The sequence below is a fragment of the Pedobacter sp. AK017 genome (assembly GCF_014200825.1).
GTDB lineage: Bacteria > Bacteroidota > Bacteroidia > Sphingobacteriales > Sphingobacteriaceae > Pedobacter > Pedobacter heparinus.
Genome location: NZ_JACHCW010000010.1, coordinates 1 through 57,671, shown reverse-complemented (window position 1 = coordinate 57,671; position 57,671 = coordinate 1). Strand labels below are relative to the sequence as shown.

Here is a 57,671-nt window from a genome sequence, read left to right as displayed (position 1 = left end):
TAGAAAAAGGATATACCTTAAACGACAAAGTGATCCGCTTTGCCAAAGTAGTAGTAGGTAGTTAATATTTTTATGAGCAAAAGAGATTATTATGATGTGCTTGGTGTATCCAGAAACACATCTGCAGACGAGATTAAAAAGGCTTATCGTAAACTGGCCATTAAGTATCACCCGGATAAAAACCCGAATGATAAAGCAGCTGAAGAAAAATTCAAAGAAGCAGCTGAGGCTTACGAAGTCCTGAGTAATCCTGAGAAAAAACAGCGTTACGACCATTATGGTCATGCAGGTGTTGGTGGTGCTTCAGGCGGCGGATATGGCGGTGGCGGAATGAATATGGAAGATATATTCAGTCAGTTCGGAGATATTTTTGGAGGTGGCGGCAGCCCTTTCGAAAGCTTTTTCGGTGGCCAGCAGTCCCGTGGTGGCCGTCGTGTGGCCAAAGGCAGTAATCTGCGCATCAAGGTAAAACTTACACTCGAAGAAATTGCCAATGGCACCGAGAAAAAGATAAAGGTAAACAAACAGATCGTTTGTAAAACCTGCGACGGTACAGGGGCTAAAGACCGCTCATCGGTAAGTACCTGTAAAACCTGTGGTGGAAGTGGTGCGGTACGCCGCGTAACCAATACCATATTGGGACAAATGCAAACCACCTCTACCTGCCCTACCTGTAATGGAAGCGGATCGCAGATCACTGCTAAATGCGGATCATGCCATGGTGAAGGTGTGGTAAGAGGTGAAGAAACCATTACCATCAACATTCCTGCAGGTGTAAGCGATGGCATGCAGCTGAGCATGAGCGGAAAAGGAAATGCAGCCCCTAACGGTGGTATCCCGGGCGATCTGATCATACTGATTGAAGAGATCCCTCATGAAACACTGAAACGTGAAGGGAACAATGTAGTATATGACCTGCATGTATCTATTGTAGATGCAGCTTTGGGCTATAGCGCTGAAGTACCGACCATCGATGGCAAGGCGAAGATTAAAATTGAGCCCGGTACCCAGAGCGGAAAACTGTTACGTTTAAAAGGAAAAGGTATTCCTGAGATCAATTCCTATCACCGTGGCGATGAGATCATCCACGTAAACATCTGGACACCCAAAGCCTTAAGCGCAGAAGAAAGGGCCATTTTAGAAAGGCTGAGGGAATCGCCAAATTTTAAACCCCAGCCAGGAAAAAATGACAAAAGCTTCTTCGAGAAGATGAAAGAATATTTTGAATAATGACTGCAGCTGTAATTGACCTGGGTACCAATACTTTCCATCTTGTTATTGCTAAAATTACAGCTGATGGAATCCAGGTCATTTATAAAACCAACCTGCCGGTAAAGCTGGGTGAAGGCAGGATCAACGATAACATCATCATTCCTGAAGCTTATGCGCGTGGACTACAGGCACTGCAAGGCTTTTACCGGGAGATAGAAAAATATCAGGTGGATGTGGTAAAAGCCATCGCTACTTCAGCCATCCGTAGCGCGGCCAATGGCAGCAACTTTGTCAATTCCGCTAAATCTGATGCCGGAATTGACATTGAAGTGATTACAGGTGATAAAGAAGCAGAATATATTTTTAAAGGTGTAAAAGCAACAGGGGCAATTAAGGGCACCTGCCTGATTATGGATATAGGTGGTGGAAGCACTGAATTCATTATTTGCAACCCGGATGGATTACACTGGAAAAAAAGTTATGACATTGGCGCAGCACGTTTAATGCAGGCCTACTTTCATTCAGATCCGATCAGCGATAAAGATCAATCGGCTATCCGGGATCATTTAGATAAAGAACTGGGTACTTTAAAAACAGCCTGTAACACTTACCGACCAACGCAGCTGATCGGATCTGCAGGGGCATTCGAAACCTTTGCAGGAATGCTGGATCAGCAACTGGACTTAAACAAAATCAGCACTGCAGACATTGACCTGCAGAACTACCATACCCTTTCTAAAAACCTGATTGCTTCCACACATGCAGAAAGGGAGCAAATGCCCGACCTGATCAGCTTAAGGGTAGACATGATTGTCATTGCTGCCATTATAACAGATTATGTGCTGGAGGCCAGTGGCATCAACAGCATCAGCCTGTCTACTTATGATTTAAAAATGGGTGTACTGCAGGCAATTAGCGAGTCAGAAACCAGCTAACGCCTTATACAGTTTTTCTGTAGGCAACCCCATTACATTGGTATAAGACCCCACCAGTTTTTCTACAGCAATCAGGCCGATCCAGTCCTGTATCCCATAAGCCCCGGCTTTGTCTAAAGGATGATAATGTTCTATATAATACCTGATCTGCGCCGAGTTGAGTACGTTAAAGAAAACATCTGTTTTATCGTAAAAAGATTGGGTTTTGCCTGCATAGCTTAAACTTACGCCTGTATATACCTGGTGAACCGTCCCTGAAAGTTTCGTCAGCATCTCTGCTGCATGCCCTTCATCCTCAGGCTTACCCAGTATTTCATGCTGTAGCGCCACTATCGTATCTGCTGTAACCACAATACTATCTACACTATCGGCTTCAAATGCAGCAGCTTTCTTTTCAGCAATATAAACGGCAATTTCTGCAGGTGAAAGACCATCAGGATAACTTTCATCAACATCCTTTAACATCACCTTAAAATTAAGGTTCATGGCGTTCATTAAGTCCTGTCTGCGCGGCGATTTTGAAGCGAGGATAAGTGGGTGTTTTTGCTGATACATATTTTTAATACAGTATATTTGTTTTATCTGCTGCTAAAATAATAAAAGCGACACAAGGCCGCTTTTATTATTTTAGATATTTTAAAATCATTACTGACCGCCGGCACCGGCAGGTCCTTTTCCACTCATTCTTTTTTTCATGTTCTCAGCTCTTTCTGTTTTCCAATCAGCAAAGGCTTTTTTCTGATCGTCATTCAACAAAGCATTAATTTTTACATCATTTTCTTCGTTAACGGCTTTCATTTTGGCCATCATTGCATCCCTGTCACCTTTACCTTCTTCACGCGCTTTTTTCATAGTAGCGGCCTGATCTAAAAAGATTGCTGTTACTTTCGCCTTCTGGTCTTCCGATAGGTTTAACTTTTTGGTCAGCTGCTCTGCACTTTTCTGTGCTCTTTCTTCAGGCGATAACATTTTACGGTCGCCCCCGCCTTGTTGTGCCTGTGCAAATGTTACTACACTAAATAACAATCCGCAAATCATCAATAATTTTTTCATTGTCTATATTTTTATGGTTATGAGTTATGTGAAACTCAATGGTTAGAGACCATAACCCTGCAATAGGTTTAACCTCTAAATGTAACATAATTGTTGCAAATAGAAAATCGGTTTATTTACCGGAATCAGCGGCAGAAGGATTTTCATCAAACCACTTGTATTGTACCCTGAGTACTTTTTCTACAATATCCCTTACAGCAGTTTTACCACCGGTATAAGGAGAAATGTATTGGGAGATGGCCTTGATTTCCGGAACAGCATCTGAGGGGCAGGTGGGCAAACCTACAAGCTGCATAATTTTAAGATCAGGGATATCATCCCCCATATATAGAATTTCGGGAGCCGTTAGATTGTATTTGGCCAGCAATTTTTTGTACGCAGCCACTTTATCGGAAACACCTAAAAAAATGTCAGTTATGCCAAGCCCTTCAAAGCGCTTTTGCATGGTTATGCCTTTGCCACCTGATATAATACAAACCCGGTACCCCCGTTTAACGGCCAGCTGAAGCGCATAACCATCCTTGATGTTAAAGGTCCGTAAAAACTCGCCCGAATCAGACGCGATGATATCACCGTTAGTCAATACGCCATCAACATCAAAGATGAAGGTTGTGATCTGCTTTAGCTGTTCCAGAAACATGGGTGCTACTTCTGGTTGTCTCTCCATTCGTAAACCCAGGCCGACTGGATCTGCTCCAGGTGTCCTTCATTACTTTCTTCACGCGTACCTTTAAAGTTAGGTAGCGACAATACCCAGTCTAACAATTCGGTAAACCTGATGCGGTATATTTTGGCTTCGTTAAAATCATCACCAAATTTTTCATAAAGTTCCTGAGCAATATCCTCATGGTCGTTCCAGTAAATTGGCAGGGCAAACTTGTCTTGCATGTTATATTTTATTTAATCTTTTATAATTAATGGCCTAAGAATTCAGACTGGTCAGGAATGGTCACTTCAATGTCTCCACTGATCACCACACACTGGCAGCCTAAACGCGAGCTGATCTTCGGGCGTACTGCCCTGTCAATAAAGTCCTCTTCTTTATCAGAGATCTCCTGTATATCGTCCATACCCCTGGTTACATATACATGGCAGGTACTGCAACCGCATACGCCGCCACAATTGTGCTGCAGCTCTATGCCATGGTCAAGGCAAACATCTAAAACCGATTCCCCTCCGGCAATCGGTAGTTCAATTGTTTCTTTTCCCTGTTCTTCAAAATTTATCTTTAATTTAAAAATACTCATAATCTGGTTCAAAAATAAGCACCAAAAACCGCAATTACATGATTATCGCGTTTTTTTAATGCTATTACTTAAAATTTTATAGATTTCCAGCAAATGGGGCAACTTTTGCAGTAATTCTTCATGCTTTAGTATCGTTTGTTTGTCGTTCCTTGCTGCCGGCCCGGTCTGCACATCTTCCGGCAGTGCATTTTGCGCCTTCACAGCAGTTTCCATAATCAATGGTCGCAATATCTCAAAGTCGAGCCCTTGCTTTTCAACAATCTGCTGGCTCAACCTGTACATGTGGTTTACAAAATTACAGGCAAAAACCCCTGCCAAATGCAGTATCTTACGTTTTTCACTGTTTACCTCATAAATTAGCGGACTTAACTTAACCGCAATTAAGCGCAATGCACTCAGGTTTTCGGCACTATTTGCTTCCAGGCATAAGGGCACGTGAATAAAATCTATCGGTTCTTCTTTAGAGAAAGTTTGCAAAGGATAAAAAACGCCATAATTTTTAATACCCGATAATACATTCATATCGGTAGCACCCGAAGTATGGACTACCAGGCCATTTACGGCTTTAAGGGCCCTAACTAACTTTGCAATGGCATCGTCTTTTACAGCAATCAGGTACAGATCGGCATTCAGGTCTATATCCTCCAGATCAGCAATGGCCTGTGCACCTGTTTCAAAGGCCAAAGCAGCTGCATTCGCGGGATCTTTGCTCCATACCTGAACAATATCAGCTTCATTTTCTTTAAAGGCATTGGCCATGTGCGTGCCAACATTACCTGAACCTATACAAACAATCTTCATTGGGATAGCGGTTTAAATGGATTACTTTGTCAAAGCAATTATACTGCTCCAACTTCTTTTTGTCTTCTAAATATAGAAATTAAGAATCCAATAACCATTACAATTGTACCCACCCAATACAGATTGATATAAGGGAATTCAATAGATTTAAATACGACCCAGTCTTTAGCCTGTTGTGGTTTTTCGTAAACCTGCAGTTCAACTTTCTTTTGTTCGGGCAATACTTTGGTAAATCTCAGCCTTAAACCCAGGTCGTCTATATTCCGTGCAAAATCAAAAGTATTGTTTCCTTTAATCAGGAAAATAGGCTCTGTTTTATAAATTTTGCCATTCAAATTAACCTCCAGGGGCAAACCAACAGCAAGATCGCCAGGTGCAAGTACCAGGCTCTTTGCTTTAGGCTGATTGTTTAGCCCACCCACGGTAATTATTCCGCTACTGGTATGCAAGGTATCGCCCGTAGCTACATTTACAATTCTTGGCGCTTTGTAATTTTCTTCCTCACGGTGTCCCTCATGGTCTTCATGGCTCTCTTTTTTATCAGGTGCACTTGTAATGTGTGTATAAATGTCAAAGGTCAGATAGTGTTTGGTATCCGGAGAAGCAATCAAGCCCATTTTTTCGTTCACCTGCACATGTGGGTTCAACTCAAAATCTTCTTTAATTTTTCCGGTCTTTTCATCAATCACTTTAAAATTAAGTTTATAAAAAGTATTTGGTGCTATGGTTGTATCACTGGTATAAGTAACCGTATAACGCCCCATCTTTTTAGGCTCATTTTTATAAAGCACAATATTTTCACCCGGTTTCTCTACCTTCTCAAAATCCTTAACGGGTATAAAGTTCGCGGCATTCAGTGATATCGGCTTGTTGGTTGCCGCAGCAACCAGTGCGCCCAGCAACAATAAAGCAAAACCGATGTGTGCTACCGCAGCCCCTGCCAGCTTACGCTTTCCACCAAATGCCTGTCCCAATATTCTGGCATTCGACAAAACAGCAAATATACAACTAAAGGTGAGCAGGATATACATCAGGTTCTGATACACATTGGTGATGTAAACGAAAGCTGCAGTAATTACAATAGCAAATACAACTGAGGCAATTAAGCTGCTGTAAAATTTACGGGTATCCGTCCTTTTATATTTCAGAAACTGTGAAAAGCCCGATATAATGGTAACCAGGATAGCAAATGGGGCCTGCCATTGGTTATAATATTTTATGGCATCTATTGGCGGCGCAAATTTAGTTCCAAAAGCCTGGTTAAATACCGGTACTGAAGTAGAGAAGATTACCTGTATACAGGCTACAGTAATCACCAGTGCACCAATAAACATCCAGAATTCTCTTGAATAAGTTTCTTCATCTTTATTGGTAATGGGCAGTTCTTTCCAGCGCAGCACCAGCAATACTACCGGAATGCCCAGAAATACTACATTGTATAAAATCAGGTGCCAGAACATGCCCAGATCGGTAAATGAGTGTACAGAAGTCTCGCCCAGCACACCGCTACGCGTTAGGAAAGAGGCATATAGTACCAGTACAAAGCTGATAAAGATGAGTACAATAGCCGTAAAAAAGGCATGACCGGTATTTTTAAAGGCAATCATCACGTGCACCCCGGCAATCAGGGTTAGCCATGGAATGATAGACGCATTCTCTACCGGGTCCCAGGCCCAGAAACCACCAAAATTCAGGGCTTCATAAGCCCAGAAAGAACCCATAATAATCCCTGTTCCCAATATCATGACCGCAAAAAGCGCCCATGGCATTGCGGGTTTTACCCATTCTTTATACCTTTTTTCCCATAATCCGGTAACAGCGTAGGCAAATGGGACAACCATGCTGGCAAAGCCCAGAAACAGGGTTGGCGGATGGATCACCATCCAGTAATTTTGCAACAGTGGGTTCAGCCCCCTGCCATCTGTAATAAACTTAAGGTAGTTTTTATAATTTTCAGGATCAGCAAAAATCGGTGCCATTTCCTTTAAATTCAATGCATCTCTGAGCAGGATAAACGGAGAACTACCAATGCGTTCACCAAGTATCTCGACACCAAGTAGCATAGAGGTTAAAAATACCTGCGAAAATGCGACTACCGTCATTACCCCATTCTCCCACGATTTTGCTTTCCAGATCAGGATGGTTCCCAGCAACGATTGCCAGAATGCCCAAAGCCAGAAACTGCCCTCCTGCCCTTCCCAAAAGGCTGATACAATATAATATACAGGAAGTTCTTTCGACGAATGCGAATAAACGTAATAGTACTCGTTGTAGTGATTTAGAATGAGATAAAAAAGTGTTGCACCAATACCAATGATACTAACCCAGTTGAGTAAGAAGGATATACGACCTATCCGAGTCCAGGATTGATCACCGATCTCTTTATTCCGTGCTGCAAAGAAATACGACATAGCTGAGAGCAAAGAAGCGGCAAATGCCAGAACAATAAAAAACTGGCCGATCTTACCGGGAAGGAGGTTCTCTCCAATAAATTGTATATCCATTAAAATTAATTGTATTTTTCTACTTTACCATCCTTATTGACCTCTACCAGGTCATTGTTATACTTAGAGGGGCACTTCATCAATATCTTGGAGGCGTAAAAAGTATCCTGGTCCATTTTACCAATCAATACCAATTTTTCTGAACGTTCAAAATCCCGTGGTTTGGTTCCGGCATATACCACTTTATTTACCTTGCCATTCTGGTCTTTCATGAAAAATTCAAAACGGTTGGCATCCTTAAGCGCATCATAATGCATTCCTTTTTCTTTTTCCCAGTATCCCATTACATGGAATTCTCTCGGATCTTTAGAAGCTTCTGTAAAGGTAGAATAGGTATTGGTATCTGCGCTGAGACTCACTAAGAAACCTACACATAACGCAATAGTAATTAAACCAATAATTGCACTTTTTTTCATCGTTCTTTATATTTTTCTTCAATGGTAATGAGACAGTCATGATATCATGATGTGCTCACGGATATAATAAAGTTTTAATAGAAACACCACAAAGATAAAAAATATAAGTACCTAAAACCCTTTGTCCATATTCAAAACGGTTTGATGACAGTTTATTGATAGTTCTCTGACAAAAGCACAAAAAAATCCGCAGCACTTGCTACAGTACTGCGGATCTGATCAGTTATTTAAGTATTATGGCCAAACACCCAGGTTCATATAGGATACAGCGATCTTATCAATTGAACCAACAAAAGCGGCTGTTCTTAAAGTTTTAACACCAGCCTTGCTCAATAAGGTTTCCCTGATCTCATGGTAGGAATGGATCATGGTATCTTCCAAACCGGAATTCACCAGTTCCAGTTCCGAAGCGCCTTTCACAATCATTAAACGGTGTTCGGCAGGGATACTTTTACCAGTCAGGCTTTCCAGTGTGTTGATCAGGTTCCTGTTGGAATTTTCGGCATAGCGGTTTTCCATCCGTCCAAAAGCTACATGCGAAAGGTTTTTCAACCATTCAAAATAAGAAACGGTAACACCACCGGCATTGCAATACATATCAGGGATAATGATACCTCCCATTTCTGTAAAGATTTCCTCGGCCTCCGGTGTGGTTGGCCCGTTGGCCCCTTCAGCAATAATTTTTGCTTTAATGTTTCTGATATTCTCTACGGTCAGCTGGTTTTCCAGTGCTGCAGGCACCAAAATATCACATGGTTGCTCCAGGCCCTCCATAGAATTTTTAAATTCCACTGCGCCAGGGAATCCCAAAATTGAACCGGTTAATTTACGGTGTGCAAATACCTCGTCAATATTAAACCCATTTTCATTGTAAATAGCCCCTTCAAACTCACAAAGGCCAACTATAGTAGCCCCAAACTCGGCAAGGAACTTGGCCGAGTGGTATCCTACATTACCCAAACCTTGTACGATAACTCTTTTGTCGCCCAAACCGGCTTTCAAGCCAATTTTAGCCATATCTTCGGCTACACTTACACATTCACGTATGGCATAAGCCACACCACGGCCGGTAGCCTCTTTACGGCCACGGATACCATGTAAAGCAATCGGCTTACCGGTAACACAACCCAAAGCATCAAGCTGACCAGGGTTCATGGTCATATAAGTATCGGCAATCCAGCTCATTTCACGTTCTCCTGTTCCATAATCTGGTGCAGGAACATCAATCCCAGGGCCTATAAAGTTCTTTTTAATTAATTCGGTCGTATAACGGCGGGTAATGTTTTCCAGTTCACCAATGGTGTAGTTTTTAGGATTGATACAGATCCCCCCCTTTGCACCGCCAAATGGTACATTTACAATCGCACATTTGTACGTCATCAAAGCTGCAAGTGCCATCACCTCATCCTCATTTACCATATCACTGTAACGGATACCCCCTTTTGTAGGGTTCATGTGCTGTGAGTGTTCTACCCTCCAGGCATCAATTACCTCGAATCCATTTCCCCTGCGAATCGGGAACTGGAAACGGTATACACTGTTACAAGCTTTAATTTGAGTTAATAAACCTTCCGGATGGGCGGTAAACTGCGCGGCACTGTCGAAATTCTTGCAGACATCTGCAAAGAAATTTGTCTCATTTGCTGTATTAGCCATTATTTGTTTTTTTATGAATTTGAAATAAGTTCTCAGTTATACATGCAAAATTGCATTAAAAAAAACGATTAATACAAATAGATAATTACTTAGTGTATGCCTAACACTACCTCAGATTACAGGCAAAAACAGGCATTAAACGATTTAAAATTAGTTTTTAGCAGAAGATTTCTCCTCTATTTTTTTTAATCTTTTATCCAGGGAGAACAGATAGATCAGCAAGCCAATAAGAATGATGAGGATACAAAAAACAACAACATATATCTTTCCATTGCTGCGTAAAGTATCAGCCATCTCCACTTCATTGGATTGGGCAAATAATTCCACTGAAGTTAACAATAGTGTTAAGGCAAATATGAGCTTCTTCATTTTATGAGTTTTGTTTATTTTCTATTGTTCTGATCCTAAATCTGATGGTATAGATCCAGTAACCGATTATTGACCAGCCAATAAATGCAGGATACAAAACAACCCGCATGCGACTGTCCAGATCGTAACTGTTAAACCCGGGGTTCCCTCCGTTTCCCGGATGCAATGAATCGGACAAACGCGGCAATACCATAATCAGAACTACCATCATTGGAAAAGCAAAAATATTGTATATGGCTGAAATTTTTGCGCGTTTCTGCTGTTCATCAATGGAATTTCTCAATACCAGGTAAGCAAAGTACAAAAGTATCGCTATAGCTGTAAAATTTTGCTTTACATCAAAGCTCCAGAACTGTCCCCAGGTAAATCTGGCCCAGAAAGCACCGGTAACCAGGCCAAGTATACTAAAAACGATGCCTACATTTACACTTTCTACAGCACGCAGATCATCAGATTCATTTTCACTCAATAAATACTTTATACTGTAATAAACAGAAATAGAAAACAAGGTAAGCATGGCAAACCACATAGGTACATGAAAATACAGGTTACGTATGGTCTCATTTAATATGGCTAAACGGGGTACACCCAAAAGTAGTCCGGCAATGGTAGTATATAAAACTAATACTGACCCTAATATCTTCCACCAAAGTTTGTTCATTATACAGGCTTAATCGGAACAAAGGTAATAAAGCCATGGGGCTTTTTTATCATAAACATGTAAATGCAAAAAACAAGTTCCAATTACTTTAATCGCGCCACAGGTAAGGGAAAAGCAACAGGCTCACTGCAGTAACCAATGCATTGATCAGCAACAATATTCCAACTTCGTCCCAGCTTACACTCCTGTCCAGCCCATCAATCGCATTCTTTGTGAGTCTGACCAACACGATTAATACCGGAATGATGACAGGAAAACTAAGAATTGCCATCAGCATCCCGCCGTTTCCGGCTTTAGATGCAATTGCAGATATCATGGTAAATATAGTAGAGAAACTTAAACTGCCCAGCAGCGTAGCAAGCAGATACAGCCCCGGATCTTCTGGTGTATAATTGAATACCAGAATATAAAATCCAAGCGCAATTAAAGTCAGCACCGACATCAGCAAAACATTGTATACCGTTTTGGAAATGATCAGTGCAATCGGGCTTGCAATGGTATAAATGTATAGCTGCCTGCCCCGGCTTTCCTGCAAAAAGCTTTTTGACACTGCATTTATAGAGGCAAAAAGCATAATGATCCAGAACAGTGCATTCCAGGTAAGCTTGCTGTCAATGCTTACAAAAGAAAGAAAGCAAACAAACACCGTAGATACGACATATAACAACACCCCGTTTAATGCGTATTTGGAACGCCATTCCAACAGCAGTTCTTTTTTTATCAAATGTTTTACCTGGCTTAGTAAATTCATGCAGCGGCAAAGATAATTTAAATCAAAACAAAAAAGCAGGAATAATCATTCCTGCTCCCGTTTTTTAGTAATCCTGTTTGCTATTTCAGGTCTGCAGTATGCCCAACCATAGCTGGTGTTAAAATTTTTGCTTTAACCGGCGCTGTTGATGGCTGATCGGCCCCAACCTGTAAAGGCATTTTACAAGGCTGTCCATCCATGTCAAAGGCAATTGCCGGATAATTACCTGTAGCCTTTAAAGCCTGACTTGCGGCAGAAAGGTGGTAAGTACCTGTTGCATCACGCTGCAGCTTAGGGTCAATTGTCCTGTAAGCACCTTCCGGGATATTGCCCGGCCCCTTAACATTAAAAATCACATTACCTTCCCATTTAGAATTAACATATGGCCCCTTGATCAAAGCTGCTTCATCGCCCCCCTGTATCAGGTTATTGGCAATGGTAACAGCGGTTGCCCCCAGGCCTATCGGGCTTCTCGGATTTAAAGTGATGTTACTTTTGTTATTGATCAGTGTGTTGAAGGCAATTAAAACCCTGTCTGGCCTGTCGTGGGAAGTTAAAGGTGCCCCATCGGCTACCTCTGCCCCACCGTTGCCAATGTTAATGGCCGAATTGCAGTTTTCGAAGTAATTGCTGTAAATAATATGGTCATCGCCAAAAATCCTGATACCGGGTGTATTGTTAAAATAATTGCCATATACCTGATTAAAATTACCATGGCGCAGGGTAAGCTGTGCCTTACAATCGCGAATGGTATTGTAACGTACGGTTAGGGCTGACGATTTAACGGATAAAAGTTCGTTCTCGCCTTCGCAGTTTTCAAATAAATTATATTCAAAAATGCTGTTGCTGGAAGAAAGGCTAAATCCACTAAGGCCAAATTGTACAGCCTCGGCACCATTGCCCCGCTGCTGCGAAAAATTATGAAAGTAATTGTGGTGGATCCATAAACGCTCGGCAATCTGTTTACCTGTACCCCTCACCCCAATAAATTTTCCTAAAGCATTTTTATTTTGAAAGGTGTTGTGATCAATCTGCTGGTCGCTGCCAAAAACAGTCAGGTAATTTCCCTCTCCGGTAGTTTCAAAAATATTCCTGGTCCAGCGGCAAAAACTGGACCCTTCGCCGGTTTCGGCCTTGCCGGACAAATGGGTAAATTTAAAACCACGGATGACAATATAAGCCGATGGCCCTGCTATTTTTACCCCCCCTGCCCCGGTAATTTCTGCTCCGCCAATGCTTTCTGCTGCAATGGTAATGGGCTTTGCTGCTGTACCCTTTTTTCTCACAACAATATCGTTCGTACTGGTATAAACGCCGTTTTTAAGCAGGATGACATCACCCGCTGCCGATTTATCTATAGCCGCCTGCAATTCCGGCAAAGAAGAAACAGTAATTGTACCTGCAAAGCCTGCAGTAGCAATACCAAAGGTAAACAGACATAGTATAAAAGTAAAGATTCGCTTCATCATCTAAATAAGGTTATAATATTTGATGAAGTTAGCTGTTCTTTATTTATTTATTGTCAGCTAAATATTCCTATTATTGTATGATTATGGCAGAATATTTAGACATTATCGTACGGAGCCTGGCAGTATATGTTTTCATGCTTCTTGCCATCCGCTTAACCGGAAAGAAAGAGCTTTCACAGCTGAACACCACAGATGTAGTATTGATTTTACTCATCAGTAATGCAGTTCAGAATGCTATGGTAGGCAACAATACCAGTCTGGCAGGCGGACTGGTAGCAGCCGCCGTGTTGTTTACACTAAACTTTATACTTAAAAAGGTAATGTTCAAAAGCAGGTGGTTCAGAAATCTGCTTACAGAAAAACCTGAAATCCTGATCCATAATGGCAACCTGGATTTTGCAATGCTCAGTAAACTGGGAATTACAAATGAAGAATTACGTGAGGCCATCCGCGAGCATGGCGTAGAGAAATACAAAGATGTAAAACTGGCCATTATGGAAGCAGATGGCAACATCAGCATCATCAGTGGCGATGAAAACCTGAAGCAGAGCCAGTATAAACGCAAAAGGAAACACAAATCGCTGGGCGACCTGAACTGATCTTTTAATTAAGCGATCATATCGCCCTGCGCTATAATTACCGCCTTCGGTTTTCTCACCGTGATCAGGATAAATGTCCCGGCAAGAATTACAAACCAGCCCCATTTATATTTAACCAGACCAGCAGCAAAGTTCACTGCCTTTTTAAAATGTAAAAACCCGAAAGAATCGTGTGCTTTAAAATACACTCCGGCTAGGGTTATAGCTACCAATAGAATTCCGGCCCAGCCGGCAAATTTAACCAGACCAGCCTTAGTGGTAAATGCACCGATCAAACCCACAAGCACCATAACATAAAAAGTAATCGCCAGTGTTTGGTCAAGGTCAAAATAATTCCAGTTGCCCAAAATCGGAACGCGTACCAGCGGGCACATTCCACCAATAGCCATGATCGCCGCCCCTATAATTCCCTGTGTCCTCATCACTAGCCCTTGGTATTGATCCCCATTTTATCCGCAAAATGCGCACAATAATCACGCAGGTCTTCCACAATCAGGTTTTCACCTGTAGCCCTTAAAAAACTGTCGCCCATAGTTTGCAGGGTCTCATAAAAAAACCTCTTCATTTCATCAACAGGCATATCTTTGGTCCACAAGTCAATCCGCATAGAATTTTTATAGTTATGGTCCCACAGCGCCAGCATCATAGATTTTACAGGCACCTGCTCCTGTGTTTCTGCATCTGTAGATTCCCAAAGGATATTATCGGGTACATTGTTATCGTCTAACTGAACTGTAATTTTTATTTCTGCTTGTTTCATCTGTTTTAATATATACTGATTTTAATAACGACAATCAAAAGAATGGTAATGACTACAAAAAAACACTCCAATATCCATATTTTTTTAAGCTCTGGCACAAACTTCCTGAAAATCTGATCCGACACGAAACAGATAATGGCAATCAAAAAACTAAAGCCAACAAGTATGCCCGAAATATCAATATACATGGCCGTACCCCTGGGTTTCTTTTCCTCCAGCAGCAACCACACTGCAATCACCAGAAAAACTGCCGAAACAATATTTAACGGTGTCAGCCTCAGCTTTACATTCTTTTCTTTTTGAACTTCTTTTTCTTCCATGCAGGTGTTTTGTCCCTGTTTTTTTCTCTTGCAGCTGCAGCTATAGCGGCAGCATGTTTTTTCTCGTGAAACGCACCTTTAAAATCCGGATCATCCTTACGTTTCTGGTCGTCAATTGCACGGGCAATGGCCTGCTTTTCATCATAAGGTGTTTCTTCTACAAAAACTTCAGCGGGCAAAGGTACAACAGGAATCTGTTGTCTGATCAGTTTTTCTATTTTCTGAATGTAATATTTCTCGGCCGGACTGCAAAAAGTAAGGGCATCGCCTTTAGCATACGCCCTGCCCGTACGGCCAATGCGGTGTACATAATCTTCAATGATGATCGGTACGTCAAAATTGATCACGTGGCTCACCTCCGAAACATCAATCCCCCTCGAAGCTACATCCGTTGCCACCAATACCCTGATATTGCCTTCCTTAAAATTATTGATAGAGTTGATGCGCGTGTTCTGTCCCTTATTGGCATGGATTACCCTTACCGCATCCTCTCCAAAACGGCGTGTAATAAAACTATAAATATTATCGGCCACAGTTTTGGTCTTGCAAAAAATGATCAGGCGCTTAAATTCCTCATCATTTTTCATCAGGTGCTGCAACAGGTTGATTTTGGTCTTAAAGTTGGGTACCTCATACAATGTTTGGGTAACCGTTGCTGCCGGGGTGGCTTGTTCTGCTACCTCTATAATGGTGGGGTTCTTTAAAAAATCGCCCGCTATCTTCTGCACCAGGTTACTCATGGTAGCCGAGAAAAGCAGGTTTTGCCTTTTACGGGGCACCACTTCCAAAATGCGGTGTATGGAACCAATAAAGCCCATATCCATCATTTTATCGGCCTCGTCCAATACCAGGAATTTTAAATACTGTGTGTTGATGTGCCCCGCCAGATAAATATCCAGGAACCTGCCCGGCGTAGCAATGATAATATCTACGCCAGCTTTGATCTGCTCGATCTGTGTTTTAGGGCCTATGCCGCCAAATATCACTACCGAACGCAGATCGGTATAAGCAGCAAACATTTTCACATGCTCCGCAATCTGCATGGCCAGCTCCCTTGTCGGGGCCAGGATCAGCGCACGTGCGGCATCGCCCTGTGCATATTTCAGCTGCATCAAAATGGGCAATACATAAGCGGCTGTTTTACCGGTACCGGTTTGGGCAATGCCAAAAATATCCTGTCCGGACAATACGGGTGCAATTGCTTTTTCCTGTATGGGTGTAGCCTCGGTAAACCCGGCATCAGCTACAGCATTTAAGATCTGTCGGTTAAGGTTAAAGTCCTCGAATTTCTTGGCCATTTTGCAAAAATAGACAAAATTTATTTAGTGCTGCCGCCCCGCAGGGTTTATTAATTTATGCCAAAGAAGATTTTTGGATAAGTTTTTTCTAATTTTGAGCGCATGAACACCATTCTTATAAAAGGAGCCTCTGTAGTAAACGAAGGCCAGATTGTTGTAGCCGATGTACTACTTAAAAACGGCTTTATTGAAAAAATAGCCCCAAACATTGATATTGCGGCCCATCAGGAGATCAATGCTGAAGGCCTGCACCTTTTTCCGGGAATGATAGACGACCAGGTGCATTTTCGTGAGCCGGGCCTAACCCATAAAGCAGATATTTTTTCGGAAAGCATGGCCGCTGTTGCCGGCGGGATTACTTCTTTCATGGAAATGCCAAATACAGTACCCAATACACTTACACAGGAACTGCTGGCCGATAAATATGCCATTGCCTCAGAAATGTCGCTGGCCAATTACTCCTTTTTCATGGGTGCATCTAACGACAACCTGGACGAAGTATTAAAAACAGACCCTAAAAACGTTTGCGGCATTAAGGTATTTATGGGTTCTTCTACAGGCAATATGCTGGTAGACAATGAAAAGGTACTGGAAACCATCTTCAAAGAAGCGCCCATGCTGGTGGCTACGCATTGCGAAGATGAGCAGACTATCCGGCATAACCTTGCCGTTTATAAAGAAAAATACGGAGAAAATATCACCATAGCTATGCACCCGCTGATCCGGAGTGCCGAAGCCTGTTATAAATCCTCTTCAATGGCTGTAGAACTGGCCAAAAAGTACCATACACGTCTCCATATCCTGCACATTTCTACGGCAAGGGAAGTTGCACTATTTGACAATAAAACACCACTTGCAGATAAAAAAATAACCGCTGAAGCCTGTGTACATCATTTATGGTTCGACGATCATGATTATGCGGTTAAAGGAAACTGGATCAAATGGAACCCCGCTGTTAAAAGCGCTGCAGATAAAGCAGGTATCCTGAAAGGGGTACTGGACGGCCATATCGATATCATTGCTACTGATCATGCCCCACATACCATTGAAGAAAAGGAACAGCCTTATTTACAGGCCCCCTCTGGCGGCCCACTGGTACAGCATGCACTGCCCGCACTGTTCGAAATGTATCACCAGGGTAAAATATCGCTGGTACAGATTGCCGAAAAAACAGCACACAATGTGGCAGTATGTTTCAATATCGATAAAAGGGGCTTTATCAGGGAAGGCTACTGGGCCGACCTGGTGCTGGTAAACCTGAACGATCCTTTTACCGTAACCAAAATGAACGTACTGTACAAATGCGGCTGGTCGCCCTTTGAAGGGCAAACCTTCAAAGCCGAAGTTACCCATACCTTTGTATCCGGCAACCTTGCTTATCAGAAAGGGAAATTCACTACCCAGGAAACCGGCAAACGACTGGCCTTTAACCGCTGATGAATACGGCTCATAAACACACGCTTAAAAAGTTTATACTGCTCTTTGCCCTATCGGCACTGGTGTATGTTTTTGGGTTTTTCCCCCGGCTGGTAGAATCCCTGTATTCAGAAGGATTTTACAGCCTCACCTCAGTCATACAGCGATTTATAAGCGGGATATTCCCATTCGCCCTCGGCGATTTTTTGTACCTGCTGCTCATCTTGTATACAGCCCGTTCCCTATACCGCTTTTATAAAAAAATAATACAGAAACGTTTACAGCAAAGCGATAGGCTGCATGTCCCTTTACAGGTACTGAACTTTATACTTGTATTATACCTGTTTTTTAAAGTTTTATGGGGCCTAAATTATTCACGCATCCCCATAGCAAGGCAGCTGGGCATCAGCAACGAAAAATACAACACCGAAGAGCTGGTATTACTGGGTAAATACTTTATTGCGCGGTTAAATGACCTTCAACACCTCAAAAGGGCCGCTTATACCACTGCTCAGCTGGAAGCTGAAGCCAAACAGGCTTATGATAAAATGCGCCGGAAAAATGCTTTTTTCAATTACCGCTCTCCGGCGGTAAAGCCGGTATTGAACAGTTGGGTGGTGACTAAAATAGGCATAGAGGGCTATTACAACCCGCTTTCTGGCGAAGCGAACATCAACATGCGCCTGCCCGAAACCTCACTTCCTTTTGTAAGTTGCCATGAAATTGCCCACCAGCTGGGTGTAGCACGCGAAGATGAGGCCAACCTGGTAGGCTATCTGGTTGCCATCAACAGTGAAAATCCGGATTTCCGTTATTCTGCAGCCTATAACATGCTCAAAAGTATCCTCTTCGAGATCAGGATCAAATCAGCAGAAGATTACGAAGCCCTGTATAAGACGATTAATCCGCTAACCTTAAAAGACATTCAGAACGACAGGGATTTCTGGCAGAAATATAACAGCGATATGTTCCTGTATTTTGGACTGGCTTTCGACCGTTTTCTGAAACTCAACAACCAGCCAAAAGGGACTGATAGTTACCAGGATATTGTATTATGGCTGTACAACTTGCATAAAAGAGAGCTTCATAAAATGCAGCAGCCCTAAAACATTGCAACAATCCAACAAAAAAGCCCCGAAACAATTGTTAAATTTGCCCCACTATGGCAAAGATATCCATTAACCTGGCAACAGGCTCACTGCAAAAAGAAGAAATTATTGTTGGCATCGATCTGGGCACCACCAACAGCCTGGTGGCTTTTATCAATCCGGATAAAAACCCTGTGGTGATCAATGATACCGGAAAGGGCTTGCTGGTTCCTTCTGTGGTACATTTTAACCAGCAGGGCGATGCGCTTGTAGGTAATGAAGCCAAAGCATTCCTGACTACCGATCCGGAAAATACCATATTCTCCGTAAAACGTTTACTGGGCCGCTCTTATAAAGATGTAGCCGGCCATAAGGATACCTTTTCCTATAAAATTATTGATGACGAGAACGACTCGCTGGTGAAAATCAAAGCGGCCGACCGCTTTTATACACCAATAGAATTATCGGCCGAGATTTTAAAGGAACTGAAAGCCCGCGCAGAACATGCCTTAAAAACTCCGGTAAACAGGGCTGTAATTACGGTGCCCGCTTATTTTAACGACAGTCAGCGCCAGGCAACCCGCGATGCCGGCCGTTTGGCAGGCCTGGATGTGCTGAGGATTGTGAATGAACCCACCGCTGCCAGTCTGGCTTATGGCCTGGGCCTCGACCCCGGCCAGCAAAAAACAATTGCGGTATATGATTTGGGTGGCGGAACTTTTGATGTCTCCATACTCTCTATACAAAACGGGATCTTTGAAGTATTGTCTACCAACGGAAATACCTTTTTGGGTGGCGACGATTTTGATCGTGCCATTGTACATTACTGGATAGAAAAAAATAAACTGAATACAGAAGAACTGGCAACAAATGCTGCTTTAATGCAGGGTTTAAGGTTGAAAGCCGAAGAAGCGAAAAAAGCTTTGACCACACAAAACCTGTATAATGAAAAGCTCGCCAAAAGCCAGCCTGCTGAACTGAACACGGAAGAAATCTGGTGCAGTATAGACAGGCAAACATTTGAACAGCTTATTGCTCCTAAGGTTGCCGAAACCATCAATTCCTGTAAACAGGCACTGAGCGACGCCAAACTCACTATAGCAGAAATTGATGAAGTGGTATTGGTTGGGGGCTCTACCCGTACGCCCTATGTGAAAAAACAGGTAGCAGCTTTCTTTAACAGGCAGCCACAGAACCAGATCAACCCGGATGAGGTAGTTGCACTTGGTGCAGCCATACAGGCTGATATCCTGGCCGGAAACCGTTCCGACATCCTTTTACTGGACGTTACCCCGCTGTCCCTGGGCATCGAAACCATGGGCGGCCTAATGGACGTCATCATCCCCAGAAATGCCAAAATACCTACCAAGGCCGGCCGCCAGTATACCACATCGGTGGACGGACAGGTAAACATGAAAATCTCTGTTTTCCAGGGTGAACGCGATCTGGTACAGGAAAACAGGAAACTAGCCGAATTTGACCTGAAAGGTATCCCCGCCATGCCGGCAGGTTTGCCAAAGGTAGATATCAATTTCCTGCTCAATGCAGATGGCATACTTACGGTACAGGCTATAGAACTCCGCTCGGGCGTAAAGCAGGAAATAGACATTAAACCGAGTTACGGACTAACAGATGATGCCGTAGAAAAAATGCTGGTAGACAGCATTACCCACGCCAAAAGTGATGTAGAACAACGTATGCTCATCGAAGCCCGCAGCGAAGGGGAACAACTGGTATATACTGCCGAACGTTTTATCGAAAAACATGCCGTATACCTTACAGCTGAAGAAATTTCCGCTACAAAAACATACATCAGTGCTTTGCAGGCTGCCCTGGGCAAGGCCGAAAAAGATGATATCCTTAAAAAAGCAGATGAACTGAACGAATTTACACGTCCTTTTGCCGAACGGGTAATGGATGTGGCCGTTTCTTCGGCCATGAAAGGAAAAAGTATCGAATAAATAACCAGCGAATACACTATTGTATATAGGTTTACAGTAATGAAAAGGACATTTCTTATTGCAGGCCTGCTGGCGCTTTTTATACTATGTAGTTCCTGGGGCTTTTATGCGCATATCCGCATCAACAGGCTGGCGGTCTTTACACTTCCGGCAGGCTTAAACCGTTTTTATAAGGCCAACATCAGCTACCTGAGCGACCATGCCGTTGACCCCGATAAAAGGCGATATGCAGATACCGCAGAGGCCGCAAGGCATTACCTCGATGTAGAATTGTATGAAGCACATATAGACAGTATTCCAAGAAAATGGGAGGAAGCTGTTAAAAGATATGGGCTGGTCCGGCTAAACCAGAATGGCATTTTACCCTGGCAAATCCAGAAAAGTTATTATAAACTGGTAGATGCCCTTAGGGACCGCGACTCGCTTAAAATACTTATTTATTCTGCCTATTTAGGGCATTACCTGGCCGATGCACATGTACCTTTACACACCACGCAAAACCACAATGGCCAACTCAGTAACCAGTTGGGCATACATGCCTTCTGGGAAAGCCGTTTACCTGAGCTGTTTGCAAAAAAATATAATTATGTGGTTGGACAGGCTATATACATCGAAAGCCCTTTAAAAGAGGCCTGGAAAATCATTACCCATACCCATAAAATGGTAGATACCGTACTTACCTTCGAAGCCAGGCTCAATGCCCGTTTTCCGGCACACCGGAAATACAGCTTTTTGGAAAGGAACAACCAGGTTGGCAGACAGTACTCCCTGGCCTATTCAAAAGCATTTCACGATGGGATGAACCACATGGTAGAACGACAAATGCGCGCAGCTATACATAGTATAGGTTCCTACTGGTATTCGGCATGGGTTGATGCCGGACAGCCATTACTGTAAAGTCTGGATCAATAGACCTGCTCTTCTTCTTTTACAGTATTTTCAGCAACCGGTAAAGCCTTTTTCTTAAACTTTGATTTTAGGGCAGCAAATATAGCCGGAAAGAAAGTGACTACTGCAATTACCACAATTACGATATCAAAATTCTTTTTAACCACAGGTATCTGCCCCAATAAATAGCCGGCCATAAGCAAACTGGAAATCCAGGCTACTCCACCGATTACATTAAACAAGGTAAACCTGCCAAAAGGCATTTTTGCAATTCCCGCAACAAAAGGGGCTATGGTTCTGAAAATTGGTAAAAAACGACTGAATATAATGGCTTTGCCACCATGTTTTTCAAAAAACTCGTGCGACTGGTTGTAGTATTCGAGTTTAAGGATCTTATTGTTCTCTTTAAATACTTTAACGCCAAAAAAGCTGCCGAGTTTATAATTTAAGGAATTACCCAGAATGGCAGCCACAATCAGCAATAACATCATTACCCATATACTCAATCCGGTATTTTCTCCGGCAATGAGTGCGCCCATCGCAAACAGCAGGGAATCACCTGGTAAAAATGGCGTAACAACGAAACCGGTTTCGGCAAAAATGATGAGAAAAAGAATGGCGTATGTCCAGTTCTGGTAATCTCTGATGATCTCTTCCAGGTGCTTGTCAATGTGCAGCAGGAAGTCAACTAAAAAGCTAAAAAACTCCATTCTCGTAAATTAAGCCCAAAAATAAAAATATCATGGCAATAACCATGATATTTTTAAGAATAGAATTGTCATAATTACTTATAACAGGTTTGTAAAATTAGTTTTGCAGGATCACATGTCCTCTCAGTTCAGTAGCAGAACTTCCGTCAACCCAGATGGTATAATTTTTACCGGCCTGAAGCGCACCATCAACAACAGGCGCGGTTACTACACCAGCAGCTGATAGGGTAAATTTAGTACCTGGATCAACCTGTATATAATTCGAAAGACTCGCATAGCCTACAGATGGGATCAGATTTGCCCCGCCTGTAACAGCTACTGCAATATTATTTGCTAAAAAGCCATTGATGTTGACAAACCTTACTTTGGCTTTTCCTGAAACAGTAGTTAAATCATCTGCAAACACACCTAAAGCAATCGTTCCATCAGCTGTTTTATAATAAAGGGCGGTCAGGTAAGTTCCGATCTGTACGCCTCCCTGTGCACTGGCGTTCGCCGTGGTAGCACCGGCATCAGCAGATGCAAACGTATTTGTACCAGAAGTAAAAACAAGGTAATCGGAGTTGTTCCCGTAACTTACGGCAGTTGTTGTTTTTTTAGCATTATTTACATACAAATCCTGCGAGGCAGATCCTTCTACAGCGTTTACATACCTCACCCTCGCTTCCCCAACCGGTTCTGGTGTAGGGTCACTTTTTTTACAGGAAGCTATTGAAATCATTAAACCGGCACCAGCAATCACAAAGGCTACCCAGGCCTTCGATGATAATAAAAATTTTCTCTTCATATCTTTATTTTTTTTAAATCGGTCAAAAACAAAATGGCTCGGTCAAAAACCAAGCCATTTATCGTTATTTTGTTTATAAATTAATTGTAATTGTTTAACATAACCGGCATCACCAGCATCAGGACGTCCTCGTTCTCATCATTGGTCTGAGGGATCAGCAAGCCGGCCCGGTTTGGTGTAGATAGCTCTAATGTCACCTCTTCGCCGCTTAAATTGCTCAGCATCTCTATTAAAAACTTAGCATTAAAGCCAATTTCCAGATCTTCACCCTCATACTGGCAACTCAAACGCTCATGTGCTTCATTGGCAAAATCAAGGTCTTCAGAAGAGATATTTAATTCGCTGCCATTGATCTTTAACCTCACCTGATGCGTGGTTTTGTTTGCAAAAATAACCACCCTGCGTAGGGTATTCAGGAACAAAGCCCTGTCTATAACCAGTTTATTTGGATTGTTGGCAGGAATAACCGCCTCATAATCAGGATAGCGCTCGTCAATCAAACGGCAAACCAGGTTAATGTTCTCAAATTTAAAGAAAGCGCTGGTTGCATTGTAATCTACAGATACGTTGATGTCAGTAGAAGGCAAAGCCGCCTTTAGCAGGGTTAGGGCTTTTTTAGGCAAAATAAAAGAAGAACTTTTATCTGCTTTACTGTCCATACGCCTGTATCTTACCAACTTGTGTGCGTCTGTAGCTACAAAAGTGATGTGCTGATCAGAAAGCTGACAAAAAACACCCGTCATAGCCGGCCGAAGTTCATCGCTGCTGACAGCAAAAATTGTTTTGGTAATGGCCTCAGTTAAAACAGAAGCTGGCAGGTTTACAGATGAAGCATTTTCAACAACCGGGATTTTAGGAAAATCATCCCCGTTCTCTCCGCTCAATTTGTATTTACCGTCGCCCGCGCTGATCTCGATAGAGAAAGTACTATCGTCAATATTGAAAGAAATTGGCTGATCGGGCAGTGTTTTTAAGGTGTCCAGTAATATTCTTGCAGGAACCGCAACTTTACCTCCTTCTTTGGATTCTACAGGCAAAGAAGTGGTCATGCTGGTTTGCAGATCGGTAGCAGATATCGTTAAATTTCCATCTTTAATCTCAAACAGGAAATTTTCCAGTATAGGCAAAACAGTACTGCTGCTTGATGCACCATTAACTGTTTGCAAATGTTTTAAAAGCGTTGATGTGGATACAATAAATCTCATAGTTATGATCTAGTCAGTTCTCAAAAATATAAAAATTACCTTGCATACTTATGTTTACGGTAATAATGTTGAAAAATTGCGAACGATATTAACAATAGTAAAGGTCCAATTAAATTAATCAGCTGCCATTGCAGCTTTTCGGCACGCAAACGCCCCTTATCCAATAACCTGATTTTAACCTCTTTATTGCGCAGGGCGATCAGATTGTCGGCATTACACAAATAATCGGCAACATTTAACAACAACGCTTTATTTCCGTAACTCTTTTCGGTATAACGGTCAAAACCCAATGGAAAAACAGAGCCATCCCTGCTGCTTACCTGGTTCTTAAAAACATCACCATCACCAATCACAATCATTTTACTGGCTTTGCCAACAGGAGGAAGCCCATAATTTTCAATGATCCCCGCCGGTACAGGTCTGTTTAAAAATACAGAAGGAAAATTCCCTTCCAACAGTACTGCAACAGCTTTTGGAGAACTTGCATACTCACGGGGGTCGGGTTGCTCGGCCACCATCTGGAGCGACAGCAATTTGGGTGCATTAAAAACTTTATTAAATGGCGAGGTATGCAGAATGATCTTTTTGCTGATGCCTTTTACCGATATCGTATCTACCGTACTTACAAATTCTGCTTTTACATCATCTATGTTTTTTACGATGGCACTGGCCGTATCAGGCATCAGTAAAGGATAATAGACCCATGGAGCCAGCTGGATCTGCCCTTGTCCTCCGCCCATTGCCAGGGGGATCTCTGTGCAGTTGGCATCAGCAACCAGGTTATAATTTACCCTGGCACCATACATAAACAACATATCGTCCAGGTTTAGCTTGCGGTTAAAGGCCAGCTGCTCCCCGGCACCTTTTAAGCTATCCAGGTTGGCCCCCACCTGATCTATACACCATACCACACTGCCGCCCTTCATTACAAAATAATTGAGCTTATATTTCTGTACTTCTGTAAATTCTTTTTGAGGTTTGGCTATAACCAGCGTATTCAGTTTATCCAATCCATTTTTATCAATCAGGTCAAGGTTTACCCTACCCACTTCATAGCTATCTGAAAGGCTTTTGATGGCATCCTGCAGCTCCGGATCAGACAATTCGCCATTGCCTTCGGTAAAACCTATCCGGGGATGTTCGCCGGTCAGCACCTTTTGAATGGCCGAAGTGAATACATATTCCAGGTTCTGTATGGAATGATTGATACTTTCTTCATAACTGCCACTGGGATTGAGGTTTTGGAGCAGTCTGACCGGAAAGCGCTTATCACCACTGCTGACCATGGCCATCGGAAAAATAACCTTCTGCGCAAAACCATTGTCATTTTTAATGTTCAGATTGGTAGGCTCTATACCTACCTGATACAGGTTGTTGATGGCTGTATCCTGTTCCGCTGCTGATAAGCCGTCAATCGGATCGGCAAATACAATTTTGATGTCTGTTCCGGCGTATGCCCTGTAATCGGTCAGCAGATCTTTTGCAGCACGCTGCAATCTTTTAAAAGCAGCCGGAAGTTCTCCGTCCAGAAAAACGGTAATCAGGATGGGCTTACTGGCATCTTTCAAGATCGATGTTGTTTTAGGGTTCAGCGTAAAGCGCTTTTCTTTGGTAAAATCTATTCTGGTATATACAAACTGCGAAACGATGTTGAGCAACAGGAGCAGCAATACAAAAATAACTGCTCTGCTCTGGTATTTTTTAAGTTTTACCATTTCCGCCCTCCTATCACTAACCTTGCCGCCCCTAAAAACACAAGTATAAAACTGATAAAGTATACCAGGTCCCGGGTATCCAGCACCCCCCTGCTTATGGACTGATAATGTTCATTTACACTCAATGACTGAAATACATTTTCAAAATAACTCAGGCTAAACAACTGGCTTAGGGCATCAAAACCAATATAGGCTATAAAACACAAAAATGCAGCTACAGCAAAAGCGATCACCTGATTTTTGGTAATGGAAGAAGCAAAAATACCAATCCCTGTAAATGCAGCCCCCAGCAGCAATAAACCAATGTACGAACCAATGACTGCCCCGGCATCGATGTTTCCTTTGGGCAAGGCCAATTGCGATACTGTAAAATAATAGATTAGTGTAGGAATAAGGGCAAACAGCAGCAATATCAGGCAGGCAAAATACTTGGCAAGCACAATTTGCCAGTCGGTTACGGGCCTGGTAGCCAGCAAAACATAAGTACCTTCCCTTCTTTCTTCGGCAAAGGAGCGCATGGTAACCGCAGGAATTAAGAACATAAATAAGAAAGGTGCCAGGCTAAAAAAACCGGTCAGCTCTGCATAGCCATATTCCAGTACAGAGGTATCAGGAAAGAACCAAAGCAGTAAACCCGAGACCAGCAAAAAAATACCAATCGTAATATAAGCCATCAGCGAATTCAGCAAGCTGAACAATTCCCGTTTAAAAACTGCGTACATGCACCTGTTCCTTAAAAATTATAACCTGCCCTTAAACCAGGAAAAGACAAAGTGCCGGTACTTCTGGACCAGCTTTCGTAACGCAGCCCAATATCTATAGTCCCTGTCCCGGATACCGGGAATTCTGCGCCCAGACCTGGAGCGTAGGTAAAGGAGGTTCCCGAACCATAGCCATTGGCCGTAGAGATGGATATCCCCAATTCGCCGGCAACATAAACATGCGGTATGATGAAATACCTTGCACCAGCTTTTATAGGTACAAAACCCTGTTTATATTTAATATTGGAGAAAACAGCCGGCCCCTGGAACCTGATGTAGCCAACATTACCCGTAATGATCAGGTTTTTGGCAACCGGTTTCTGATAAAGCAGTGAAACACCAATTCCATAGTCGGCGATGTCTTTAAAATTCCCTACCGGAAAGGCTGCTTCCAGGCCAAGTCCAATTTTTGATTCGTTGCCATTTGTTTGTGCCAGGCTGTAATTCCATGTAAAAAAGCATGCAATAGCTATTGATAATATTTTCTTCACACGTGATTATTTTGAATGATGCAATATTATAAAATATAGCTAGCATAACAAAAATTAGGATATTAGTTTCTTCAAGTCCATATCAAGATAAAGCAAGAGAGGACATCATGAGTGTAAGGGAAAATGACAAGAATTAACTATTTCAGCGATTAGAATGGATAAATACCTTTGCCCAATAGCTTTTAAATTATGAAACGCCGTTGCATCTTTCTATTATGGGTTCTGATCACTTTCTGTTTATGAACTGCAAAAAAAAAGTGATCCTGAAATGAATAATATTAAAAAAGCTTATATGAATAAAGATTTTTTTGATTAACATTGATATACATATACTTCGATAGTTAAACCGGCAAAAACCAACCTATTCTCTCCTGACCAATGACACAAAAATTCATAACGATTGCCAATTGTAAACTAGCCTATCTTGAAAAAAACAGCACTGCTCAAAACACCATCTTTTTTATCCATGGAAACTCGGTTTCTTCCCGTTCCTGGAAGGCACAGTTGAGCAGTGAAAGGTTACAGGGATACAGGTTAATTGCTATAGATTTACCTGCACATGGTGATTCTGGAGCTTCAGCTGATCCAGGTGCAGATTACAGCATACCAGGTTTGGGGGCAATTGTGGCTGCTGCCATTAAAGTCTTAACTGCAGATCGTCCTTACATTTTGGTTGCTTTATCGCTGGGAACGAATATAATGGCTGAATCTCTGGCCTTCGGTCTCCATCCTGCGGGAATTGTACTTGCAGGAAGCTGCCTTATCGGAGAAAAATATACGCTCGACAGTTTTGTTTATCCTGATACAAATGTTGCAGTAGTTTTTACAGAACAAGCTCCGCAAAACGAAGTCAGGTTATATGCTTCACAGGTGATGAGCAACAGTGATGCATCGGTAGTGGAAGAATTTGTGACAGATTATTATCAGGTAAAGTTGCCCTTCAGATCATCATTGAGCGGCAGTATCCAGGAACAAAAATACAACGATCAGATTGCATTGATCCATGCAGTTGACAAACCTGCATTGGTCATTTTTGGAAAAGACGAACAGGTTATAAATCCCGATTATTTAGATGATGCACCATTTAAACTATGGCAGAACACCGTTTTTAAGATTCCCGGAGCCAGCCACCTGGTACAGTCCGATCGCCCGGAAGAATTCAATAAATTACTGGCTGATTATGCAGCCGCGACTTTCATTTAATTTTTCGGGCAACCGGAAGATTTTATATCAATCCATTTTTGATGCAGAAGCTAACCAGGGCAACGGCATTAGGGGTATTTGTTTTATCCTGCATGCTCCTTCGGTGATTGATTACCGTATGTTCACTGATAAACAACTTGTCTGCAATCAGTTTACTGCTCAGTCCTTCAGCCATCCACAATAAAACTTCTTTTTCACGCTTAGACAATAGTTTATCCTCTTCATTTAAATGATAAACTTTTTTATAGATGGTTTGATGGGCAGCAGTACCATTGATGTTAATTTCATCTACAGTCTGAACAATGGGCAATTCATTACCAAAATTATTGATGTTGATCAGCATGCCCATACTGAACATTGGATTTCCTGATTTATCAGATAAAAAGCAACTTCGCTGCAAGAGTTTTTCAGATGCTCCATTCCTGTTTTCTACACACCAGTTATAAGAAAATACATAATTTTTATGATTTTCTGGTGGTATATTTTGCAGGATATTTAATCTGTCAGGAAAAATTTCTTTATTGAAAAGCTGTAGATGATCCCGCTGATAGATCTCGAGGGTATGGCTGACCCCTTCTTTTAAAAAACACTCCGATTTATATCCTGCGAAGTTTTCCGACATATTAATGTACAACCCTGTTCTGTAATCCAACAGGTAAACAAAAGGCACGCTATGGCGGAAAAAAGATTGTGCAAATCCATTGGCATTTATAAAATCATCAAAACCAGTAAGCTGAAATTCTTCCGAATCATAAACATTGCTTTTGACAGATTCCAGATAGCTTAGCCAGGTTTGCTTGTTTTTTCCTTTCATTGTCAAAGTTTATTTATACTCAAATGTCCAGTCGTAAGCCTTATTTATAGTTTGGACTACCGGGGTATTACTACCAGGAGCAGTGACATAGCTTTTATAAATGTTTTCTTCTTTAATTGCTACAGGGTAATCATCATTTGCATAGGTGATGCTAAACTTTCGTGTACTGGTCAGGTCGGGAGCACCAAGATCACTGGTGAATGTAGTGATGCCGATGTTTAAAGGATGATTTTTATCAGTGGAAAAGGACAGCAGTCCGGAAATGGCAATAAACTGGTTGTAAAAAGGATTTTTCCTGGTGTCGTACTGGTTATATGCAATCTCTTCAACTGCCCGCCCCGCTTCAGTATAAGTACTTCGCTTGGCTATATTCCCTGCAGCATTATACTGGAAGCGATATATGTTCATTATCCGATAGGTTTCTTTGTTCAGGTTATCATAGCCCGAAACAATAAAAGATTGTTGTTCCAGCAGCTGCTTCTGCTCATTATAACGGAAAGAATCATAAGCACCTGGCCTGAAAATAAGACTGCCATCTGGCGGTCCCTGCCGGCGTGTAAAACTTGTGGCTTTACTGAGCAGGCCTTGCGTGTCATAGGTATATTCAACATACTGGGTCAATTCCAAAACGAGTGTGCTGAGGTTAAAACGGTACAAATTACGCTTACTGAGCAAACCTGCCCCGTTATATTCATAACTGTCGTACTGTCCATTGCTTTGCGCAACAACACCAGCTGGCAATTCAATTAAATTGCTGGTAACTTTTATCAGCCTGCTGCTGGCATCATACAAAAAAATAAATTCGCTCTTTCCGGGCACCGATGGTGTAGCACCAAGCTCTTTCTGGGTTATTCTGTTAACCAGACGTTCATTTACCGGGGTTTCATCTTCCGGAGAAGTTGACTTTTTACAGCCCGACAGGGCGATTAGACCACATAAAAAAGCGTATCCAAATGACCTCATCATATTTTAATTAATTTTATATCCTGTTATTCCTGATAATAAAATTACCAGTAAAACAGTATACAGCATATAGTAATTTCTTGTCATTTTTCTATTCCTTTCCGGATAGGTTTAACTCGTATTTATATGATCGATTTTTTTAGCGCAAAGCTTATCAAAGCAGTGGCATTGGGCGTATTGGTCTTATCCTGCATATTGCGGCGGTGACTGATGATGGTATGCTCACTAACAAACATTTTTTCTGCTATCATTTTACTGCTCAAGCCTTCAGCCATCCACAGCAATACTTCTTTTTCACGTTTAGAAAAAAACCTGTCTTCCTCATTTATAAAATATGCCTTTTTATAAATGGTTTCGCAGCTGCTTAACCCCTCGGGATCAATTTTATCAATGGTTTGGAAAACAGTGTTTTTATCATTGTAATGAGTTATATTGATCAGTATTCCCATGCTATATATGAGGTTGCCCACCCCATCAGATAAAAAGGAATTGCGTTGCAGATAATGTTCGTCTTCACCTTTCCTGTTTTTAACTGCGGTATTATATGAAAACACATAATCTTTATGCGTTGATGTGGGGATGCTTTTCAAAAACTCCAGTCTGTCCGGAAATATTTCCTGGTTGAACAGCCTCAAATGGTCACGTTGGTGTATTTGTAAGGTATGATTGATGCCTTCATTTAAAAAACATCCGGATTCATACCCTGCAAAGTTTTCAGACATGTTGACATATAAACCAGTTCTGTAATTTAACAAATAAACAAAGGGTATGCTGTGCTGAAAAAATGAATGCGCAAAACTATTGGCCTTTATAAAGTTATCAAAATCAGCCAAATTTAATTGTTCGGATTCGCAGAGCTTACCATGCATGATGTCCAGATAATCAAGCCAGGTTGGCCTGTTTTTAATTCTCATAGCGTGTTAATTCGATGTATAGCAGAATGTTAGGGAGACACTAACGAATATACACAGCTTAAATTAATAATACAACATAAAAAACAGCATTACCAAATAAAAAAAGTATAATTCATCAAAAATATTTAGCAATAGATTTTTAAGCACCCCACTAATATTGACATTTATGAAACAAACATAAAATGGCAAGAAATAGCTATTGATCACCGATTAACCAAATTATAGTTTTGCTAGCAATTCACACATAATTTACTACTTAAAATAAAATCGATGAAAAAAAAGTTAAACTATTTATCAGTATTTTTTTTAGCATGTCTGCTATCCAGCTGCGCTACCATATTTGGGGGCAAGGTAACCAGCGCACAGCGCACTAAACCAAAAGAAGGAGAACCGGCACGTAAGGTCAGACCTGTTGCCGTTATTGCAGATGCACTAATCTTTTGGCCTGGCCTTATTGTAGATTTTGCTACTGGGGCAATTTATAAACCAGCACCTAAATCAGAATCAGAACCTAAAGTTGAAGCGGCTTCAGTTAAAAAATAATCTGGCATTTGCATAAATAATTACTCAAAACCATGTTTACTCACACTAAAAAAACACCATTCATTATTGGTTTAGGCCTAACCCTATTGTGCCTGTACCCTGTTATTACAAATGCCCAGTCAAGTCCGACTGAACCAGCCCCTGTATCCTACAGAAAAAACCTGGTTAAACTAAACCTTGGCGGGTTGGCACTTAAAAGTTATAATTTCAGCTTTGAACGACTCTTATCCAAAAAAATCAGCTTTGTCGCGGGTTACAATACCATGTCTGAAAACAAACTTTCAGATTTACCACTCATCAAAAAAGCTTCAGAAAAATTGCTGGATGAAGAAGATGACATTAAAAATGATTTTGACAAAATTACAGCTGCCAACAAGGCATATACGGCAGAATTTCGTTTTTATACAGGGAGCCATCCTGGTGCGAGGGGTTTTTACGTTGCCTTATACGGCAGGTACAACGATACAAAGATCAATTATGCTTATGATTATGAAACCAATTCCAAAACTTATCATTTACCTGTAAAATCAAAAATTACGGGCTTTGGCGGAGGTTTGCTGCTGGGTACACAGTTCATTATTGCCAAACGTGTGGCACTTGACTTCTATTTTGGTGGTCATTATGGGAAGTCGAAAGGAAATGCTGATGCATTGGCTGATTTAAGTACCATGACCCCAGAGGAGAAGGCAGACCTTAAAAATGAACTGGAATCAAAAGTTGAAATAAGCGGCAAGCAATATTTAACAGCAACAGTTACCAATGAAGGCGTAAATGCTAAGGCCGATGGGCCATTGATTGGTTTGAGAGGTGGATTAAGTCTGGGAATAGCATTTTAACAATTAAACATATATATATGAGAAGCGCTTTAACAATACTGATTGCATTAATTACAATCAGCACAATCAGTTCCTGCAAGAAAGATGAAAAAGCCAATAGTCTTATTGTCGGGAAATGGTTTTTTGAAAAAATAGATTACGTTGAATTTGAGGATGGACAAAAGACCACCTCTACTGAAACAGGAGGTCCGGGTGATTTTTTCCAGTTTGACGCAGATGGAAAGTTTTCTGGAAGTACCTGGTCAAATAAGATTGAAGTAAGTACCTGGGAGCTCATCAACAATAAAATGCTCAAAGTAAAACCGAACAGTGAGATTGACTGGCCTGAAGCCGGCATGGAGATAAAGACCCTAACCAGCAGCAGCCTGGTTTTGTATGAAAAGACAATAGAGGGCAATAATTATTATGAAACTACGGTTTACTTAAAGAAATAGGGGAATAAGGTAGGGGAAGTAAAAAGCCCTTCCTGAATGATCGGGAAGGGCTTTTTATAGCATCTGTTCTTAATTACAGACCAATGTTGTAAGCTAATCTTAAACCAATGAAGCCACTGGTTGTTGAGTTAGCTGACCAGCCTTCGTAACGTGCGCCCAGTTCAATTGAACCTTTGTCAGCTACAGGGAAGTCAACACCAATACCTGGTGCATAAACAAAAGCTGTTGAGCTACCGCTTTTGGTACCAAATGCAGCACCTAATTCAGCAGCACCAAAAAAGTTCTCACCAAAATAATACCTTGCACCAGCTTTAACCGGAATAGCGCCATAATTTACTTTTCCAATGATAGGCAGATCTTTAGACTGAAAATTAGTAAAACCTGCACTACCAGTTACCAATAGATTTGCAGCAACAGGGTGCTGATATTGCAATGAACCTCCATAACCAAAATTGTATGAATCACCAAAATCACCCATTGGGAAAGCGAATTCAGCACCTACACTTAATTTAGGGGCTTTAGTTTGTGCATTTACACTAGAAAATGCAAATAAACCTGCAACTGCTGTTAGTAGTAATAATTTTTTCATTTTTTTACTATTTAATTTTTAATTTGATTTATCCGTTTGACGCAAAAAGACTGCCAAGAGTTACAGAAACTTATAAACATTTTAACACTTTTGTGTCAAAAAAGCTGTTTAAATAGCAAAAACCAACAAAATCAGGCAGTTGACCTTTTTTCTCAGGAAGTCAGTTTTTTAAATATCTCTTCAAGGGAGGTGGTATTGTGCTTATTTTTTAATTCTACAATTGAAGCATTGGCCACAATAGTACCTTTATGGATAATGATCACATCGTCGCAAACAGCCTCTACTTCCTGCATAATGTGCGTAGAAAGGATCACTGTTTTATCTTTACCCAGGTTCCTGATCAGCTCACGGATATCGCTGAGCTGATTGGGATCCAGTCCGGAAGTGGGTTCGTCAAGGATCAGCACCTCGGGGTCGTGAATGATGGCTTGTGCCAGGCCCACCCTTTGTTTGTACCCTTTGGACAACATGGCAATCTTTTTATGCTGCTCGGCAGTAAGGCCTACCTGTTTAACCGTCTCTTCTACTTTTAGTGCGGCATTTTTTAGCTGATAGGTATGGGCTACAAACAAAAGAAACTCCTTTACATACATGTCCATATATAAAGGCGTGTTTTCAGGTAAATATCCCATAATCCGTCTCAGTTCAATACTTTGGGTCTGTGTATCATAGCCAGATAAGCTGGCCGTTCCGGAACTGGGTGCTGTATAACCGGTAAGCATGCGCATTGTAGTGGATTTACCTGCACCATTAGGGCCTAAAAAGCCAAGTATTCTGCCGGGCTTGGCTTCAAAGCTGATTCCGTTAACCGCCTTTTGTTTACCGAAATATTTGACCAATGCGCTTACCTTAATGCTCAATTTCTTCTATTTTTAGATGTAATGAAAAGATCAGGTTCAAAAGTAGGAAAAACAAGGTCTTATTCCTGGAAACCATTAAATATTTTATCTAAGTTTGCATCATTATGGCAAAGAATACTAACGACGAGCAATTTAAAAATGTAATATCACACGCTAAGGAATATGGTTTTGTATTTCAAAGCAGCGAAATATATGACGGACTAAGTGCTGTATACGATTATGGACAGCTTGGTGCCGAATTAAAAAACAACCTGAAAACCTATTGGTGGAAAGCCATGGTGCAGCTGCACGAAAATATTGTAGGCATCGACTCTGCCATATTTATGCACCCCAAAGTATGGAAAGCCAGTGGCCACGTAGATGGCTTTAACGATCCGATGATCGACAATAAAGATTCTAAAAAACGTTACCGTGCCGATCAGTTACTAGAAGATAAAATAGCCCGTTACGAAAAAGACGGCAAAACAGATAAAGCTGCGAAACTGCAGGCTGATATGGACGATGCCTTGAAGGCGGAAGACCTGCAGCAACTGAAAACCCTGATTGAACAGCACGAGATTGCATGTCCTGTTAGTGGTACAAAAAACTGGACAGAAGTGCGACAGTTTAACCTGATGTTCAGCACCCAGTTTGGTGCCATGGCAGAGGGTTCTGAAGAAGTATACCTGCGCCCGGAAACAGCACAGGGTATTTTTGTGAATTTCCTGAATGTACAAAAATCTGGACGCATGAAAATTCCTTTCGGAATTGCACAGATTGGAAAAGCTTTTAGAAATGAAGTGATTGCCAGACAGTTCATCATGCGTATGCGCGAGTTTGAACAGATGGAGATGCAGTTCTTTGTGCGTCCGGGTGAAGACAAAAAATGGTTTGCCTATTGGAAAGAGGCCCGCCTGAAATGGCACCTGGCATTGGGCACACCTGCCGAAAAATACCGTTACCACGACCATGTGAAACTGGCACATTATGCCAATGCCGCTACTGATATTGAGTTTGAATTTCCTTTTGGCTTTAAAGAGGTAGAAGGCATCCATAGCCGCACAGATTTCGACCTTTCGCAGCATCAGGAATATTCGGGCAAAAAAATGCAGTACTTCGATAATGACCTGGATGAGGCTGGTAAGCCTTATGGCAATTATGTGCCTTATGTAATAGAAACTTCTATCGGCTTAGACCGTATGTTCCTGCTGACCCTGATCAATGCTTTTGAAGAACAGGACCTGAGTGAAGGTGATAAACAAGACAGCAGGACCCTGCTGCGTTTACATCCCTGCCTGGCTCCTTATAAGGTGGCAATTTTCCCGCTGACCAAGAAAGACGGGCTGCCTGAAAAAGCAAGGGCGATTATGGATAACCTGAAACTTGATTTCAATTGCATTTATGAAGAAAAAGACGCTATTGGCAAACGTTATCGCCGTCAGGATGCCATTGGCACGCCTTTCTGTGTAACGGTAGACCATCAGACACTGGAAGACGATACGGTAACCATCCGTCACCGCGATACCATGGAACAGCAGCGCATTGAAATTAAACACCTGGATGAGCTGATTGCAAGTAAAACGAGCTGGAAGACCTTGCTTCGTAAAGATTAGAAATTACCTTCTCCTCGGAGAAGGTAATTTTATATTGGCACAAAAGTAAAGATCAGGCCGGAACTTTATCCTTTTTCTCTCTTTGCCAAAAACGGTGCTGAGCAATTGCCTTAATAAAAGCCTCAGGTGTAGCTTCTATCAGTATACCTGCCTTTGCATCTGCATTGCCATTTTTCAATTTAGCACCTACATAACTTTGGTTGATCAGTTCAGCGCCTTTACCTGTGGCGGCTATGGCTTTGCAATGTCTATAAGCCTCATTAATAAAGTGAACAGCATCAGGTTCAGCCAATAGGGCGTCAATGCTTTTCCCTCCACCTGGTACATACACAGCATCAAATACCACTGATGTACCTGTCAGGAAACTCATGTCAATTTTGATTTCTTTACCAGCCGAATCCTTTAATGTGCCATTTTTAGGCGCAACCACTTTAACAACAGCACCAGCAGCAAGAAGTGCCTTTTTCATATTTTCAAAGTCTGCTGACTCAACACCATCAGCAGCCAGGAAAGCAACTTGTCTGGTCTTAATACTGTCTTTTGGCGCATTGGCCATACTCAGGGCGGGTGATTTTTCAATTTCTGATTTTACTTTAACCGGTTTATAATCTGCCGGATTGGCATCTGCACCAAGGACATGGTTAACAGGCTCCTGCGGTTTACCCGCTTTTAAACCTAAACTCTCCGCTACGGTGTTTGCAAGAGGAACACTGATTTGAGTAAGGAGGTTAACCATTCTTTGCCGGATTTCAACCCGTTCTACTTTACCCAATTCAAACTTTAATGCATCAGCAATATGGTTTTGTTCCGGCTCAGACTGACTGTTAAAGAACAAGGTAGCCTGACTAAAGAAATCCATAAAGCTTTTACTCCGTGCCCGTACTTTATGCGCATCCACACGTTCTTCATAAGAAGAAAATCCACCCTCGGCTATTGTTGCCTGGGCAGGGCTTCCGCCAGCTACAGAATTTGGATGATAACTGCTCTTCCCTACATTGATTTGCTGACGCATATGTCCATCACGCTGATTATTATGTACCGTATTCACTGAACGGTTAATGGGGATTTCATGAAAATTAGGACTGCCCAAACGGGACAATTGTGTATCCGTATAAGAGAATAAACGGCCCTGCAATAAAGGATCATTGCTGAAATCTATACCCGGAACCAGATGACCAGGGTGGAAAGCAACCTGTTCTACCTCGGCAAAGAAATTATCCGGATTGCGGTCCAGCACCATTTTACCAATTCTCTGAACAGGCACCAACTCTTCAGGGATCAGTTTAGTCGGATCCAGTAAATCGAAGCTAAACTTATGCTCATCTTCTTGTGCAACAATCTGAACGCCAAATTCCCATTCCGGGAAAGCACCGCTTTCTATCGCATCATGTAAATCCCTGCGGTGAAAATCAGGGTCTTTACCAGATATTTTTAAGGCTTCATCCCAGGCAACGGCGTGCATTCCAAGTATCGGTTTCCAGTGGAACTTGACAAAGCTGGATTTCCCTTCAGCATTAACAAACCTAAATGTATGGACACCAAAACCCTCCATCATACGAAGACTTCTCGGAATTGCCCTGTCCGACATGGCCCACATGATCATATGCATAGATTCAGGACTGAGTGAAATAAAATCCCAAAAAGAATCATGAGCTGTAGCAGCCTGAGGTATTTCGTTATCAGGTTCGGGTTTAGCCGCGTGGATCAGATCTGGAAATTTTATAGCATCCTGGATAAAGAAAACCGGCATGTTATTACCTACCAGATCGTAATTGCCTTCCTGTGTATAAAATTTGACAGAAAACCCACGAACATCTCTTGCCAGATCAGTCGAACCTCTGAACCCGGCAACAGTAGAAAAGCGTACAAACACCGGTGTCTTCACAGAAGGGTCCTGCAGAAAGCCAGCCTTGGTATACTTACCCATAGATTCATAAACCTGGAAATAACCATGGGCACCTGAACCCCTTGCGTGTACAATTCTTTCCGGAATTCTTTCGTGGTCAAAATGCGTTATCTTTTCTCTCAGGATAAAATCTTCCAGTAAAGAGGGGCCCCGTTCTCCGGCCTTCAGCGAATTCGTGTCATCATTAATTTTAAGACCCTGATTGGTGGTCATCAATTCGCCCTGATCGGAAATGGTATCCGGCGCAAGATCTTTCTGTTTTAAATTGACTGCGTTTTCAGCATTTGGCTTTTTCTTTTCCATTGTCTTACTGATTTATAGGTTGATGTTGTTTTAAAAGTTGAAGTCCCTGTTCATTACCTTGTTGTACGGCAATGTCCAATACATCCATTCCCCGATTGTCTTTTATCGTCAGGTCTGCACCATGTTGAAGGAGCAATGCAATCAGTTCATTGCGTCCAAACATTACAGCAAACATTAAAGCAGTCCCGCCATTTCCATTCAACAGATTTACATTAGCCTGATGAGCAATAAGCAACTCCGCAATATCTGCATAGCCTTTAAAACAAACCCCCATAAGTGCAGTATTGCCGCCAGTATCTATGCCGTTAACATCTGCCCCTGACCGAAGGAGTAGCCTGGCTGCTTCCGTTTGATGATTGTAACAAGCGATGATCAAAGGTGTATAACCTTTATCATCTCTCAGTTCAAGGTTGGTGTTCAGATCTATTATTTCCTGCAATAATAGTAAATCACCTGTCCTTGAAGCATGAATTAAAGCCGATATGATGTGATCCATAGTGCTAAGAACATCTGTAGCGGGAAATTGTTTATTTGAAAATCAATTAGAATTTTTAATCTTTTAAAATTTTACTGATCCCGTATTCCCAGTTCATCCTGGCAATATTCAATACCGAGATACTTTGCGGACATTCCACCTCGCAGGCCTCGGTATTGCTGCAATGTCCAAAATCTTCAGCATCCGTTTGCTGCACCATAGACAAGGCCCTTTTCCTGGATTCTACCTTACCCTGTGGCAATTTGGCCAGATGGGCGATCTTAGCCCCTGTAAACAAAGCAGCACTCGAGTTTTTGCAGGTAGCTACACAGGCCCCACAGCCAATACAGGCCGCAGCATCAAAAGCCGATTCGGCCAGTTCATGGCTAACCGGAATGCCATTTGCTTCTGGTGCCTGACCAGTATTTACAGATACAAAACCTCCGGCCATAATGATCCTGTCGAATGCCGAACGGTCTACCCTAAGGTCTCTTTTCACCGGAAAAGCCTTGGCCCTAAAGGGCTCAACGTAAATGGTATCCCCATCTTTAAACTCGCGCATATGCAACTGGCAGGTGGTGAGGTGTGCCACCGGACCATGCGCACGGCCATTGATCATCATACCACATTGCCCGCATATTCCCTCCCGGCAGTCGTGATCAAATTCTACCGGCCGCTCGCCTGCCAGCACCAGTTTTTCGTTCAGTGTGTCCATCATTTCCAGGAACGACATATGAGGAATTACCTCATCCAGCTCATAATCAACCAGTTTACCGATACTACCAGCATCTGTTTGTCTCCAAATCTTCAGATATATCTTCATAACCTCATTGCTTATTTGTAACTTCTTACGGCCAGTTCAACATTTTCAAATTTTAAGGGTTCAGGAACCAGCAATTCTTCCTGGCCTTTACCCCTATATTGCCAGGCAGATACAAAACAAAACTGTTCATCGTTCCTTAAAGCTTCTCCTTCGGGGCTCTGGTATTCTTCCCTGAAATGTGCTCCGCAGGATTCCTCCCTGGTCAGTGCATCATAGCACATCAGTTCTGCAATTTCCAGATAGTCACTCACCCTCCCCGCCTTTTCCAGTTCAGCATTCATCTCATCCTCCTCACCAGATACCTTCAGATTGTGGTAAAAATCATCCCGCAATTTGCGGATGTCATGAATTGCTTTTAACAAACCTTCCCGGCTCCGCGACAGGCCGCAATAATCATATAGCAGCTTGCCCAGAATTTTATGGTAGTGATCTGCCGTTTTATCGCCTTTAATTTCCAGTAACCGGGATAAATGTGCCCTTACCTCCACCTCTGCATCTACAAATTCCTGCCTGTTCAGGTCAAGACGCGGTACCTTAATTTCTCCGGAAAGATAATTGGATACCGTGTAGGGTGCCACAAAATATCCATCAACACAAGCCTGCAGTAAAGAATTTGCCCCCAGGCGGTTGGCCCCATGGTCCGCAAAATTGGCTTCCCCCAATGCAAACAGGCCAGGTATAGTGGTCATCAGTTCGTAATCTACCCATAGGCCGCCCATAGAGAAATGTGCTGCCGGCGAGATCATCATGGGTTCCGCATACGCATCGGTAGCCGTAATTTTACGGTACATATCAAACAGGTTGCCATATTTCTCTTTGATCTTTTGTTTCCCCTGCTCCCTTATTGCCTTAGAAAAATCGAGGTACACAGCATTCTTTTGCGGCCCTACCCCAAAACCGGCATCTATACGTTCTTTGGCTGCACGTGAAGAAATGTCGCGGGGCGCCAGGTTCCCGAATGCCGGATAGCGCCGTTCCAGGTAATAGTCACGTTCTTCCTCAGGGATATCATTTGGGTTTCTGTTTTCTCCTGTTTTTAATGGCACCCAGATGCGTCCGTCGTTTCTTAGCGATTCTGACATCAGCGTAAGTTTACTCTGGTAACTGCCCGATTGCGGCAGAGAGGTTGGATGTACCTGGGTCCAGCTTGGACAGGCCATAAAAGCTCCTTTTTTATGCGCCCGCCAGATGGCAGATGCATTGCAGCCCATAGCCAGGGTAGACAGGTAATAGATCTTTCCAAAGCCCCCTGTAGCCAGAATTACGGCATGGGCCGTATGTCTTTCTATTTCACCGGTATCCAGGTTTCGTACAATTACCCCCCTGGCCTTGCCCGCTACCACAACCAATTCCATCATTTCATGACGGGTATGCAGTTTCACATTTTTGGCAGCCACCTGCCGCATCAGCGCCTGATAAGCTCCCAGCAACAGTTGTTGCCCCGTTTGTCCCCTGGCGTAAAAGGTACGGCTTACCTGTACCCCGCCAAAAGAACGGTTATTTAAATAGCCTCCATACTCCCGGCCAAAAGGCACGCCCTGTGCTACTGCCTGGTCAATCAGCTGTGCCGAGCATTCTGCCAGACGGTATACATTTGCTTCCCTGGACCTGAAATCGCCACCTTTAATCGTATCGTAAAACATACGGTAGGTACTGTCGCCATCGTTCTTATAGTTCTTGGCCGCGTTTACCCCACCTTGTGCGGCCACAGAATGTGCCCTTCTGGCCGAATCCTGAAAACAGAAAGAAGTGATGTTATACCCCATCTCTGCCAGCGATGCCGCCGCCGCACTACCGGCAAGTCCGGTACCTACCACTATCACATCCAGTTTTTTCCGGTTGGCCGGGTTTACCAGCTTCGCATGGTCTTTATAAAAACTCCATTTATCCTTTAATGGCCCCGGTGGTATTTTAGCATTCAGTTCCATGTTATGTATGTTGGGTTAAGTAAATGTAAATGGGTATAATGGCAAAGCCGAAGGTGATGATATAGCTGTACCAGGTTCCAAAAACCCTGATCCACCGCACATATCTGGGATGGTAAACACCCAGACTGCGGGCGGCACTAAAAAAACCGTGCAGCAGGTGAAAACCAAGCGCAAACATGGCCAGTACATAAAAAAGCACATACCACCAATCGCGGTAAACCCCAACAACAATCGTATACAGATCCTTATGCCCATACTCGTCGACAGGCAACCCGCCAAACTTGTACTGGTACCAGAAATCTTTAAAATGAAATACCAGGAAAATAAGGATCAGCGTACCCAGTATCCCCATATTGCGCGAATACCATTTGCTGGAAATGCGCCGCTGGTCGTGCAGGTACTTCCCCGCTACCCTTTTATTTTTAAGGGTAATGAGCAGGGCATCCAGACAATGAATAACTATAGAAGCATACAATACATAAGAAATGACCTTAATGAAAATATTGCCCGATAAAAGTTGAGAATAACTGTTAAAACTTTCTTTTGCCTGTTCTGCAGGCAATAACAACTGCAAATTTCCCAGCAGGTGTATAACCAGGAAAAAGCACAGGAACAATCCTGTGAGCGCCATCAGCGTTTTACGCATCAGTGTAGATAAGGTGCCTTTCTGATCCATTTTTTTCAATTAATATATGCCGATAACTTTCCACCACATACCGCCAATACCCATCCAGATCACCAGGAAAACAATACTTAATATAAAACCCCGCGACCACCATTCTTTTACTTCCACAAAGGTACTTCCAAAAAATACCGGTGCCGGCCCATGCCCGTAATGGGTTAAAGTTCCATAAATCCCACCACAAAAACCCAGCGAAAGGGCCAGTAACATTGGCGGGATGCCAACAGAAATACCTACGCCCAATAGAGCGGCATACATAGAAGCTACATGCGCAGTTGCGCTGGCAAACATATAGTGGCTGTAAAAATAGACCAGTATAATGATCGGGAAAGCCATTGTCCAGCTCATGTGGCCTATTTTAGCTTTTACCAATTCACTAAACCAGGGTATTAAGCCCAGTTGGTTCAATGCACTACCCATCATTACCAAAGCCGAGAACCAGACGATGGTATCCCAGGCCCCCTTCTCACTTTTCACATCTTCCCAGGTCAGCACCTGCGAAAGCAGCAAAAACACCAGGCCTATAAAAGCAGTGGTAGTGGCATCAATTTTAAATATATCTCCGGTGATCCATAAAAAGAGTAACACAAAAAAAGCAAGCAGCATCAGCCATTCATTTCGCGTTACAGCGCCCATCTCCTTTAACTTTTCGGAGGCCATTTTTGTCGCGCCTTTTGTTCTTTTTAATTCAGGGGGGTAGATTTTATAGAGCAGGTAAGGCACAGCGATAAGTGAAACGAGGCCCGGTACTATAGCCGCCCACATCCACGACATCCAGGTAATGTGAATGCCCAGATCGGCCGCAAACTTCTGGCACATAGGGTTACTTGCCGTTGCAGTAAGGAACATGGAAGAGGTAACGAGGTTGATGTTATAGCAGCTGAGCGACAGGTAAGCCCCCAGTTTGCGGTGCGTTTCCGGCTGTTCAGGAACAGAGCCAAAATTAAGGGCCATAGATTTCATGATGGGATAAATGATGCCTCCACCCCGCGCTGTATTGCTGGGAATTGCAGGGGCCAGTACCAGATCTGCCAGGCCCAATCCGTAACCCAGTCCCAATGAACTGTGCCCAAATACCCTGATAAAAAGATAGGCAATCCTGCTACCCAGCCCGGTTTTTATGAAACCGCGGGCAATAAAAAAAGAAATACCTATCAGCCAGATTACTTTGTCACCAAAACTACTTAAAGCCAGCGAAATAGATTTACCGGGGTTTCCGGGGGCCAATACCCCGGTTAAGGCCACAACTGCAATAGCGATCATAGACATGGTGCCCATGGATGCTGCTTTGAGGATAATGCCCAGAATGGTGGCCAGAAAGATGGCCAGCAAATGCCAGGCTTCGGGTTTAACTCCTTCAGGAACCGGTAAAAACCAGATCAGCAACCCGAAAGCCAGGGTTACCAGCATCATTTTGTAATTGATCTCTTTCATCACGTTGTTGCATTTGTTAGCGTTTAGTATCAAAACCGGGCCTGCACCTGGCATATAATTCTGTTGGTATTGTATTGCGTAGTATTGGGAATATTATTTTCATAACGGTCCATCAGCAGACCCATTTGCACACGGATGGCATAAGCTTCTGCAAAAGAAGCACTGACCATAGGAATATAGCTTTGCCTTGCATTACCGTTCTGTTTAAAATCAGCATCCAGATATTCGTACCTTAAAGCAAACTCCAGGCTTTTAAGTCTTGTATTTTTAAAACCATACCCAACATTAGGTTGCAGATAAATGCCCCGCATGGCAAAGTGGCTGACAGGAATAACCGGATCTGTCTGATCAAAATAGGCAACACTGTTGATCCCCTGTTTATATTCCGAAACAAATTCCACATTCCACCTTTCATTCAATTGCTTTTTGTAGTCGATATCGGCACCATAAGCCCATATTTTCTGTCCCATATTTTTACCTGCACCAGCACTTAAACCCAGGAAGGTACTTTTACCAAGCCCAAATACGAGACGTGCCGGAACAATCTTTCCATCGTCATTGTCGCCGGTCTGGTTTCTGTTATTGCCATTATAAACACCTATATAATACTTTAAGGGGATACTGCTATTTTTGATCTCTCCAAAATAGCTGGCACCGATCTGGAAACTCTGCCAGCTGTTTGACCCAAAAAGATAATACTGATTGGAATAATCTATGGAGCGGACAAAATCAACCGGATAATTGTCTTCCTGCCCAAACTGTGGCCTGAACTGTCCGAACTGAAAATTTACATAATCATTTACGCTATACCTGATATAGGCATTTTCGAGTACTTTGTTTTGTGGATTTCCTGTAAAGTCGCCAAAATTGACCAGCATAACCGCATTGATCCGATCATTGATTGCCGCACTCAGCTGCAGTCTGGCCCTTTTTACAGAAAAGGAATTGTGTGAAAAATGCTCCGTACCGGTATGGTGCCTGCCGGTAATGTCTACATCATTGTCGAGTGAATAGTTAAACTGTGTTTGCAACATGCCCGAGAAATTGATCTTATTCTTTTCAGAAAGGGCGACATTTATGCCCTGGGCATTTGTTAAAAAAGGAAGAAAAAGCAACAAATAGAGATAGCGTTGTTTCATGAATACGTTGTTAACAACAATTAAACAAATCTTTACTATATTTTGTTTTTATGTTATATTCAAGGTCATGAAGAATACTACACTATTTTTATCCATACTTACAACTGCGCTGATGGCAGGGCTCTTTTATAGCTGGTCAATTTCAGTTATGCGCGGCCTGAAGACATTGCCCGACAGGGAATTTATCCTGTCGATGCAGGCCATGAACCGTGCCATTCAGAATCCTCTCTTTTTTATATGTTTTTTTGGTGCGGCAATATTTTTACTGATCAGTTGTTATCAGCAATTTGGCCCTTCATTAAATCGGGAGTATTATCTTTTGATAGCAGCAACCCTGATCTATTTAATTGGCGTACCAGGCCTTACAATTTTTGGTAATGTTCCGTTAAACAACATGCTGGACAGCTTTGATGTAAATGGTTCAAGTGTGGATTCACTTTCGAAAATGAGGTTGGGATTTGAGGCGAAATGGAATTATTTAAACAACATGAGAAGCATCGCTGCAATCCTGTCTACCTGTTTACTGCTTTTTGCGAAAATAGGATAGAGACGCTGCTGCTTAAATTAGAATAAATATAATTGGCTGATTAAAGATCATTTTTGACATTCCAATCCATATCTGCTGCCACAAAGTGGCCAAGATCGGTTTAATCCCCAGCTAGGACAAAAATCCGTTCGCCTTGCATTTGCTAATGTATTATTGTTAAATATCATATTTAGCATAAAAAATATCCATGAAATTTTAACCATTGTAATCTGTTTTGTACATAGGTTTACACTATTCAAGAAATTTTTAATTAAACAAATGAATGCAACTAAAATATAGTTGCAAATTAATTCCTATATTTGCATGAGTAAAATAGATAAACTACTGACAAGGTTTTATTCAAAACCTAAAGATTTTACCTGGTCGGAGGCCATTAAGGTTTTAAATTATTTTGGCTTTGAAGAAATGAAAAAAGGTAAAACTGGTGGTTCCAGAAGGAAGTTTGTCAATGGAAATAAGGATGTGATCAGTTTACATGAACCGCATCCAGGTAATATTTTAAAAGGATATCAAATTGATTTGATAATACAACAAATAAATCCAGATTATGAAGAACTATTTTGAGTATAAAGGATATATTGGATCAGTAGAGTTTAGTGCAGATGACCGGGTCTTTTTTGGAAAGATACATGGGATAAATGACCTGATAACTTTTGAGGGTGCTTCTGTAAGTGAGTTGGAAGATGCTTTTAAAGAAGCTGTTATAGATTATCTTGCAACCTGTAAAGAATTAGGTAAAAACCCAGACAAAGTATATAAAGGGTCTTTCAATGTAAGGGTTTCAGAAAAACTGCATTATGACACAGCCCTGCTAGCAAAAAAGAAAGGCGTTAATCTTAATGAGGTTGTAAAGGTGGCGCTAAACTATATTATAAAACATGAAGAGCTTGTTAGCAAGGAAAATTTATCTGTGCATTAGGAAATTCACTTATACCCCTACCCACCTACTGTCACTTACACTTTTTCTGTTAACTGCTTTAAAAGCAATATAAACCTGTAGCCCTTTGCCAACAAAACTTAAAGGCAATTCTATTTCATCTTTGCCGGTACTTCTCCGGGTACCACTTAGTACATACACGGCTTTATCCAGCTCCGGGCAGTAAATGAACAGCATGGTACGGTCATTTTTAATGCCCCAGTCCATATCTGATGCCACCTGCCAGGTAATTTCCAGTAGTGTGCCTGTAAATGTAGCTTCAGGTAAAATAGCCGGTTCCAGTGTGCCTTTGCTCAGCAAAACTTTGCTGTAATCCAGTGTAATATCCGGGTACTGGCCCTGCAGGGCATTTTTAACATTGTACGATACCGCAGCATTGTGTGGGTTTTTATCGGTACCCTGTACTTCCAGTTCAAACCCTACATTTACAAAAGGCACTGCCGGCTGCAGGAATTTAATTATTGTGGCCATTTTTTGCCTTGTAGCCAATTGTGCAGCACTTGGTTTTTTATTGGATTTGCCGATGTGGCGGATTACTGTTTTACCTTTTAATTGATAGCTCACCAGGTTACCTAGCTTGCCTTTAAATTCTCCGGATATACCGTTTGATGTTGCCATAGTTTTTTATGATGTTGGTTAGTAGTTAAGTATCAATAACCGGAAGGGTTAAGGATTTGTTTTGTACTGAGGATATAATGGGCAAGTATTGAGTATGCCTTGATTAAGCCTGGGGGTATAGCAAGGCTTAACCAACCCTTGCCCAATGGTTACTCAAGGCATACGCAAAGTTGAACGCAAACATTATTATAGCTGGGTTATTTGCTGTTGATAATGTAAACCCACGTTTTGTTTCATTGTGGCTTTCTTCCTTCACAATCTGCAGGATGTATACTTCTTGGATCTGTAAATGGGCCCAAAGCTGCCAGACGTTTACTGAGGAAAGCAAAGTTTTATTTTATATTAGAGAAAATAAAATTAACATGACCACAGTTACCCAGCAGACAATAATCTTGAATAAACTGAAAACAGAAAATTTAGTTGAAACTTTTCAGGGAGTCGAAATGGGTGATTTGGTTTTGATCGGTGATCAATTTAAGGCAAAACATATTACGTTCCATGATGCAAACTTTAATGGAGACGTACATTTTGAAAAAACCAACCTACCACAAGGAATCAGCTTTCAACATGCAAAGTTTTTAGGACATGTACAGTTTAGCGACATTACCTCTGATTATGACAGTGCATTGCAACCAGAGCAACAATTTGGATTGGTATTTGAAGACTGTCATTTTCATAATGAAGTCAGATTTTTAGGTAGTGTAAACGATGTTAATTACCATGTGAAGTTTGAACGCTGCACGTTTGATTCGGAATTGAAAATCACCAATATGAATATATCTGGTGGTGGAATCGAATTGTCAGATTGCACCATTTCTAAAGATTTAAAGCTAATAGATATCAATGGCCGGTCAGCAATTATACTTTACAATAATGTTCTAAATGGCTCCTTACATTTCTCAATGATAAAGGCATGGGACATCTCGTTTTATGGAAATAATACTTTTAATGGAAATGTAAATATTCATAATTGCGACTTAAAACACGTTTTGTCGTTTAGAAATGTAACCATCGCTGATTATGTCCATATATCGAGGATTCGTACAAGTGGACTGGGGTTAATTATTTCGGGATCGTCTTTTCTTCAGATGGTAATTGTAGATTTCCAGGATCAAAAAAGTTACGAACCTACCGGGATTTCTGGTTTTAATTTCAGTGATACCAAATTCGCAAACGGCATCCAGATTAATGGCCTTATAAACGCTTTACATGACAAACCAAAAGTTCAGAACATCACTTTAGATATGTCGGGAATGATCAGTGGTAATATTACGTTTAATTATCTTGATGTTCGTCGTTTGCGGTTGTCAGGCTATAATTCTTCTGCGAGTGTTGCCTTTAGAAATGTACATTTTAACGAGCTTAGTATAAAAACTTTTGTAAATGATGGCGGATTAATATTATCAGATGTAAAAGCTTCAGGCAGCTGGAAGGATGGAGAAGATAATTCCAGGTCTGTTTTGAAAATTGAAGATAGTAACCTTGGTAAAGCCCAGTTACTTGGCAGTAATTTTAAGTCATTTGATGATTTTTCACTTCATAACGTAATACTACAGGATATATCTACATCTATGATGACATGGCCTACTTTTTTACAGTTGGATCGCCAGGATATAGAAAAAAAGAAAATTGAATTAAAAAGTGCCAAAAAAAGTGGCAATAAGGAAAAAGAGGAAGAAATAAGAATCCAACTTTTCGATATACTTTATTCAAAAAAAGAAATAAACAGGCAATTAAAACTTGCTTATCAAAAGCAGGGAGATATACCCCTTTCGCAGAAATTCCAACAACGTGAAATGAAGTATTATCTTTTGCTCAATAAATATGAGCGGCCCAGGCGATTAAGTGAATATCTGATTTTAGTTAGCAGCCAAACAAATAATTTTGGCCAGAGCTGGCTTAAAGCATTTAAGTTATTGATATTAGCTTCCTTTGTTTGTTATATGATTCTTGCATTTCTGGTTACCAAGCGTCTTGACAGATCACATTTTTTAAGTACATGGCCGGAAATTTATTATAACTTAAAAGTATTCTTCTATTATGAGGTAAAAATCTGGTTGATTGTATTAAACCCGGCCCATTATTTAAAAGATATTGATGAAAACATTAAAGGCTTATCATTTTGGGTATATTTTGCTGATATGTTTAGCCGCATTGTAGTCTCTTATTTTATATTCCAGGTGATCAGTGCCTTTAGAAAGTTCAATAAATCTTAAATTAAAATATTTTTTCTTTTTTGTGGTTCATGTAAAGGCTTTTGTATAAGTTCGTTAAAATAACTAACTTTAATACATACTAACTTAACAGGGGAAATGAGTGCTTACAGCACATATACCGATGAGGCACTGGTAGTTCTGTTAAAACAGGGCGATGAGCTGGCATATGCCCAGATTTACGATAGATACTGGCCTTTGCTGTTCCGCTTTTCCCGAAGGATGCTGCAAAATGATGAAGATGCCGGTGATGTGGTTCAGGATATTTTTGTAATGATCTGGTCTAAATCCCAAAGCTTAGAACTTAAGGTTTCGCTAAATTCCTTTCTTTATGCCTCTGTGCGCAACAGGATTTTAAAGCACTTTGAAAAAACAAAGGTTAGAAGCAGCTACCTGAAATCATTGGAAACATTTATAGATCGTGGCGAAGAAATCACCGATCATACCATTAGGGAGCAGGAGCTTGCCAAATTGATAGAGCGTGAGATTAATTTACTTCCTCTTAAAATGCGCGAAATATTTTTATTGAGCCGTACTGCAAACATGAGCTACAAAGAAATTGCCGAGCAATTGAACATTTCTGAACTTACCGTAAAAAAACAGGTTAGCAATGCGCTAAAGATCCTTAAATTAAAATTAGGTTCATTATTCAGCATTGCCATTGCAATGCTGTAAAGTTTCCTGAAAAAAATATTTTCATTTCATCTACTACTTTTTACCGAGCAACCGTTCATAACCATAAATGGAGCAAAAGCTACATAGTATGGAAAACCGAAGAGCCCAGGAATTATTAGATAGGTATCAGAACAATCTGTGTACCGAGCACGAACGTGCTATTGTGGAAAGCTGGTTTTTAGACCTTGCTAAAAACAAAGAGGACAACTTGCCTGAGCCAGCATATGAACTGTTAAAGCAGGACTATTGGAACCGTATCCAGGCTCAACAGTTAAAAGATAAAAAGAGCATTAAACTTTGGCCAAGTATTGGCGTGGCCGCTGCAGTTATTGGCTTAGCTGTTTGCATATATTTCTTTACTGCTCCAAGTCATCCCAAACCTGGTTCAGGATCTCCGAGTTATGCCAATGACATTGGCCCGGGAAAAAATACAGCAACACTGATCATAAACAAACAAGGTAAGGTGATACAACTTAGTGATGCCAAGACTGGGGTAATTTTTAACAAAGATAAAGTAACCTATAATGATGGTACTGCAATAGGTGGTCGTGATCCTGAATTTAGTTCAGGAACTCAAACAGACAAAGCCGTTCCCCTTAGCCTACTCACCCCCCTTGGTGGAACGTATTCTACAATACTACCCGATGGCACCAAAGTTTGGCTAAATGCTGATAGTAAATTGGAGTTTTTATCAAATTTTAGGAATGTTGCCCAAAGAATTGTAAAACTTACCGGCGAAGCCTATTTCGAGGTAGCAAAAGATAAAGCACATCCTTTTATTGTACAGAGTGCCGGACAAAATGTAACCGTATTAGGTACACACTTTAACATTAGCGCCTATAAGGGCGAAGGGATCAGGACTACCCTACTGGAAGGCAGTGTAAAGGTGAACGCAGTAAGCCTAAAACCCAACCAGCAATCCCTCCTAACCGGCAATACCATCAAAGTTAGCCAGGCTAACATTGAAGAAACAATGGCCTGGAAAAATGGAAACTTCATTTTTAATGGTGAAAGCATACAAAACATTATGCTGAAGCTACAGCGCTGGTACGACATAGAAGTGAATTACCAGGGCGATGTAAGTACTGAACTATATTATGGCAATATATCCCGTTTTAAAAACATAAGTGAAGTATTAAAGATGCTTGAAAAAGCACAAGGCGTTCATTTTAAAGTAGAAGGAAGGAGGGTTACGGTTACACAGTAACCACACGCCTCAATTGAGCTATACCACCAAACAAAAAAAAGTCACCTGGCTGTAACCAGATGACTTAAAGATTAGCCCTATTGTTATAAAGTAATTATAAACCTCGCAATGCCCCTGCACCTTGTAAATGTTAAGGCAAAGCGAACCGAACTAAACTGATATACAAATGTATAATTTTTTACAAAAGAAATTAGGTAAGCCTCCGCGCTGCTTAAATAAACTGTTACTTGTTATGAAAATCACCAGTTTCATCATAACTGCAGTCATCCTTCAAGTAAGTGCAAGCAGCTTTGCGCAAAAAATAACGCTGTCAAAAAATAATGCTTCCTTATTAGAAGTTTTTGCCCAGATTAAAGCACAAACCGGATACGACTTTTTGTTTAACGCCAGTACCCTGAAAGATTCGAAAAGGGTGAATGTGAATATCAGTAACATGGAACTGAAGGATGCGCTTGACAAGGTGTTTGAAGGGCAACAGCTGGCTTTTTCCATAGAAAACAAATCAGTAGTAGTTTCAAGGAAAACGCCTTCCTTTCTGGACAAGATACTGGGAAGTGATAATAGTAATCTGCGTGGTGTTATTGATGTTAAAGGTAAAGTCCTTAATGAAAACGGGCAGCCGCTTTCGGGAGCGTTGATTAAGAAAAAAAGCGATAGCCGGGGTGTAACTACTGATGCAGGCGGCAATTTCTTTTTTAAGGGAATTGATGAAAAAGATATGTTGATTATTTCTTATCTGGGTTACGCCACACAGGAAATAAAGCCTTCTGCAAGCCCTATTATTTACATGAAACTTACTACCAACGCGCTTGACCAGGTGGTGATCCAGGCTTATGGTACTACTAGTAACAGGTTAAGAACAGGAAATATAGCCACAGTAACGGCAGCAGAGATTGAACGGCGGCCAGTCACAAACGTATTGACTGCGCTACAGGGAAAAGTAGCTGGGCTTGAAATTAAAGCCAGCAGTGGTCATGAAAGCGGAGGGTTTAAAGTGGAGATCAGGGGGCGTAAATTTTTGAATGATAGACAAAACCCAGATCCACTTTACATCGTGGATGGCGTTCCTTTGACAGTTCTTGAATTTAACAATACCGGATCCCCCGATGGGGGCAACGGATTTCTTCAGGGCGGAATTGATGCACCACAGGGAATAAGAGGGCAAAGCCCGCTTTTCAGTTTAAATCCAAATGACATTGAAAGCGTTACCGTACTGAAAGATGCAGATGCAACTGCCATTTATGGTTCGCGAGGTGGAAGTGGCGTGATTGTAATTACCACAAAAAAAGGAAAAATAGGAAAAACCCAGCTTGAGGCTTCATTTACTTCAGGTATTTCCAAGGTGCCTAAATTTTATGATTTGATGGACACAAAAGAGTATGTGGCCATGCGTAAAGAAGCTTTTCAAAATGACAGAATAACTCCTGAAGCTTGGAACGCTGGTGATCTGGTTGTGTGGGATACTACCCGTTATACAGACTGGCAAAGGCTTTTATACGGAGGTACTGGTAAAAGAAACATTGCCCAACTCAATTTAACTGGAGGACATAATCAAATGACCTTTCGTTTGGGTGGAAATTTTACCCGTACAACTGGAGTTAATGCTGTTAGTGGAGGTGTAGAAAAGGCTTCTTTACAATCCAATTTGTCACATACTAGCCTAAATAACAAATTGAATTTATCTTTTACTAATATTTTTAGCTATCAGAAAGTTAACGAAATCAATTATATGGGCGGGTTGGCGTTGCTGGCACCTAATGCACCTCCTATATTTAACCAAGCGGGCAAACTAAATTATAAAGAATGGAACCCGGTGACAAGCTTTCCGTTCGGAGAGTTAGGTAACCCTCCCTATGAATCGAAAAGCAATTTCCTTAATAGTCAATTGCAGGTAAAGTATCAGTTTGTCAAGAAATTACAATTCACCGCTAATATCGGATACAGTAGCCACTTGGTCAACCAAGTTCGAGTTAACACAATTGCATCCCAGGATCCAGAACTTAATCCCACAGGAAGCTCTGGCTTTGGGAATTCTCAAGGACAAAGATGGATTGTTGAACCCCAATTTAACTTTCAAACAGAATTATCAAAAGGTAGGCTTGATATTATGACAGGTGTATCATTGCAAAAGACTTCGCAAGAAGGAAGCAGTTCTAATGGCAGTGGCTATGTTAATGACAATTTGTTGTATTCCGTCGCAAATGCTCCATTGACATCTACTTCCAATTTTAGAGCACAATACAATTATGCAGCGATTTTTGGGCGGATTACTTACAATTGGGCAGATCAATACATAATAAATTTATCGGCCAGGCGGGACGGTTCTTCTCGATTTGGCCCCAACAAACAATATGGGAACTTTGCTGCCGTTGGACTTGCGTGGATATTTACAGAAAACAAGTTTTTTGAAAATCATTTTAAATGGTTAAGTCTGGGCAAACTTCGTGCAAGTTATGGTACTGCGGGAAGTGATGGAGTAGGCGATTATAGTTTCTTGTCCAGGTGGACAGCGAATACTTCAATAGTTACCCCTTATCAGGGGGTGACATCTTATGCTGCAACTCAACATTTTAATCCTAATTTACAGTGGCAGAGAAATAAAAAAATTGAGGTGGCTTTACAGTTAGGATTCCTCAATGATAAAATTTCAGTAGAGTTGGTCAACTATAAAGATCGATGTGGGAATCAATTGGCAAACTACCCACTTTCAATTATAACTGGTTTTAGCGGTGTTTTGGCCAATATACCTGCAACAGTGGAAAATAGTGGTTACGAAGCAACAGTAACAACAAACATTGTTGATAAGAAAGACTTTTCGGTATCTTTAAATTTTAATATAGGGGGCAATAAAAACAAGCTAATTGCATTTCCTAATCTGGAACAATCCCCATATTACCTTAAATATTTTGTTGGAAGGCCGCTCAATTTATCATCTGTTTTCCATTATACAGGTATCGACCCACAGACTGGCCTATATACTGTTGAAGACTTGGATAAAGATGGTGCTATTCGATACACAAGAGACAAAATTTTAAACGATAAATATCTAAGAAATTATAATATTAGGTTTGCTGGTGGTTTCGGCATGGATTTCCGGTATAAAAGCTTAAATGCCAATTTATTCTTTTCTTATGTGCGCAAGCCCTTTGAAATAAGTGCCATTTTCAATGGTATTCCAGGAACATTTGGATTTGGAACAGACAATCAATCTACGCAGTTGCTTAATCGCTGGCAGAATCCTGGAGATCAAGCCTTGTTCGCTAGATATACGACGATGTCCAATAGCTCAGATACTTTCTTTCAATCCTCGGATGGAGTTTATTCAGATGCCTCATTTATAAAATTGAATAATGCTTCACTATCGTATGATTTACCAAATAAGGTCGCAAAAAAAATTGGAGTTGGTAAGTTTAACGTCTTCGTAAGGTGTGAAAACATTTTTACTATTAGCAGATATAATGGCTTAGATCCTGAAATGATTTATTTGGGTTTACTACCTCAATTGCGAACAATTACAGTTGGTGTTAATGTTAATCTCTAAAAAACAACATTATGAATTCTATAGATAAAAATGGAATAAAGGCAACGATTAAAAAACAGATTGAAATTGGTTTAATTGTGCTATTGGTAATTCATAGCGGATGTAACAAATTGGTCGAAATTGATCCTCCAGTGGATACCATAACTACTGAGCAAGTATTTGCTGACGATAATAATGCGATAGCAGCAGTTACGGGGATATATAGCAAACTTGCTGGGAAAAATGAACCTTTCTCAACTGCGAATGGAGGGACTAGTATAGTTACAGGACTTTCTTCTGATGAACTTGCAATTTTTAGTTCAGCTCAATCTTTAATGGTTATTTATCGTAACGAATTGGTCGAACGGGGACCTCATGTTCAAATTGATGGACTTTGGAGACGAACATATGAATACATTTTTCCGATAAATGTCTGCCTTGAGAACCTCAATAAGTCACCAGGAATTACTGCAACAACTAGATTAAAGTTACTTGCTGAAGTAAAATTTTTAAGGACTTTTTGTTATTTCAATCTGATCAATTTATATGGTGATGTACCATTTGTTGAAACTACGGACTGGGACAAGTCACGGCTAACAAAAAAAATGTCTAAAGCTGAAATCTATCAAATTCTGATCAATGACTTATTGGAGATTAAAGGAGTACTTCCGGAGGATTATACTTCTTATAACAATGAAAGGGTTAGAGCCACAAGATGGGCTGCAGAAGCATTGTTGGCGAGGTTGTATTTGTATAACGAAAATTGGGTACAAGCCGAAATTTCAGCAACCAATGTTATCAGCAATACGTTGTATTCTTTACCACCAAATTTGAGTGATGTCTTTCTTAAAAACAGTAAAGAAGCCATCTTGCAGTGGCACAATTCTTCCAGTGTAGGGAGTGTTACTCAAAACATCACTCCTGAGGGCTATGTCTTCATACCGCAATTCAATAACAGGCCACCAGATTATTTTTTGAGCAACCAACTATTGAGTTCATTTGAAGTCGATGATAAAAGAAAAATAGATTGGATCAAAACGATCACTTATTTGAATAAGCAGTATAGCTTTTCTTTTAAATATAAAAAGGGGTTTCCTGATATGGTTCCCAATGGTCCGGTTACTGAGTATTCTATGGTATTACGCCTGGCAGAACAATATTTGATTAGGGCGGAAGCAAGGGTCAACCAGGATAACATTAATGGTGCAAAAGCTGATCTGGATGTGATTAGAAAGCGGGCAGGATTGGGAGTGACAACAGCTACTAGCAAAGAACAACTTTTGGCGGCTATAGAACAGGAACGAAGAGTAGAATTGTTTACAGAATCTGGCCATCGCTGGTTTGATTTAAAAAGAACTGGTAGAATTGATGCGGTAATGAGTGTAGTTACACCGCAAAAATCCAATGGTGCCACAATATGGAAAAGTTATCAGCAAGTGTACCCAATACCTTACGGAGAAATAACATTGAATCCTAACCTCACACAAAATTCCGGGTATTAATTCTATAAAAACCCATTTAAACCATCAAAATGAAATATACAAATAAAATATTGACGGCTATTGTGTTGACAATAGGCCTATCATCTTGTGATAAGAATGAAGAACCATCACCCTTAAGCTCTTTGTATGTGATTAATGGAACAGTTAACCTGCCTTCTGTTAAGGTAAATACGACCGGAGCAGCCTTCGATTTTTCTAAGTTTAACGATCCGATTGGTTACGGCGCAGGCAAAATATACAGCGTAAAAGCTGGGACAGTAACCATTATGGGTGCGTCCTCAGCTACGCCAGCAGCAAATCTGTTTAGCTTTACCCGCGATTTTAAACCCCAGGCTATGTACTCACTTTACCTTGCCGGGCAAATGCCAAATGTAGAGACAGTAGTGAATGAGGAAACTTATCCAAAGTATACGGGCGAAGTAATAGCAGTTAGAGTGATTAACCTGATGCCAAACAGCACACCACTCAACGTAACATTGGCTAGTACTCCGGGGGTAAATGAATTTACTAATATCGCTTACAAGCAGCAAAGTAACTTCAAAAAATATGCGGCAACAGATGCAACACCAAGTGATTATTTTGACTTCCAGGTGCGCGATGCTGCGGGAAATTTGATCAGCAATTATCTTTTTGGCTACTATGATGCAATTAATGGCAAGAATAAGTATATCACACTGGTAATTACCGGAATGATTGGGGGTACCGATGCCGCTACACCATCGGTATCTTTTTTATTGAGTAATTAATAAGAACCTGTGGATTGATGCTCTATTGTCCATAAACGTTGATGCGGGAGGCATGGTGTGGTTACAGCCTCCCGCATCAACAAAATTTATTGAAATATAATGGAACCAACCGAGCATTGGTTGATGAGTTTATAAAGCAGGGGGATGTTGTGATTACCAAATAAGGAATAAAAAAATGCTGAAGATAGTAACCAGATAATGTCGCTCATGTTTGGTTATACAGAAAGTTCGGGAAGGTGCCATTATCCATTGCCCTTTCCGGCTTTTTATAAACAATATAATGCACTAGTACTGTTGAAATGAACAAACTAATTAAATTATCTAACTAATGGAACAAAATGAGTTACCGGAAAACCCAATGGCTTTTTTAACTGGCAGAAAGGATGGAGTGTTTACCACAGAAGATCTGATGCGGCTTGGACTGACCAGGGATGAAGCCAATAAGGTAATGAAGCAGCTTTGCAGGGATGGTGTAGTACGGCTGGTGCCGGTGGTTAGTGGTATGAATTAAATGAAAAAATTAACGTCTCTCCTTTCATAAACGGGTGGGTTTATATTGGAGCCGGGGGTGTAAGCAACTCCCGGTTTTTTTAAAGTTGAGGTTCATCAAAATATTGATAATGTAGCCAAATAATTATGATTGATAAAAATATTTTACTGGCCCGTTTCTGGGCAAACGCCAACCAGTTTACAACTGCCGACGGTGTTGAGGTTGACCTGCATGGTGATGACATCGTAGTGGTATCTACCACATTGAAAAATACGGCCGGAGACTTTCGCGAAATACAGATGATGGCAGAATTTGGTCTGGATGCTTTTTTAGCCGAAATGGAAGTTCAGCTGCTGGATGATGTGATGGAAATTGACCTGAACATGTTGTTTGCCTGGCTGATTGGCGGCACAGCAGGATATCATATCATGAAGGGAAACACTGAATAAATGAACATACTGCCATACATTGCTGCTTTGGAAAAGGTACTTGCAGAATTGCCGGAAAAAGGCCATTTGCTTACCCTGCATGAATATGCCCTGGACGACCGGATCTTGCTGCACAAAATGATATTCCGTTTTTTAGATTTTAGTTACGCGGAAACAGTTTTCCTGCTGAAAGGGCTGATCATTTATCAGCAGCGCTGGGGTGAGTTAAATGAAATTGCAAAAGAAGGGATAAGAGAAGTAAGCACAGTGCTGATGC

At 41.4% G+C, this 57,671-nt stretch carries 60 protein-coding genes and 1 pseudogene (1 of these 61 running past the window's edge); 25 read left to right on the top strand and 36 right to left on the bottom strand.

The features are described 5' to 3' along the window. The 3 genes in view from HDC92_RS15300 to HDC92_RS15290 are tightly spaced (at most 7 nt apart) and all read left to right on the top strand, a layout consistent with a single transcriptional unit that may run on beyond the window. Nucleotides 1-65, top strand: partial view of a nucleotide exchange factor GrpE gene (locus HDC92_RS15300; RefSeq protein ID WP_238326486.1) — the 3' portion only. Its footprint begins 508 nt before the window's first position; only the last 65 of its 573 coding nucleotides appear in the window; its start codon lies beyond the left edge, outside the window; its stop codon occupies nt 63-65. Nucleotides 66-72: 7 nt separating this feature from the next. Next, nucleotides 73-1,230 carry a molecular chaperone DnaJ gene (dnaJ, locus tag HDC92_RS15295; RefSeq protein WP_015809013.1) on the top strand — a complete coding sequence of 386 codons (1,158 nt, stop codon included), beginning with the start codon at nt 73-75 and terminating at the stop codon, nt 1,228-1,230. Beyond that, on the top strand, nt 1,230-2,147 hold the full coding sequence (locus tag HDC92_RS15290; RefSeq protein WP_183875748.1) for an exopolyphosphatase: 918 nt from the start codon (nt 1,230-1,232) through the stop codon (nt 2,145-2,147). Before dnaJ ends, HDC92_RS15290 begins: the two co-directional genes overlap by 1 nt. Here HDC92_RS15290 and HDC92_RS15285 read toward each other — a convergent pair. The 13 genes from HDC92_RS15285 to HDC92_RS15225 form a co-directional block, all read right to left on the bottom strand. Then, the gene (locus HDC92_RS15285; RefSeq protein WP_015809015.1) at nt 2,133-2,702 is read right to left on the bottom strand and encodes a Maf family nucleotide pyrophosphatase; all 570 of its coding nucleotides are present in this window, start codon (nt 2,700-2,702) and stop codon (nt 2,133-2,135) included. The two genes, HDC92_RS15290 and HDC92_RS15285, sit on opposite strands and share 15 nt — an antisense overlap. Nucleotides 2,703-2,792: 90 nt before the next feature. After that, nucleotides 2,793-3,200 carry a hypothetical protein gene (locus HDC92_RS15280; RefSeq protein WP_015809016.1) on the bottom strand — a complete coding sequence of 136 codons (408 nt, stop codon included), beginning with the start codon at nt 3,198-3,200 and terminating at the stop codon, nt 2,793-2,795. 112 nt (nt 3,201-3,312) lie between these two features. Then, complete coding sequence (locus HDC92_RS15275; RefSeq protein ID WP_015809017.1) at nt 3,313-3,867, bottom strand: KdsC family phosphatase; 555 nt, start codon at nt 3,865-3,867, stop codon at nt 3,313-3,315. After that, on the bottom strand, nt 3,846-4,088 hold the full coding sequence (iscX, locus tag HDC92_RS15270) for a Fe-S cluster assembly protein IscX (RefSeq protein WP_015809018.1): 243 nt from the start codon (nt 4,086-4,088) through the stop codon (nt 3,846-3,848). The genes HDC92_RS15275 and iscX overlap by 22 nt, the downstream gene beginning before the upstream one ends. A 26-nt stretch (nt 4,089-4,114) precedes the next feature. After that, entirely contained in the window at nt 4,115-4,447 is a 333-nt protein-coding gene (locus tag HDC92_RS15265; protein WP_015809019.1) for a 2Fe-2S iron-sulfur cluster-binding protein, read from the bottom strand. A gap of 42 nt (nt 4,448-4,489) precedes the next feature. After that, a complete protein-coding gene (locus HDC92_RS15260; RefSeq protein WP_015809020.1) occupies nt 4,490-5,248 on the bottom strand; it encodes a Rossmann-like and DUF2520 domain-containing protein in 759 nt (252 codons plus the stop codon). A gap of 38 nt (nt 5,249-5,286) precedes the next feature. Continuing rightward, nucleotides 5,287-7,752, bottom strand: coding sequence for a heme lyase CcmF/NrfE family subunit (locus HDC92_RS15255; protein WP_183875746.1), 2,466 nt, complete (start codon nt 7,750-7,752; stop codon nt 5,287-5,289). A gap of 5 nt (nt 7,753-7,757) precedes the next feature. After that, nucleotides 7,758-8,168, bottom strand: a complete 411-nt coding sequence (locus HDC92_RS15250; protein ID WP_183875744.1) for a cytochrome c maturation protein CcmE — start codon at nt 8,166-8,168, stop codon at nt 7,758-7,760. A gap of 234 nt (nt 8,169-8,402) precedes the next feature. Then, entirely contained in the window at nt 8,403-9,824 is a 1,422-nt protein-coding gene (locus tag HDC92_RS15245) for a Glu/Leu/Phe/Val family dehydrogenase (protein ID WP_183875742.1), read from the bottom strand. Nucleotides 9,825-9,974: 150 nt separating this feature from the next. Further along, nucleotides 9,975-10,193: a CcmD family protein gene (locus HDC92_RS15240; protein WP_015809024.1), complete on the bottom strand. Its 219-nt coding sequence runs from the start codon at nt 10,191-10,193 to the stop codon at nt 9,975-9,977. A 1-nt stretch (nt 10,194) separates the two neighbouring features. Continuing rightward, on the bottom strand, nt 10,195-10,854 hold the full coding sequence (ccsA, locus tag HDC92_RS15235) for a cytochrome c biogenesis protein CcsA (RefSeq protein WP_015809025.1): 660 nt from the start codon (nt 10,852-10,854) through the stop codon (nt 10,195-10,197). A gap of 88 nt (nt 10,855-10,942) precedes the next feature. Then, complete coding sequence (locus HDC92_RS15230) at nt 10,943-11,605, bottom strand: heme exporter protein CcmB (RefSeq protein ID WP_183875740.1); 663 nt, start codon at nt 11,603-11,605, stop codon at nt 10,943-10,945. Between the two features lie 80 nt (nt 11,606-11,685). After that, nucleotides 11,686-13,074 (bottom strand): polysaccharide lyase 6 family protein, encoded by a 1,389-nt coding sequence (locus HDC92_RS15225; RefSeq protein ID WP_183875738.1) that lies wholly within the window; start codon nt 13,072-13,074, stop codon nt 11,686-11,688. An 83-nt stretch (nt 13,075-13,157) separates the two neighbouring features. Here HDC92_RS15225 and HDC92_RS15220 point away from each other — a divergent pair, with 83 nt between their 5' ends. After that, nucleotides 13,158-13,673, top strand: a complete 516-nt coding sequence (locus HDC92_RS15220) for a DUF421 domain-containing protein (protein WP_036674726.1) — start codon at nt 13,158-13,160, stop codon at nt 13,671-13,673. Between the two features lie 8 nt (nt 13,674-13,681). Here HDC92_RS15220 and HDC92_RS15215 read toward each other — a convergent pair whose 3' ends face one another. Genes HDC92_RS15215 through HDC92_RS15200 form a run of 4 tightly spaced genes read right to left on the bottom strand, consistent with a single transcriptional unit; the run spans nt 13,682 to nt 16,051 of the window. Beyond that, nucleotides 13,682-14,095 carry a hypothetical protein gene (locus tag HDC92_RS15215; RefSeq protein WP_183875993.1) on the bottom strand — a complete coding sequence of 138 codons (414 nt, stop codon included), beginning with the start codon at nt 14,093-14,095 and terminating at the stop codon, nt 13,682-13,684. 2 nt (nt 14,096-14,097) lie between these two features. Continuing rightward, nucleotides 14,098-14,433, bottom strand: a complete 336-nt coding sequence (gene gldC / locus HDC92_RS15210) for a gliding motility protein GldC (protein WP_015809030.1) — start codon at nt 14,431-14,433, stop codon at nt 14,098-14,100. Nucleotides 14,434-14,438: 5 nt separating this feature from the next. Then, the gene (locus HDC92_RS15205) at nt 14,439-14,753 is read right to left on the bottom strand and encodes a hypothetical protein (RefSeq protein WP_183875736.1); all 315 of its coding nucleotides are present in this window, start codon (nt 14,751-14,753) and stop codon (nt 14,439-14,441) included. Then, a complete protein-coding gene (locus HDC92_RS15200) occupies nt 14,717-16,051 on the bottom strand; it encodes a DEAD/DEAH box helicase (RefSeq protein ID WP_183875735.1) in 1,335 nt (444 codons plus the stop codon). Before HDC92_RS15200 ends, HDC92_RS15205 begins: the two co-directional genes overlap by 37 nt. Before the next feature lie 102 nt (nt 16,052-16,153). On the opposite strand from HDC92_RS15200, the gene HDC92_RS15195 reads away from it, so the two are divergent. Genes HDC92_RS15195 through HDC92_RS15180 form a run of 4 tightly spaced genes read left to right on the top strand, consistent with a single transcriptional unit; the run spans nt 16,154 to nt 21,413 of the window. Further along, nucleotides 16,154-17,488, top strand: coding sequence for a dihydroorotase (locus HDC92_RS15195; RefSeq protein ID WP_183875733.1), 1,335 nt, complete (start codon nt 16,154-16,156; stop codon nt 17,486-17,488). Next, entirely contained in the window at nt 17,488-18,573 is a 1,086-nt protein-coding gene (locus HDC92_RS15190; protein WP_183875731.1) for a DUF3810 domain-containing protein, read from the top strand. Before HDC92_RS15195 ends, HDC92_RS15190 begins: the two co-directional genes overlap by 1 nt. Nucleotides 18,574-18,629: 56 nt before the next feature. Next, entirely contained in the window at nt 18,630-20,516 is a 1,887-nt protein-coding gene (hscA, locus tag HDC92_RS15185) for a Fe-S protein assembly chaperone HscA (RefSeq protein WP_183875729.1), read from the top strand. A gap of 39 nt (nt 20,517-20,555) precedes the next feature. Further along, a complete protein-coding gene (locus HDC92_RS15180; protein ID WP_183875727.1) occupies nt 20,556-21,413 on the top strand; it encodes a zinc dependent phospholipase C family protein in 858 nt (285 codons plus the stop codon). A gap of 8 nt (nt 21,414-21,421) precedes the next feature. Here HDC92_RS15180 and HDC92_RS15175 read toward each other — a convergent pair whose 3' ends face one another. The 6 genes from HDC92_RS15175 to HDC92_RS15150 all read right to left on the bottom strand — a co-directional run bounded on the left by HDC92_RS15175 (nt 21,422) and on the right by HDC92_RS15150 (nt 27,073). Continuing rightward, nucleotides 21,422-22,114 carry a DedA family protein gene (locus tag HDC92_RS15175; RefSeq protein WP_183875725.1) on the bottom strand — a complete coding sequence of 231 codons (693 nt, stop codon included), beginning with the start codon at nt 22,112-22,114 and terminating at the stop codon, nt 21,422-21,424. 97 nt (nt 22,115-22,211) lie between these two features. Beyond that, nucleotides 22,212-22,901, bottom strand: coding sequence for a DUF4397 domain-containing protein (locus tag HDC92_RS15170; protein WP_015809038.1), 690 nt, complete (start codon nt 22,899-22,901; stop codon nt 22,212-22,214). A gap of 80 nt (nt 22,902-22,981) precedes the next feature. Continuing rightward, nucleotides 22,982-24,106, bottom strand: coding sequence for a DNA polymerase III subunit beta (dnaN, locus tag HDC92_RS15165; protein ID WP_015809039.1), 1,125 nt, complete (start codon nt 24,104-24,106; stop codon nt 22,982-22,984). Between the two features lie 35 nt (nt 24,107-24,141). Beyond that, nucleotides 24,142-25,821, bottom strand: coding sequence for a gliding motility-associated ABC transporter substrate-binding protein GldG (gldG, locus tag HDC92_RS15160; RefSeq protein ID WP_015809040.1), 1,680 nt, complete (start codon nt 25,819-25,821; stop codon nt 24,142-24,144). Beyond that, the gene (gene gldF / locus HDC92_RS15155; RefSeq protein WP_015809041.1) at nt 25,815-26,543 is read right to left on the bottom strand and encodes a gliding motility-associated ABC transporter permease subunit GldF; all 729 of its coding nucleotides are present in this window, start codon (nt 26,541-26,543) and stop codon (nt 25,815-25,817) included. Before gldF ends, gldG begins: the two co-directional genes overlap by 7 nt. 11 nt (nt 26,544-26,554) lie before the next feature. Next, the gene (locus HDC92_RS15150; RefSeq protein ID WP_015809042.1) at nt 26,555-27,073 is read right to left on the bottom strand and encodes a hypothetical protein; all 519 of its coding nucleotides are present in this window, start codon (nt 27,071-27,073) and stop codon (nt 26,555-26,557) included. A gap of 378 nt (nt 27,074-27,451) precedes the next feature. Between HDC92_RS15150 and HDC92_RS15145 the strand changes: the two genes are divergently transcribed. Next, nucleotides 27,452-28,276 (top strand): alpha/beta fold hydrolase, encoded by an 825-nt coding sequence (locus tag HDC92_RS15145; RefSeq protein ID WP_183875723.1) that lies wholly within the window; start codon nt 27,452-27,454, stop codon nt 28,274-28,276. A gap of 22 nt (nt 28,277-28,298) precedes the next feature. Here the strand turns inward: HDC92_RS15145 and HDC92_RS25340 are convergent, their stop codons facing one another. From HDC92_RS25340 to HDC92_RS15130, 3 genes are all read right to left on the bottom strand, one after another. Then, nucleotides 28,299-29,090, bottom strand: coding sequence for a response regulator transcription factor (locus HDC92_RS25340; RefSeq protein WP_015809045.1), 792 nt, complete (start codon nt 29,088-29,090; stop codon nt 28,299-28,301). Between the two features lie 9 nt (nt 29,091-29,099). Further along, entirely contained in the window at nt 29,100-30,056 is a 957-nt protein-coding gene (locus HDC92_RS15135; protein ID WP_015809046.1) for a hypothetical protein, read from the bottom strand. A gap of 119 nt (nt 30,057-30,175) precedes the next feature. After that, nucleotides 30,176-30,967, bottom strand: coding sequence for a response regulator transcription factor (locus HDC92_RS15130; protein ID WP_183875721.1), 792 nt, complete (start codon nt 30,965-30,967; stop codon nt 30,176-30,178). Nucleotides 30,968-31,237: 270 nt separating this feature from the next. Here HDC92_RS15130 and HDC92_RS15125 point away from each other — a divergent pair, with 270 nt between their 5' ends. Genes HDC92_RS15125 through HDC92_RS15115 form a run of 3 tightly spaced genes read left to right on the top strand, consistent with a single transcriptional unit; the run spans nt 31,238 to nt 32,780 of the window. After that, complete coding sequence (locus tag HDC92_RS15125) at nt 31,238-31,510, top strand: hypothetical protein (RefSeq protein ID WP_015809048.1); 273 nt, start codon at nt 31,238-31,240, stop codon at nt 31,508-31,510. Between the two features lie 32 nt (nt 31,511-31,542). Beyond that, nucleotides 31,543-32,346, top strand: a complete 804-nt coding sequence (locus tag HDC92_RS15120; protein WP_183875719.1) for a DUF3575 domain-containing protein — start codon at nt 31,543-31,545, stop codon at nt 32,344-32,346. A 17-nt stretch (nt 32,347-32,363) separates the two neighbouring features. Further along, entirely contained in the window at nt 32,364-32,780 is a 417-nt protein-coding gene (locus HDC92_RS15115; RefSeq protein ID WP_183875717.1) for a hypothetical protein, read from the top strand. Nucleotides 32,781-32,853: 73 nt separating this feature from the next. Here HDC92_RS15115 and HDC92_RS15110 read toward each other — a convergent pair whose 3' ends face one another. Together HDC92_RS15110 and HDC92_RS15105 are read right to left on the bottom strand one after the other, a co-directional pair. Beyond that, nucleotides 32,854-33,369, bottom strand: a complete 516-nt coding sequence (locus HDC92_RS15110; protein ID WP_183875715.1) for a hypothetical protein — start codon at nt 33,367-33,369, stop codon at nt 32,854-32,856. 152 nt (nt 33,370-33,521) lie between these two features. Then, nucleotides 33,522-34,229, bottom strand: coding sequence for an ATP-binding cassette domain-containing protein (locus HDC92_RS15105; RefSeq protein WP_183875713.1), 708 nt, complete (start codon nt 34,227-34,229; stop codon nt 33,522-33,524). Between the two features lie 104 nt (nt 34,230-34,333). On the opposite strand from HDC92_RS15105, the gene HDC92_RS15100 reads away from it, so the two are divergent. Then, nucleotides 34,334-35,821 (top strand): glycine--tRNA ligase, encoded by a 1,488-nt coding sequence (locus HDC92_RS15100; RefSeq protein WP_183875711.1) that lies wholly within the window; start codon nt 34,334-34,336, stop codon nt 35,819-35,821. Between the two features lie 52 nt (nt 35,822-35,873). On the opposite strand, the gene HDC92_RS15095 is transcribed toward HDC92_RS15100, so the two are convergent. From HDC92_RS15095 to HDC92_RS15065, 7 genes are read right to left on the bottom strand one after another with little or no spacing between them, the layout of a single operon-like run. Then, nucleotides 35,874-38,030, bottom strand: coding sequence for a catalase (locus HDC92_RS15095; RefSeq protein WP_183875709.1), 2,157 nt, complete (start codon nt 38,028-38,030; stop codon nt 35,874-35,876). Nucleotides 38,031-38,034: 4 nt separating this feature from the next. Beyond that, nucleotides 38,035-38,526, bottom strand: a complete 492-nt coding sequence (locus HDC92_RS15090) for an ankyrin repeat domain-containing protein (protein ID WP_015809066.1) — start codon at nt 38,524-38,526, stop codon at nt 38,035-38,037. Nucleotides 38,527-38,581: 55 nt separating this feature from the next. Then, on the bottom strand, nt 38,582-39,328 hold the full coding sequence (locus tag HDC92_RS15085) for a succinate dehydrogenase/fumarate reductase iron-sulfur subunit (protein ID WP_183875707.1): 747 nt from the start codon (nt 39,326-39,328) through the stop codon (nt 38,582-38,584). Between the two features lie 11 nt (nt 39,329-39,339). Next, entirely contained in the window at nt 39,340-41,256 is a 1,917-nt protein-coding gene (locus tag HDC92_RS15080; RefSeq protein WP_183875706.1) for a fumarate reductase/succinate dehydrogenase flavoprotein subunit, read from the bottom strand. 1 nt (nt 41,257) lies between these two features. After that, a complete protein-coding gene (locus HDC92_RS15075) occupies nt 41,258-41,932 on the bottom strand; it encodes a succinate dehydrogenase cytochrome b subunit (protein WP_015809069.1) in 675 nt (224 codons plus the stop codon). Between the two features lie 9 nt (nt 41,933-41,941). Beyond that, on the bottom strand, nt 41,942-43,372 hold the full coding sequence (locus tag HDC92_RS15070; RefSeq protein ID WP_183875704.1) for an anion permease: 1,431 nt from the start codon (nt 43,370-43,372) through the stop codon (nt 41,942-41,944). Nucleotides 43,373-43,401: 29 nt separating this feature from the next. Beyond that, nucleotides 43,402-44,511 carry a porin gene (locus HDC92_RS15065; RefSeq protein WP_183875702.1) on the bottom strand — a complete coding sequence of 370 codons (1,110 nt, stop codon included), beginning with the start codon at nt 44,509-44,511 and terminating at the stop codon, nt 43,402-43,404. Between the two features lie 67 nt (nt 44,512-44,578). Here HDC92_RS15065 and HDC92_RS15060 point away from each other — a divergent pair, with 67 nt between their 5' ends. The 3 genes from HDC92_RS15060 (at nt 44,579) to HDC92_RS15050 (ending at nt 45,977) form a co-directional block, all read left to right on the top strand. After that, nucleotides 44,579-45,058 (top strand): DUF1772 domain-containing protein, encoded by a 480-nt coding sequence (locus HDC92_RS15060; RefSeq protein ID WP_183875700.1) that lies wholly within the window; start codon nt 44,579-44,581, stop codon nt 45,056-45,058. Nucleotides 45,059-45,361: 303 nt separating this feature from the next. Further along, nucleotides 45,362-45,622, top strand: a complete 261-nt coding sequence (locus HDC92_RS15055; RefSeq protein ID WP_183875698.1) for a type II toxin-antitoxin system HicA family toxin — start codon at nt 45,362-45,364, stop codon at nt 45,620-45,622. Continuing rightward, the gene (locus HDC92_RS15050; protein ID WP_183875696.1) at nt 45,606-45,977 is read left to right on the top strand and encodes a type II toxin-antitoxin system HicB family antitoxin; all 372 of its coding nucleotides are present in this window, start codon (nt 45,606-45,608) and stop codon (nt 45,975-45,977) included. Before HDC92_RS15055 ends, HDC92_RS15050 begins: the two co-directional genes overlap by 17 nt. 9 nt (nt 45,978-45,986) lie before the next feature. Here the strand turns inward: HDC92_RS15050 and HDC92_RS15045 are convergent, their stop codons facing one another. Beyond that, entirely contained in the window at nt 45,987-46,613 is a 627-nt protein-coding gene (locus HDC92_RS15045) for a DUF6266 family protein (RefSeq protein WP_183875694.1), read from the bottom strand. 392 nt (nt 46,614-47,005) lie between these two features. On the opposite strand from HDC92_RS15045, the gene HDC92_RS15040 reads away from it, so the two are divergent. The 9 genes and pseudogenes from HDC92_RS15040 to HDC92_RS15000 all read left to right on the top strand — a co-directional run. Next, nucleotides 47,006-48,829 carry a pentapeptide repeat-containing protein gene (locus HDC92_RS15040; protein ID WP_183875692.1) on the top strand — a complete coding sequence of 608 codons (1,824 nt, stop codon included), beginning with the start codon at nt 47,006-47,008 and terminating at the stop codon, nt 48,827-48,829. A gap of 96 nt (nt 48,830-48,925) precedes the next feature. Further along, nucleotides 48,926-49,501 carry an RNA polymerase sigma factor gene (locus HDC92_RS15035; protein ID WP_183875690.1) on the top strand — a complete coding sequence of 192 codons (576 nt, stop codon included), beginning with the start codon at nt 48,926-48,928 and terminating at the stop codon, nt 49,499-49,501. A gap of 88 nt (nt 49,502-49,589) precedes the next feature. Next, nucleotides 49,590-50,708, top strand: a complete 1,119-nt coding sequence (locus HDC92_RS15030; RefSeq protein WP_183875688.1) for a FecR family protein — start codon at nt 49,590-49,592, stop codon at nt 50,706-50,708. 166 nt (nt 50,709-50,874) lie between these two features. Continuing rightward, complete coding sequence (locus HDC92_RS15025) at nt 50,875-54,249, top strand: SusC/RagA family TonB-linked outer membrane protein (RefSeq protein WP_183875685.1); 3,375 nt, start codon at nt 50,875-50,877, stop codon at nt 54,247-54,249. A gap of 11 nt (nt 54,250-54,260) precedes the next feature. Beyond that, the gene (locus HDC92_RS15020) at nt 54,261-55,730 is read left to right on the top strand and encodes a RagB/SusD family nutrient uptake outer membrane protein (protein ID WP_183875683.1); all 1,470 of its coding nucleotides are present in this window, start codon (nt 54,261-54,263) and stop codon (nt 55,728-55,730) included. A gap of 29 nt (nt 55,731-55,759) precedes the next feature. Then, a complete protein-coding gene (locus HDC92_RS15015; RefSeq protein ID WP_183875682.1) occupies nt 55,760-56,476 on the top strand; it encodes a hypothetical protein in 717 nt (238 codons plus the stop codon). Between the two features lie 328 nt (nt 56,477-56,804). Then, nucleotides 56,805-56,987 (top strand): hypothetical protein, encoded by a 183-nt coding sequence (locus HDC92_RS15010; protein ID WP_183875680.1) that lies wholly within the window; start codon nt 56,805-56,807, stop codon nt 56,985-56,987. Between the two features lie 125 nt (nt 56,988-57,112). Continuing rightward, nucleotides 57,113-57,415, top strand: a complete 303-nt coding sequence (locus tag HDC92_RS15005) for a hypothetical protein (RefSeq protein ID WP_183875678.1) — start codon at nt 57,113-57,115, stop codon at nt 57,413-57,415. Continuing rightward, nucleotides 57,416-57,671, top strand: a pseudogene (locus tag HDC92_RS15000) (hypothetical protein); the annotation flags it as partial.

Coding starts and splice junctions, on each gene's coding strand:
- gldG (WP_015809040.1), bottom strand. CDS start 25,821: ATGGTAAAACTTAAAAAATACCAGAGCAGAGCAGTTATTTTTGTATTG.
- HDC92_RS15020 (WP_183875683.1), top strand. CDS start 54,261: ATGAATTCTATAGATAAAAATGGAATAAAGGCAACGATTAAAAAACAG.
- HDC92_RS15025 (WP_183875685.1), top strand. CDS start 50,875: ATGTATAATTTTTTACAAAAGAAATTAGGTAAGCCTCCGCGCTGCTTA.
- HDC92_RS15080 (WP_183875706.1), bottom strand. CDS start 41,256: ATGGAACTGAATGCTAAAATACCACCGGGGCCATTAAAGGATAAATGG.
- dnaJ (WP_015809013.1), top strand. CDS start 73: ATGAGCAAAAGAGATTATTATGATGTGCTTGGTGTATCCAGAAACACA.
- HDC92_RS15280 (WP_015809016.1), bottom strand. CDS start 3,200: ATGAAAAAATTATTGATGATTTGCGGATTGTTATTTAGTGTAGTAACA.
- HDC92_RS15175 (WP_183875725.1), bottom strand. CDS start 22,114: ATGGAGTTTTTTAGCTTTTTAGTTGACTTCCTGCTGCACATTGACAAG.
- HDC92_RS15110 (WP_183875715.1), bottom strand. CDS start 33,369: ATGAAAAAATTATTACTACTAACAGCAGTTGCAGGTTTATTTGCATTT.
- HDC92_RS15100 (WP_183875711.1), top strand. CDS start 34,334: ATGGCAAAGAATACTAACGACGAGCAATTTAAAAATGTAATATCACAC.
- HDC92_RS25340 (WP_015809045.1), bottom strand. CDS start 29,090: ATGAAAGGAAAAAACAAGCAAACCTGGCTAAGCTATCTGGAATCTGTC.
- HDC92_RS15015 (WP_183875682.1), top strand. CDS start 55,760: ATGAAATATACAAATAAAATATTGACGGCTATTGTGTTGACAATAGGC.
- HDC92_RS15125 (WP_015809048.1), top strand. CDS start 31,238: ATGAAAAAAAAGTTAAACTATTTATCAGTATTTTTTTTAGCATGTCTG.
- HDC92_RS15200 (WP_183875735.1), bottom strand. CDS start 16,051: ATGGCCAAGAAATTCGAGGACTTTAACCTTAACCGACAGATCTTAAAT.
- HDC92_RS15085 (WP_183875707.1), bottom strand. CDS start 39,328: ATGAAGATATATCTGAAGATTTGGAGACAAACAGATGCTGGTAGTATC.
- HDC92_RS15070 (WP_183875704.1), bottom strand. CDS start 43,372: ATGAAAGAGATCAATTACAAAATGATGCTGGTAACCCTGGCTTTCGGG.
- HDC92_RS15285 (WP_015809015.1), bottom strand. CDS start 2,702: ATGTATCAGCAAAAACACCCACTTATCCTCGCTTCAAAATCGCCGCGC.
- HDC92_RS15180 (WP_183875727.1), top strand. CDS start 20,556: ATGAAAAGGACATTTCTTATTGCAGGCCTGCTGGCGCTTTTTATACTA.
- HDC92_RS15250 (WP_183875744.1), bottom strand. CDS start 8,168: ATGAAAAAAAGTGCAATTATTGGTTTAATTACTATTGCGTTATGTGTA.
- HDC92_RS15220 (WP_036674726.1), top strand. CDS start 13,158: ATGGCAGAATATTTAGACATTATCGTACGGAGCCTGGCAGTATATGTT.
- HDC92_RS15115 (WP_183875717.1), top strand. CDS start 32,364: ATGAGAAGCGCTTTAACAATACTGATTGCATTAATTACAATCAGCACA.
- hscA (WP_183875729.1), top strand. CDS start 18,630: ATGGCAAAGATATCCATTAACCTGGCAACAGGCTCACTGCAAAAAGAA.
- HDC92_RS15225 (WP_183875738.1), bottom strand. CDS start 13,074: ATGATGAAGCGAATCTTTACTTTTATACTATGTCTGTTTACCTTTGGT.
- HDC92_RS15130 (WP_183875721.1), bottom strand. CDS start 30,967: ATGAGAATTAAAAACAGGCCAACCTGGCTTGATTATCTGGACATCATG.
- HDC92_RS15120 (WP_183875719.1), top strand. CDS start 31,543: ATGTTTACTCACACTAAAAAAACACCATTCATTATTGGTTTAGGCCTA.
- HDC92_RS15240 (WP_015809024.1), bottom strand. CDS start 10,193: ATGAAGAAGCTCATATTTGCCTTAACACTATTGTTAACTTCAGTGGAA.
- HDC92_RS15045 (WP_183875694.1), bottom strand. CDS start 46,613: ATGGCAACATCAAACGGTATATCCGGAGAATTTAAAGGCAAGCTAGGT.
- HDC92_RS15095 (WP_183875709.1), bottom strand. CDS start 38,030: ATGGAAAAGAAAAAGCCAAATGCTGAAAACGCAGTCAATTTAAAACAG.
- dnaN (WP_015809039.1), bottom strand. CDS start 24,106: ATGAGATTTATTGTATCCACATCAACGCTTTTAAAACATTTGCAAACA.
- HDC92_RS15170 (WP_015809038.1), bottom strand. CDS start 22,901: ATGAAGAGAAAATTTTTATTATCATCGAAGGCCTGGGTAGCCTTTGTG.
- HDC92_RS15245 (WP_183875742.1), bottom strand. CDS start 9,824: ATGGCTAATACAGCAAATGAGACAAATTTCTTTGCAGATGTCTGCAAG.
- HDC92_RS15265 (WP_015809019.1), bottom strand. CDS start 4,447: ATGAGTATTTTTAAATTAAAGATAAATTTTGAAGAACAGGGAAAAGAA.
- HDC92_RS15230 (WP_183875740.1), bottom strand. CDS start 11,605: ATGAATTTACTAAGCCAGGTAAAACATTTGATAAAAAAAGAACTGCTG.
- HDC92_RS15035 (WP_183875690.1), top strand. CDS start 48,926: ATGAGTGCTTACAGCACATATACCGATGAGGCACTGGTAGTTCTGTTA.
- HDC92_RS15030 (WP_183875688.1), top strand. CDS start 49,590: ATGGAAAACCGAAGAGCCCAGGAATTATTAGATAGGTATCAGAACAAT.
- iscX (WP_015809018.1), bottom strand. CDS start 4,088: ATGCAAGACAAGTTTGCCCTGCCAATTTACTGGAACGACCATGAGGAT.
- HDC92_RS15205 (WP_183875736.1), bottom strand. CDS start 14,753: ATGGAAGAAAAAGAAGTTCAAAAAGAAAAGAATGTAAAGCTGAGGCTG.
- HDC92_RS15190 (WP_183875731.1), top strand. CDS start 17,488: ATGAATACGGCTCATAAACACACGCTTAAAAAGTTTATACTGCTCTTT.
- HDC92_RS15145 (WP_183875723.1), top strand. CDS start 27,452: ATGACACAAAAATTCATAACGATTGCCAATTGTAAACTAGCCTATCTT.
- HDC92_RS15050 (WP_183875696.1), top strand. CDS start 45,606: ATGAAGAACTATTTTGAGTATAAAGGATATATTGGATCAGTAGAGTTT.
- HDC92_RS15290 (WP_183875748.1), top strand. CDS start 1,230: ATGACTGCAGCTGTAATTGACCTGGGTACCAATACTTTCCATCTTGTT.
- gldF (WP_015809041.1), bottom strand. CDS start 26,543: ATGTACGCAGTTTTTAAACGGGAATTGTTCAGCTTGCTGAATTCGCTG.
- gldC (WP_015809030.1), bottom strand. CDS start 14,433: ATGAAACAAGCAGAAATAAAAATTACAGTTCAGTTAGACGATAACAAT.
- HDC92_RS15055 (WP_183875698.1), top strand. CDS start 45,362: ATGAGTAAAATAGATAAACTACTGACAAGGTTTTATTCAAAACCTAAA.
- HDC92_RS15255 (WP_183875746.1), bottom strand. CDS start 7,752: ATGGATATACAATTTATTGGAGAGAACCTCCTTCCCGGTAAGATCGGC.
- HDC92_RS15135 (WP_015809046.1), bottom strand. CDS start 30,056: ATGATGAGGTCATTTGGATACGCTTTTTTATGTGGTCTAATCGCCCTG.
- HDC92_RS15195 (WP_183875733.1), top strand. CDS start 16,154: ATGAACACCATTCTTATAAAAGGAGCCTCTGTAGTAAACGAAGGCCAG.
- HDC92_RS15065 (WP_183875702.1), bottom strand. CDS start 44,511: ATGAAACAACGCTATCTCTATTTGTTGCTTTTTCTTCCTTTTTTAACA.
- HDC92_RS15090 (WP_015809066.1), bottom strand. CDS start 38,526: ATGGATCACATCATATCGGCTTTAATTCATGCTTCAAGGACAGGTGAT.
- HDC92_RS15005 (WP_183875678.1), top strand. CDS start 57,113: ATGATTGATAAAAATATTTTACTGGCCCGTTTCTGGGCAAACGCCAAC.
- HDC92_RS15260 (WP_015809020.1), bottom strand. CDS start 5,248: ATGAAGATTGTTTGTATAGGTTCAGGTAATGTTGGCACGCACATGGCC.
- HDC92_RS15215 (WP_183875993.1), bottom strand. CDS start 14,095: ATGAGGACACAGGGAATTATAGGGGCGGCGATCATGGCTATTGGTGGA.
- HDC92_RS15075 (WP_015809069.1), bottom strand. CDS start 41,932: ATGGATCAGAAAGGCACCTTATCTACACTGATGCGTAAAACGCTGATG.
- HDC92_RS15060 (WP_183875700.1), top strand. CDS start 44,579: ATGAAGAATACTACACTATTTTTATCCATACTTACAACTGCGCTGATG.
- HDC92_RS15275 (WP_015809017.1), bottom strand. CDS start 3,867: ATGGAGAGACAACCAGAAGTAGCACCCATGTTTCTGGAACAGCTAAAG.
- HDC92_RS15010 (WP_183875680.1), top strand. CDS start 56,805: ATGGAACAAAATGAGTTACCGGAAAACCCAATGGCTTTTTTAACTGGC.
- ccsA (WP_015809025.1), bottom strand. CDS start 10,854: ATGAACAAACTTTGGTGGAAGATATTAGGGTCAGTATTAGTTTTATAT.